This is a genomic window from Bradyrhizobium sp. 132 (assembly GCF_023074185.1).
Classification (GTDB): domain Bacteria; phylum Pseudomonadota; class Alphaproteobacteria; order Rhizobiales; family Xanthobacteraceae; genus Bradyrhizobium.
In genome coordinates this window covers 1-55,872 of record NZ_JADPKY010000139.1, presented here as the reverse complement: position 1 = coordinate 55,872, position 55,872 = coordinate 1, and the positions used below count along the sequence as shown (strand labels likewise).

Below are 55,872 nucleotides of genomic sequence, written 5' to 3'. Positions count from 1 at the left end.
CCGCGCCGCGATCGATCGTACAGGGCATCCGGCGCTGCTGATGGTCGACACCATCTCCTCGCTCGGCTCGGTCGACTACCGCCACGACGAATGGAAGGTCGATGTCAGCGTCAGCTGCTCGCAGAAGGGTTTCATGCTGCCGCCCGGCCTCGGCTTCAACGCGATCTCGGAGAAGGCGCGCGCTGCGGCGAAGACCAACAAGATGCCGCGCTCCTATTTCGACTGGGAGGAGATGCTCAAGCCCAATGCAAACGGCTTCTTCCCCTACACGCCGGCAACCAATCTGCTCTACGGCCTGCGCGAGGCGATCGCGATGCTGCTCGAAGAGGGGCTCGACGACGTGTTCGCGCGGCATCAGCGGTTGGCTGCTGCGACCCGTGCCGCCGTCAATCATTGGGGCCTCGAAATCCTCTGCCAGGAGCCATCGGAATTTTCGCCGGTGCTCACGGCGGTGCTGATGCCGCCGGGACATGACGCCGATCAATTCCGCAAGATCGTGCTCGACAATTACAACATGTCGCTCGGCTCGGGCCTGTCGAAGGTCGCGGGCAAAGTCTTCCGCATCGGCCATCTCGGCGAATGCAACGCGCTGACGCTGCTCGGCGCGCTCACCGGCGTGGAGATGGGCCTTTCGGTCGCGGGCGTGCCGCACCGCTCCGGCGGCGTCGATGCCGCGATGAAGCTGCTGGAGCAGCGCCCGCAGGGCAATACGTCGCCGCATCTGAAAGTGGTCGGCACTTAAACCGCGCGGGGACACGCGGACGACAACCACAAAAAGCATTCAGGGAGGGTGAGATGGGAGTATGGCCGCAGAGTAGGGGGCGGCCGCCCTCCGGCCATGCATGGGAGCCGCCTTTAGAAGAGGGGACAAGCCGGTCAAATGGTGCTATTCGGCGGCCATCAAAATCAAGGCAAGACCGGGAAGGACGCCGATGACCGTGCATACTGGAAGGCATTTCCTACAGATTCCAGGACCGACCAACGTGCCCGACCGGGTGCTGCGGGCGATGGACATGCCGACGCTGGACCATCGCGGTCCGGAGTTCGCCGAGCTCGGTTTCGCCGTCCTCGCCGGAATGCAGCGGGCGTTCCGCACCAAGCAGCCCGTGATCATCTTCCCCTCGTCCGGCACCGGCGCCTGGGAAGCTGCGATGGTCAACGTGCTGGCGCCCGGCGACAAGGTGTTGATGTGCGAGACCGGCCAGTTCGCCGTGCTGTGGCGCGGCATCGCCGAGAAGTTCAAGCTCAACGTCGACTTCATCCCGAGCGACTGGCGCCATGGCGCCGATCTCGCCGAGATGGAGAAGCGGCTTGCGGCCGACAAGCAGCACGCGATCAAGGCGGTCTGCGTCGTCCACAACGAGACCTCGACCGGCTGCGTGACGCCGCCGCTCGAAGTGCGCAAGCTGCTCGACCGGGTCAAGCATCCGGCGCTGCTGATGGTCGATACCATCTCCGGCCTCGGCTCGATTGAATACGAACACGATGCCTGGGGCATCGACGTCTCGGTCGCCGGCTCGCAGAAGGGCCTGATGCTGCCGCCGGGCCTCGGCTTCAATGCCGTCTCGGAGAAGGCGCTCGCGATGGCCAAGGCCAACCCCGGCATGCGCTCTTATTGGGACTGGCAGGAGGTGATCAGCTTCAACAAGCTCGGTACCTTCCCCTACACGCCCGCGACCAATCTGCTCTACGGCCTGCGCGAAGCGGTCAAGATGCTGGAAGAAGAGGGGCTTGAGAACGCCTGGACCCGCCACAAGCGCCACAGTGCGGCGACGCGTGCTGCGGTCAAAGTCTGGGGCCTGGAGACGCAGTGCGCCGATCCCGCCGCACATTCGCCGGCGCTGACCGGCGTGCGCGTGCCTGATGGCCATGACGCCGACGCCTTCCGCAAGGTGGTGCTGGAAGCCTTCGACATGTCGCTCGGCACCGGCCTGAACAAGGTCAAGGGCAAGGTGTTCCGCATCGGCCATATCGGCCATTTCAACGATCTGATGCTGATGGGCACGCTCGCCGGCGTCGAGATGGGCCTCGATCTTGCTAAGATCCCGCACCGGAGCGGCGGCGTATTGGCGGCCATGGACGTCCTGAAGGGACGCGACGTGGTGCCGATGGCCAAGGCTCAGGTGGCTTAAAGGCCCAGGTAGCCTGAAGGCTCAGGTGGCCTAAAGGCTCAAATGGCTTGAACTAGCTTAGAAAAGAAGTGAGCGCGCGATGAACGCACCGACGACTGCCAACGAAGACCTGCTCCACTCCGTCACGGACGGCATCGCGCGGATCACTTTCAACCGCCCGCAGGCGCGCAACGCACTGACCTTCGCCATGTACGAGCGCATGGCGGAGATCTGCCTGGAGATCAACGCCGACCGCTCGATCAAGGCGCTGATCCTGACCGGCGCCGGCGACAAGGCGTTTGCCTCCGGCACCGACATTTCTCAATTCCGTGCGTTCAAAACCGCGCAGGATGCGCTCGACTATGAGGCTCGCATCGACCGTGTGCTCGGCACGCTCGAGCAGTGCCGCGTGCCCGTGATCGCCGCGATCGCGGGAGCCTGCACCGGCGGCGGCGCCGGAATTGCGGCCTGCTGCGACCTTCGCATCGGGACTGAAGCGACACGCATCGGCTTTCCGATCGCGCGCACGCTCGGCAACTGCCTGTCGATGTCCAATATCAGCCGCGTCGTCTCGCTGGTCGGTCCCGCCCGCACCAAGGATATGATCTTCAAGGCGCGCCTGGTCGAGGCGCCGGAAGCGCTCGCGCTCGGCCTGCTCACCGAAATCGTGCCCGATGTCGAGACGCTCCAGCGCCGTGCGGACGAGACCGCAAGGCTGGTCGCGAGCCACGCGCCGCTCACGCTGGAAGCGACCAAGGAGGCAGTGCGCCGCATCCGCCGCACGTTGTCGCGCGAAGAGGGCGAGGATCTGATCCTCAAGGCCTATATGAGCGAAGATTTCCGCGAGGGAATGGACGCCTTCCTCAACAAGCGTACGCCCAATTGGAAGGGCAAGTAGCGCGAGACAGGTTACCACAGATCAAAAGTTGCGGCGACTTGCGTTCAATTGAAGCCTGCTGTGACGGTTCTACGAGTTCCTTGCGCTGCCAAGCATCCAGGCGCGTTGCTGCCGCTATTTCTCGCGGGCTACTTGATACCGGTGGCTTCATCAATGAGGTTCGTCGTACCTGAGCATTGGAGCTGCTCTGAGATAAGGGGCGGTCAGTGATGTTGCGCTGAGCGGCCTTAGGACTCCGGCGCGAAGCCTGTCTCATTCCAAAGTCATAGGAGGGCGGATACGGGGCGGCTTGAACTCGGGCGGATTCGCCAGCACAATGGGGGCTGAATTCACCTCTGAATTTCCAATCCGAACAAGAACATAGGCAAAGAACTTGGGGGAGACGCGCGTGGGACATGGAATGAAGGCCGCTGTCGTGCTGACGGCTGCGCTTTGCAGCGCGCCGGCCTTTGCCGGCTGGGAACCGACGAAGCCGGTCGAGATCGTGGTGGCGGCGGGCGCGGGCGGCGCCTCCGATCAGATGGCGCGGATGATGCAGGCCGCGATCCAGAAGAACAACCTGATGAAGCAGCCGATCGTGGTCTCGCTCAAGGGCGGCGCGTCAGGTGCGGAAGCGCTGATGTACATGAAGTCCAGCGAGGCCGATCCCAACAAGGTGCTGATCGCCTATTCGCTGATCTACATGCTGCCGCTGTCGGCGAAGATTCCGTTCAACTGGCGTGAGCTGACCCCGGTCTCGGTGATCGCGCTCGACCAGTTCGTGCTGTGGGACAACAGCGCGGGTCCCAAGACGGTGAAGGAGTTCGTCGCCGCCGCGAAGGCTGCGAGCGCCCCGTTCAAGATGGGCGGCACCGGCTCCAAGCGCGAGGATCACGTGCTGACGGTGTTCCTCGAGCAGAAGACCGGCGCGAAATTCTCCTATCTGCCTTACAAGTCCGGTGGCGAGGCCGCGACCCAGCTGGTCGGCAACCACACCGAATCCAACGTCAACAACCCGTCCGAAAATCTCGAAGTCTGGCGCGCGGGCCAGGTGCGGCCGCTCTGCGTGTTCGACAAGGAGCGCATCTCCTACACCAGCAAGGTGACGGACACGCAGTCCTGGGCCGATATCCCGACCTGCAAGGAGGAGGGCGTCGACGTCCAGTATCTGATGCTGCGCGCGACGTTCCTGCCCGGTAAGGTCACGGCTGAGCAGCAGGCGTTCTATGTCGACCTGTTCCACAAGGTGACGCAGACCGCCGAATACAAGGACTACATGGAAAAGCAGGCGTTGAAGCCGATCTTCCTCACCGGCAAGGACATGGTGCAGTTCCTCGAGGAGGACGATGCAGTCAACAAGTCGCTGATGACGGAAGCCGGTTTCGTCGCGAAGTAATCACATCCTCCACGTCGTGCCCCGCGGAACGCGGGCATCCGGTATTGCACAGAGCTCGACGAAAGACGGCTTCTGCACGGCGTACTGGATCATCCGCTCCTGTGCGCAATTGCGCGTTAGGCGGATGATGACAGCGCAATTTGAACTGGCAGAGCATGTCCCAAACCGATCTTGAAATCGTCGTCGACGATCCGACCGCGCCCGAAGACGACTCGCCTTCCGTCGTCTCCTCCGGCACGGTCGAGATATTCGTCTGTCTCCTGTTGCTCGCGCTGGCTGCCACGCTCGGCTACGACAATTGGCGCACCGGCGCCTCCTGGGATTCGACCGGGCCGGAGCCTGGCTATTTCCCGTTCTATCTCTCCGTCATTCTTGGCGGCAGCAGCCTCTACGGCCTGATCGTGGCCCTCGTCGCGCACCGCAAGGCGGCTGAGACCTTCGTCACGCGCGCGCAGGCCCGCCGTGTGATGGCGGTGTTCGTGCCGACGCTGCTGTTCTGCCTGGCGACGCAGTTTCTCGGCCTCTATGTTGCGAGCTTCCTGCTGATCGCGGGCTTCATGCGCCTCGTCGGCAAGATCGCGCTGTGGAAGTCGCTGCTCACCGCTGTCGTGTTCACGGCGATCATGTTCGTCACCTTCGACATCGCCTTCGACGTCATCATGCCGAAAGGGCCGCTTGAAGCGGCCTTCGGCTACTAGGCGGGGCCTGCGATGGAAGCTTTCGGTCTCTTGCTTCACGGCTTCGCCGTCCTGCTGACGTGGAAGACGCTCGCGCTGATGATGGTCGGGCTGGTGCTCGGCATCTTCGTCGGCGTGTTGCCCGGCCTCGGCGGGCCCAACGGCGTCGCGATCCTGCTGCCGCTCACCTTCACGATGGATCCGACCTCGGCGATCGTGATGCTGTCCTGCATCTACTGGGGCGCGCTGTTCGGCGGCGCGATCACCTCGATCCTGTTCAACATCCCCGGCGAAGCCTGGTCGGTCGCGACCACGTTCGACGGCTATCCGATGGCGCAGCAGGGCAGGGCGGCGGAGGCGCTGACCGCGGCGTTCACGTCCTCTTTCATCGGCTCGCTGGTCGCTGTGCTGCTGATCACCTTCCTCGCCCCGATGATCTCGTCCTTTGCGCTGAAGTTCGGACCGCCCGAGTTCTTCGCGGTCTATCTGCTGACCTTCTGCTCCTTCGTCGGATTGGGCCGCGAGGCCAAGCACAAGACTGTCATCTCGATGTCGCTGGGGCTCCTGCTGGCGGGCGTCGGGATGGATACCGTGTCTGGGCAGTTGCGCATGACCTTTGGCTCGTCCGAGCTCTTGCGCGGCATCAACTTCCTGGTCGCCGTCATCGGCCTGTTCGGCATCAGCGAGATCCTGCTGACGATGGAGGAGCGCCTCGCGCTGCGCGGGCATGCGGCGAGCATTTCGCTGCGTGTCGTGCTGAGCGTGTGGAAGGACCTGCCGAAATACTGGGTGACGCTGCTGCGCTCCTCCGTCATCGGCTGCTGGCTTGGCATTACCCCGGGCGGCGCGATCGCAGCCTCCTTCATGGGTTACAATCTGGCAAAGCGTTTCGCCAAGGATCCCGAGAGTTTTGGCAAGGGCCGCATCGAGGGCGTGTTCGCGCCGGAGACGGCGGCGCATGCCTCCGGCACCGCGGCGCTGCTGCCGATGCTGGCGCTCGGAATTCCCGGCTCCGGCACCGCGGCGATCTTGCTCGGCGGGTTGATGGTGTGGGGGCTCAATCCCGGCCCGCTGCTGTTCGTCGAGCACAAGGATTTCGTCTGGGGCCTGATCGCCTCGATGTATCTCGGCAATGTCGTCGGCCTCGTGCTGGTGCTGACGACGGTGCCGATCTTCGCCTCGATCCTGCGCGTGCCGTTCGCCGCGGTGGCGCCGATGATCGTGGTGTCCTGTGCGATCGGCGCCTATGCGATCCAGAACGCCATGTTCGACATCTGGCTGATGCTCGGCTTCGGCGTCGTCGGCTACGTCTTCAAGAAGATCGGCATTCCCTTGGCGCCGTTCACGCTCGCGCTCGTGCTCGGCAACCGCGCGGAGGATGCCTTCCGCCTGTCGATGATCGGCTCCGGCGGCGACCTCAAGGTGTTCTGGTCGAACGGCCTGGTCGGCTCGATCACGACGCTGGCGATCGTGCTGCTGTTTTGGCCAATCATCGAAGGATTGTTCGCCCGCGTCGGATGGACGCAGGGGACCAGGGCGACGTCGCGCTAGGCCTGCAAGGCAATATGGTTTGACATCAGGACATGGAAAGCAGGTGATGATTCGCTGCGGACTGGCAATGGGCCGCCTCGCAAGACAATGCGGTCAGCGCTTGGCCGGCGATATCGCCGTTCTTGCGACGGGCCGTGATAAGAGGAGACAAAGCTGGGCGGTAACGCGAACCTATGGGCGCCACCGGCCGGATGGAAGGATAGAGCGGTCGGTCTCTCGGAACCGGGTTGACGATGGGCAACTACATGCTGTCGCTGGTGCGGGATGGCCACCGGGAGAGATCGTCGCGAGCTCGCGACGCGGCCCGCTGTCAACGCCCACCGGCGTGTCGCACCGATTCGGATCGAAGAGGCAGATGTGCTCTTCGCGCGAGGAGTGGGGATCTGTTCCGTTGGTTCCGGCGCAGGTGGGACCGCACATGGCCGAAGGAGGCGACTTTGTCGTCGATGAATTCGTCCGTTGCGTATTGGTATGGACCGGCGGCTGCCTGAGGCGAAGCCCGCGTCCTGTGGTCGTGCGTGATCTCGATCGTTTCAGCTTTGAGGCGGCGGAGATGTCGGGCAGCATATTCGCGTTCTGATCCAGCAAGAGTCAGAAGGAGGCAGTTGCGCTACTCGCCGGCGCTTCCTCCCCATGCAACGAAGTGGCCGTTTCAATAGGCCGGGTTGCCGTAGCAACATCGTCGCCGTCAATACCGACGCGCCCCCGTGCTGCCAGCAGCACCGCGTGCCGGCGGCCGTGTCCCACTCCAACGTTGGAGCGAGCGGGGGGCAGACCTCGGCTTCTCCCTCATAATAAGGACGAAGAACTTGAGCGACGATCCCTACCGCAACTCCTGGATCGGATGTCGGCCGATCTCCAGCCTCGTGATCCGCCGAGGTAAAGATGCGAGAGGGCCGGCGCATCGACGGCCGGCGATCCGTCCGCGATCAGGGCTATGCTGACCGTGAATTAAGTGGGAGCCCTGGATGAACTCCTCTGGTGCCATCCAGGGGATGGACCAGCCGGTAGTGCGTCGTCACTGCCAGTTCGCACGTTTCCTCTGTCAAGACGGGCAGATCCCGCAATATTGCGCGCGAGGCACGCGAATGATCTCGTCGGCCGCAAGATCCGCCGCGGTTAGCGGCGAGCCGTCGATCCTGTACTGTGAATTGTTCGCAGGTGCCCGGACGCGCGTGGTGGTTTCACCCGCGCGGAGGCGATCAGGCGGTCAGTCTCGCTAGGATATTTCCCGTGCTTCATTTGATTTGTTCGTCGGCCGTTGCGTACGACTGTCCTCTAGCCCGATCCTCTTGGCCGTGTAGCCGCGTGAAAGGATCGCCTGCCACCAGGGCTTTTGTTCGATGTACCAACGCACAGTCTTGCCGATCCCGCTTTCGAACGTCTCATCCGCGCGCCAGCCGAGCTCTCGCTCGAGCTTCGAGGCGTCGATGGCATAGCGGCGATCGTGACCGGGGCGATCGGCGACGAATGAAATTAGGCCGCGATGCTGACCGCCTTCCGGCGCAAGCTCATCCAGCAGATCGCAGATCGTCTCGACGACTTGCAGGTTGGTACGCTCGTTGCGGCCGCCGACATTGTAGGTTTCGCCCATCGTGCCGCGCTCCAGCACCATCGTCAGAGCCTTTGCGTGATCCTCGACGTAGATCCAATCGCGGATGTTCTTGCCGTCGCCATAGACCGGCAGCGGCTCCCGAGCGAGGCCCTTGATGACCATGTGAGGGATCAACTTCTCCGGGAAGTGATAAGGGCCATAATTGTTCGAGCAATTTGTCACTATCGTCGGAAGCTCATAGGTCTCCCGCCAGGCGCGCACCAGATGGTCCGAAGATGCCTTGCTCGCGGAATAGGGCGAGTTCGGCGCATAGGCAGTTGTCTCCGTGAACAGGCCTTCATCGCCGAGCGACCCAAACACCTCGTCAGTCGAAATGTGCAACAGGCGGAAACGTGCGCGCTTCTCAGGCGAGAGCGTGCGCCAATAGCGGAGTGTTTCCTGCAATAGCGTGAACGTTCCCACGATATTGGTCTGGATGAATTCGCCGGGCCCATCGATCGAGCGGTCGACATGGCTTTCAGCCGCAAGGTTCATCACCGCGTCCGGCTGGTATTTCTCAAGCAGGGCGCGCAAGCCCCACGCCTCACAGATGCACTGCTTCTCGAACGCATAGTTCGGGTTGCCGTCTGCGCCGGGAAGCGAATCCAAATTGGCGGCATAGGTCAGCTTGTCGACATTGACGACGCGCGCGCCGGAGTCGCGCAGCAGATGTCTCACGACCGCGGAGCCAATGAAGCCCGCGCCGCCGGTCACGAAGATCGTTGCTTCCTTGAATCGCATGTGTTGTCCCCGCGAAGCGGCTTAGACCTCGTAGGAGCGGGCGACCGATTTCAGGTACTCGCCATAACTGCTCTTGGCTGATTTCTCCGCAGCCTGCTCGAACTGCTGCAGCGTGATGTATCCCTTGCGGAGCGCAATCTCCTCGGGGCATGCGATGCGCAAGCCCTGGCGTTGCTCGAGGATCTGAACGAAGTGGCTAGCCTCCACGAGGGAGGCATGGGTCCCCGTATCAAGCCAGGCAAATCCTCGTCCGAGAACCTCGACGTAAAGGTCTCCGCGCTGAAGGTAGGCATTGTTCACGTCGGTAATCTCGATTTCGCCACGTGCCGACGGCTTCACGTTGGCAGCGATGTCGAGCACGTCATTGTCGTAAAAATACAGACCGGAAACCGCGACGTTCGATTTCGGTTGCTCCGGTTTTTCCTCGATCGACAACGCGCGGTGATCCGCGTCGAGCTCAACGACCCCATATTGGCTGGGCGAGTTGACGACATATCCAAAGATGGTCGCACCCCGCTTGCGAGATGAGGCCTTCAGCAGCATTTCGGGTAGTCCGTGTCCGTAGAAGATATTGTCGCCCAGGATGAGCGCCACTCGATTCGAGCCAACGAACTGGCGGCCGACTATGAAGGCGTCGGCGAGGCCACGGGGCGTCTCCTGGCTGGCATATTCGAACCGTAGGCCGATCCCGGATCCGTCGCCGAGCAGGCGCTGGAAAAGGGGGTTGTCCTGCGGTGTCGAGATCACGAGAATCTCCCTGATACCGGCCAGCATCAGGGTCGAGAGCGGATAGTAGATCATCGGCTTGTCGAAGATCGGGAGAAGCTGCTTTGAGACAACTGTCGTCACCGGATAAAGCCGAGAGCCGGTGCCGCCCGCCAGGATGATCCCCTTCATAATACCTCGCGTAAAGTCCCTTCTCGGAGATATAGCAGATAGCCCCTAGCCTACAAGTTTGCTATACGGCGACGCCAGTTATGCTGCGGACGTGTAGCGCTCCCATGAACGTCGTTGCAACAGATATTCCGGAAGTCCTGATCATTGAGCCAAAGCCCATTGGGGACCGGCGCGGCTTCTTCGTGGAAACCTACCAGTTCCAGCGCTACCGGGAAGTGGGCATCGCACGCCCTTTTGTGCAGGACAATATGTCCCGCTCGGGCCGCGGCGTGTTGCGCGGTCTGCATCTGCAGAACCCGTCGAGCCAGGGCAAAATCGCGACGGCCCTCCGGGGCCGCGTGCTCGACGTCGCGGTCGACGTTCGCATCGGTAGTCCCAGTTTCGGGCGTCACGTCGCTGTCGAGCTCAGCGAGGAGAACGGTCGTCAATTGTGGGTTCCTCGTGGGTTCGCACATGGTTTTCTGGTCCTGTCCGAGACAGCCGACTTCTTTTATAAGTGCGATGAACTTTACAGCCCGAAGGACGAGATATCGATCCTCTGGAATGATCCCACGATAGGGGTCAAATGGAGCATCGAGAATCCCTCTCTTTCGGCTAGAGACGTTGCCGCTCCGTTGCTGGCCGAGGTCAGGAATCTTCCGATCTACGGGCAAGTCTAATGCGCATTCTGCTGACGGGCGCTTCGGGGCAGGTAGGGAATGCCCTCCAACCACTTCTTCGGAGGCGGCACACCGTCATTGCACCCACGTCCAGCGAATTCGATCTGTCGAAGCCTGACAAATTGGGCGCGCTTCTTGATCGCATTAGACCGGATCTCATTATAAATCCCGCAGCCTATACCGCTGTCGACCGTGCAGAAGACGAGCCCGCGCGTGCCATGCTGATCAATGGCGAGGGGCCGGGTGCACTGGCGCGTTGGGCTGCTCCACGCCAGGTTCCGATCGTGCATCTGTCTACAGACTATGTTTTCGACGGACGTGGCGACCGCGCCTGGCGCGAGGATGATCCGACCGGGCCTCAGTCTGCTTACGGCCGAAGCAAGCTCGCCGGCGAGCATGCCGTTCGCAACGCCGGCGGCGCCCATCTCGTGGTACGGACGGCCTGGGTCTATGCTGCGCTTGGCAACAACTTCATGCGTACGATGATCCGCCTTGCCAGTGAGCGGGAGGTGCTGCGAGTGGTTGCCGACCAATGTGGGGCGCCGACGTCCGCGCGCACGATTGCAGCAACCCTGGCCGAGATCATTGGTCGCCACGAAGCAGGCTTGGCGGCAGCGTTCGCGCGGGCGAATGGAATTGTCCATTTGACGAACTCCGGCGACACGAGCTGGCACGGTTTTGCCAGCGCGATCGTGAAGGGTCTGCAGTCGCGGAAGGTTGCGCTGAAGGTCTTCGAGATTGTTCCGATCGCGAGCAAGGACTATGTCGCTAAGGCAATGCGCCCGGCGAACTCTAGATTGGATTTGGCGCGCCTCAAGGATGCCTACGGCATTGAGCCGCCGGCTTGGGAAAGCGCGCTTGCCGTCGAACTGGATGCGGTCATATCGCTCTAACCGCCCATTCGAACGGCGTACTCCATTCGGACAAAAGTGCTTTCCATGCACTTTTCCGCTTCATGCTCCTTTTGCGGGCCGCAGTTGCGCGACGGTATCGTTCTGGCCGAACGACACTTGGCGGTCATTGCGACTTTCACTGCCCCGTTGTACCAATCGACGGTGTGGCGAAGTCCTTTGTCTAGATCGGCCGCGGCATCCAGCCGAGCTGCGCGCGGGCCTTGTCGCAACCGCACCTGCGATTTGCTGGCTTTGTGCGCATGCCAGCAGCCATAACTGGCAAGCGAACGCCAGTTTTTTTACCTCGAAATGATTTGCCGACGACCTTGTGGACAGGCGTTTCGTTTACTGGAGTCATTTCAAAATTCCCGCTTCGGGGCGCGCCCGCCATCCGCTCGATCAGCATCCGATAACTCAGCATCGGATTCGGCACGTGCTGCGACTGCCTAACAAGTCGAAATTGGCTTACGTTGCGTCTCGTCTCCGAGGATAGCCTTGCACCAGACTAGGCACCAGGCAGTCCCGCGCTCAGTCGCCGCTAGCCAGTTGCCGGCGCGAGCGGTCGTGCGAAGCGGGGCTGAGCCGATGTGTTGAAAGCTATGTGTGGCGAACTCCGCGCAGGACCTGTTGCCTCGATGGGGGCGAGAGGCTGCGCTGCTCCCAGCAGATGCACATTCCAATCACCTTGGTCGCAAGCGTCTGGATCGGCCCGGCATAGGATGGGCACACTAGTTTGCCCTTCCCGGTACAATCAGAGCCTGGACGGGGCAGACCCGGATCACACTATTTTGCCTTTCTTGAGCGCTGCGATCTCGTCCGCGGCAAAGCCGAACTCCTTCAGCACCTCGCCGGTCTGCTCGCCGAATTCCGGCGGCCGCGCCACCATCCTGCTCGGCGTGCGTGACAGCGTCACGGGCTGGCCGACTAGGCGGATATGGCGGCCCTCCTCATTCGCTACATCCTGGGCGATGCCGAGATGCCTGACCTGAGCATCCTCGAACATCTGGTCGATCGAATAGATCGGCCCACAGGGCACGCCGGCCTCATTGAGCTCGCGGACCCAGGTCTCGGTCGACTTCGTCAAGGTACGCTTCTCGATCTCGGCATTGAGCGCGTCGCGGTTCTTGGAGCGGGCCGGCGCGGTCAGATAGTCGGGAAGGCTGTAGAGTTCCGGTGCGCCGATCGCCTGCGCGCAGCGCTCCCAGATCCGGCCCCCCGTGGTGGCGATGTTGATGTAGCCGTCGGAGGTTTTGAACACGCCGGTCGGAATGCTGGTCGGGTGGTTGTTGCCGGCCTGCTTTGCCACTTCCTTCTCCATCAGCCAGCGTGCGGCCTGGAAGTCGAGCATGAAGATCTGAGCCTGCAGCAGCGAGGTCTGGACCCACTGGCCTTGGCCGGAGACGTCGCGCTCCAGCAGCGCGGTGAGGATTCCGATGGCGCAGAACAGCCCGGCGGTGAGGTCGGCGACGGGGATGCCGACCCGCATCGGGCCTTCGCCCGGCGCGCCGGTGATCGACATCAGCCCACCCATGCCCTGCGCGATCTGATCGAAGCCGGGCCGCTTGTGATAGGGGCCGTCCTGGCCGAAGCCGGAGATGCTGCCATAGACGAGGCCGGGGTTGATCTGGCGCAGGCTCTCATAATCGATGCCGAGCTTCTTCTTCACGTCGGGGCGGAAATTCTCGACCACGACGTCGGCTTGCTCGGCGAGCCGCTTGAAAACCTCGAGCCCCTCCGGAGTCTTCAGGTTGAGCGTCATTGCCCGCTTGTTGCGGTGCAGGTTCTGGAAGTCGGAGCCTTGCCGCGGGCCGCCCGGCTGCTCGCCGCCGGAATCCTCGGTGAGCGCGTCGATCTTGATGACCTTTGCGCCCCAGTCCGCGAGCTGCCGCACGCAGGTGGGCCCGGACCGGACGCGGGTCAGATCGAGCACGGTGAAGCGTGACAGGGCGGCCGAGGCATGCGGAAAGGACATCGTGGATGGCTCCGGGACAGATCGTTGGTTCAGCGTGACAGGCGTTTCAGTTCGGTGCGGGCTTTCTCCGCCAGCGGGTCGTCACTGTTTCGGGCGATGAACAGCTCGAGCGCTTCGGCCGTTCCCTTGGCTCGTGCCGCCTCGTACTCCTCGGCCACCGCAATCGACGGGTTGCGGGGAGGCGGCATGACCGGCGCCCGTGGGGCCTTGGCCGCTTGGTCCGCTTTGGCTTTCCTGATCATGACAGGTTTCCCTTCGGGGAACGAAAGATCGAGGCCGGCGAGTACCACCAAGGCGCCAAGGCAGCCGGCCGACAGACGGAGCTGTTTCATGAGGGACCTCAAATGCACCTGCGGCGTGCCCTGCGAGTCCGTGTAACCACGGGGTTCCTGATTAACAAGCCGTTATTTGCCGCTCGCAGCATCCACCGCCCAAATTAAACCAAACGTATAAGCACTAAGACTAGAATCGCTGCGCCGCCCTGAAATCGGGCCTTGCGCGGCCATTCTCCGAGGGACGCACCATTGGCTACCGCCGTCAACGTCAGCGCCACCTACAATGCCGAGATCGACGGCATGCTGTCCGGTTACAAGTGGACCGGCACGATCACCTACAGCTTCCCGGATGCCGCGAGCGACTACCCCGCCTACACATACGGGGACAATGAGCCGGCCTCGTTCACCCAGGCGCCGGCGGCGATGCAGTCGGCGATCAACTACGCGGTTGGCCTGATCAAGAGCTACACCAACATCTCGCTCAGCTATGCCGGCACCAACGGCGCCGACATCATGATCGGTCAGTCGTCGGCGGCCAATCCGACCTCCTATGCCTACTATCCCGGAAATTACGTCCCTGGCGGCGACATCTGGTTCGGCACCTCCTATCCGTACGCCCAGGCCGCGCTCGGCAATTATTATTTCGCCACCGCGATGCACGAGCTCGGCCACGCGGTCGGGCTCAAGCACAGCCAGGAGGTCGGTGGCCCCGGCAACGTCGCCGTGCCGACCGCGCATGACGATAGCGAATACACCATCATGAGCTATCGCAGCTACGTCGGCGCGCCGCTGACGGGCTATACCGCCGAGACCTATGGGTTTTCGCAGACCTATATGGCCAATGACATTCTCGCGCTGCAGACGATGTATGGCGCAAACTACGCGACGCAGAGCAGCAACACCGTCTACACCTGGAGCACGACCACCGGGCAGGAATTCATCAACGGCGTCGCGCAGCCCGCGAGCGGCGGCGGCATCGGCGGTTCGGCGAACCGCGTCTTCGAGACGATCTGGGATGGTGGTGGCGTCGATACCTACGATTTGTCGAACTACACGACCAACCTGTCGCTCAATCTCAATCCGGCCGCTGCGTCGGTGTTCTCGTCGACGCAACTCGCCTATCTGGGCAGTGGCCATTATGCGGCCGGCGACATCTACAACGCTTATCTCTACAACAACGACGCACGCTCCTACATCGACAACGCCACCGGCGGCTCCGGCAACGACTCGATCACCGGCAACGCGATCGCGAATGTCCTGAACGGTGGCGGTGGCAACGACACCATCACGGGCGACGGCGGCAACGACACCATCGTCGGCGGCGCCGGCACCGACACAGCGGTGTATTCCAGCAGCAGGGCGAATTACGGGATCAGCTACAATTCGACCACGCAGGTCTTCACGCTGGTCGATCAGCGGTCCGGCACGCCCAACGGCACCGACACCGTTTCGGGCACGGAGTATTTCCAGTTCGCCGACGGCACGATCTCGAGCGCCACGCTGATCAGCCAGCTCACCCCTGTCGTGGTCGAGGCAATCGGCGAGACCAGCTTGGTGCAGGTAGGTGGCACCTATCAGCTCAATCCGACGGCCGGCGGTATGGGCCCCACGCTGAAATATCAGGGGGCGGCAGTGGGCAGCATCGCGCCCTGGATCCCGATTGCAGCCGAACGGACCTCAACCGGCTATGACGTCGCCTGGAAAGATCCGACTTCCGGCCAGTATTCGATCTGGACCACCGATGCCAACGGCAATCACACCTCGTTCCTGACAGGAGCGGTCTCCGGTACCAGCACGACGCTGCAAAATCTTGAAAACACCTTCCAGCAGGATCTCAACGGCGACGGCACCATCGGCGTGCCGTCGGCGGCGAGCGCCGTGAGCGTTGAGTCGTTCGGCTCGACGGGCCTGACACAGGTCGGAAGCCATTACGCGCTCTATGCGAACGGGACGAGCGTTGGTCCGGTCCTGAAGATGGGCGGAACGGCCGTTATCGTCGGGCAGGCCGGAACCTGGTCGCCGATCGGGGCCGAGCAGACATCGACCGGCTACGATGTTGCGTGGAAGGATTCGAGCACCGGCCAGTTCTCGATCTGGACCACCGACAGCAGCGGCAACTTCACGTCGTTCCTGACCGGCGCCGTGGCGGGCACGAGTTCGACGCTGAAATCGATCGAAGATGTCTTCCACCAGGACTTGAACGGCGACGGAACGATCGGCATTCCCTCGCCGGTGATCGAATCCGCGGGCGTGACGAGCCTGGTCGTGAGTGGGAGCAACTACCTCCTCTCGACCGGGGGGACCGGTCCGTTGCTCAAGATGAGCGGCTCGCTCGTTTCCGTCGGTCAGGCCGGAACGTGGTCGCCGATCGCGGCAGAACAGGTCAGCGGCGGCTATAACGTTGCGTGGAAGGATCCGAGCACCGGCCAGTTCTCGATCTGGGGTACCGACAGCAACGGCAACTTCACGGCCTTCCTGACCGGCGCCGTCGCCGGCAACAGCAGCGCGCTGCAGTCCTACGAGACGATCTTCCACCAGGATTTGAACGGCGACGGATTCACTGGCCTTCACTCGGCGCCATTGGCTTCCTCGGGTGGGGCCGTCACGGTGACGAGCGACGGTTTCGTCTTCGCAGAATCCGGCGCGGGTCTGGATGCGCCGCCCGAGCAGCCTGATACCATGCCTGAACCCGTGTCATCGGTCGCCAAGGTCGTCGAGCACGATCCGGGTGCGACTTCGACGCTCACCGATTATCTGGCCGGCCTCCTGCACGATCACCAGTTGCTCGCCTGAGAGTGGCGCCCGAGACATTTGATCCGCAGATCAGGTCCAGCGAGCTGCGCCGAACCCATCCTTGCCGTAGGCGTTGCCGTTATAGAGCAGGAAGTTGCCCTGCAGCGTTTCCAGGCGGCTGCCGTAGCAGACCATCTCGGAATCCCATCCCGAGGACGCAACCTCGATCATCGGCGCTGCGTCGCGCTGCCACGAGAGCCCGTCCGTGGAGGTCGCGCTGTAGATGCGATAGGTCTCGCCGAGACGGCGTGCCGAATAGATCATGCGGTAGCCGCCCTCGACCTTCATCACCACGGGCCGTGCAATCGCGTGCTCGTTCTCCAGATAGGGCAGGCACAGTCGGTCGTTGACCTCCCAAGCGATGCCGTCGTCGCTGGTCGCATGCTTGATCGAGTAATAGTGCGTCGGCGGCTCGCTTTCGGTTGCGCCCGGCACCCATTCGGTGCCGGAGATGTACCACATGCGCAAGCGACCGCCTTCTGCGATCACCCAGGGCGCGCCGGTCAGGAACGGGTCGTAATGACTGCGTCCCAGCACCGGTGCTTCCGACACCTTCTGGAAGGTCTTGCCGCCGTCGCGAGACTCCGCCGCGCCGATGAAGAAGGTGAAGGGCACCGCGCGTGCCAGCGTCCAGCCCGTGTAATACATCAGGAGACGTCTCCGATGCGTGACGATGCTGCCCGGCATCGCCCCGCAATCGTCGAAGGCACCGAGCCGGCCGAGCGTGAGCGAGGGCGCGGGTGCGGCCTCCTTCACCACCAGCCCAGAGCCGGTCACCTCGATATCGGCCCATGCACCCTGCGACCGGTTCTTTTCGTCACGCGCGGCAAAGTGCACGCGATAACGGGTCGGCGAAAGCTGCTGCACGAACGGATTCTGGCAATGCGAGCGATGCCAGCTCGCGGCGGTCGCGCCATAGACCAATCCCAGTCGCTCGTAGTGTTCAGCCATGATCGATGAGTCCTAGTGGTGGTTCTTGAGCAGCTTGATGAAGCGCAGGCTGTCGATGCCCATGGCGGGCGTCGCCTCGACGACATGAACCGCGCGCTCGTCCGTGTCCTTCGTGATCAGCGCGTTGGCGCCGATGAACGACTGTCGGCCGACGCGGACGCCGTTGGAGATGTTACAGTTGCTGCCGAGATAGGCGTAGTCGTCGATCGTGACGTCGCCGTTGAGCACGACGTGTGAGGCGAGGAAGGCATGATTGCCGATCCGGCTGCGGTCACCGATCTGGCAGCCGCTCCAGATCACCACGTTGTCGCCGATGACGGTGTCGAAATTCACCGACTGGTTTTCCAGGATGAAGCAGTTCTCGCCGATCTCGCAATGCCCAGCCAGCCGGTTCGATCCGTGCACATAGGAGATGAAGCGGTAGCCGAGCGACTTCAGGAGCTCGTACTTCTCCGCCCGTAGCATGTTCATGCGCCCCGATCCGAGTGGCACGAAACCCAGGAAGTCGCCCGGCGGGAAGCGGCCAACGGCCTCGTCGGCGGCAACCACCGGGCGACCCTTGAACTCGGCTGCGGTGAGGAATTCGCGATCGACCACGTAGCCGCTGATTTCGTGTGGCGTATCCCATTCGAAATAGCGGCGGGCGGTGTCTGCGCCCTGACCGGCTCCGAAGATCACGATGCGGCGCGGCCGCTCCTCGCCGGAATACAAAGGCATTGTCGGATGTCCAGGTCAGGTGTCTTGCTCGGGCGCCCGAACGTCAGCCGGCCTTTCGGCAGGCTACGGTCCAGACATGCTCTTCGATACCCCAGAAATCGTTGCGGCACGAGCCAATTTCGAAGTCAATGAACGCCGGCGAAAGCGCGCTCGCGATCTCGGCTTCGTTGTCGAACTTCTTGAGCACGTAGCCGTTACGCAGGCCGTAGGGATCGGCGGTGATCTCCATGTGCCCATCGCCGTGATCCTTGGCCCCGCGCAACACGTATGTGGAGCCGATCGGAGCCGAGAACACGAAGGATCCGCCGGGGCGCATCACGCGGGCGATCTCGCGAACATTGTCAGGGAAGCGCGTGCCGGGATCGACATAGTAGCAGGCGTGACAGGCGAGGACGCTGTCGAAGAAGCCGTCGGGGTAGGGAAGGGCGTGGTTACGCCCGACGGCAAGGGTCGCCTCGACGCCGAGATTCCTCATTCGCGCCCTGGTGAGATCGCAGATTTCCTGCGAGATCTCGGTGCCGTGAACCTCCATTCCGAGATTGCGGAGCAGCGGCATGTTGCGGCCGTCGCCGCAGCCGAGATCGAGCACGCGCTTGCCGTGGTAGCTGGCGGCGTCGGTCACGTGCCGCGGATAATTTCCGAGATAGGCGCGGACGACGAATTCAACGGGATAGACATGCACCGGATTGCGCTTCTGGTAGAAAGCGCCATAGGTGCCGTCGATCGCAGCCGGTGACTTTCTCTCTTCGTCGGTCATGGTGTCTTCAGAATCGGTTGCCGGGGCGGATGTGAAGGGCGATGTCGTCGGGCCGGAGGATCGGAAACAGATCGTAATCCTCGATCAGGAGGCACCCGTCGACGCAGGAGACGACGAAGGACATGTTCTCGAACACTTTGCAGATTGTGCCGGCCCCCTGCGCACGATAGTCGTCGAAGTCGATGATCGAGGCCTTGTTGATGGTCACGCATTTGTTCAACAGGAATGCGTGGGCCGGAAAATAGGGTCTTGCGTGCACGCGGATCTGGTTGCGGATCTCCGATCGCGGCTGATGCCAGTCGATCCGGTATTGCGGAGCGATCCTGTTGTAGTAGGAGCCGCCGGCAGGCTGCTTTCGCGCCGTCAGTTCCCCGCGCAGAACCTTGTCGAAATTCTCGATCAAGAGATCGGCGCAGAGTTTCATCGATCTCTTGTAGAGCTCGTGCCCGGTCTCATCGGGCCCGATCGGGTGAAGCCGCTGCACCAGGATGTCGCCGGTGTCGATCCCTTCGTCCATGTAGTGCAGCGTGACGCCGATCTCCTTCTCGTTGTTGAGGATGCACCACGGTGTCGGGAAGGTGCCACGATAATGCGGCAGCAGGCCGGGATGCACGTTGATGCAGCCGAGCGGGGGAATGGCGAGGAGGCGGCGCGGAAAGATGCGGGGATAATAGGCGCAGACGATCAGGTCCGGCGCCATGGCCTCGATCTCGGTCAGGAACGTGTTGTCGATCCGCTTCGGCGTCAGCGCGGTCACGCCCTTTTCTAGGCAGAGATCGAGCGTCGCCCGATAGCCGTAGATTTCGTCGCGCTGCGTGCGCTGGGTCACCACGGTGAGATCGATGCCGTTGCGCGCATGCATCCACGAGAAGACATCGTTGCCGATGTCCTGCGACGTGAACAGCAGAACCTTGGTCTTCTTCATCGCGGCCTATTCCTTGATGAAGTAGCCGCCGGGCCGGATCGAGTACGACAGCTTGCGGACGCGGGGCAGAGGCTGCCCGATCTCCTTGAAATAGTGTTCGAAGGCGGTTGTCTCGCCAAGCCAGGGCGGCGTGCCGTACCCGTTCATTGCGACGACGCCGCCGCGCACGAGCAGGGGATAGAGCGCGCGGAACGCGGTCAGCGTCGGCTTGTACAGGTTGACGTCGAAGAAGATCATCGACAGTCGTGTGCCCTGGTTGCCGGCGGCGAAGGCCGGCACTGTCTGGAGGATATCGCCGGAAATCACTCGGCAGCGCTCGACGCCGGGCAGCAGATTGTCCTGGTTCGTCAGCTTCACCATGCGCTCGAGGTAGCGGTCCGGCACCTCCTTGCGCCCAACCACGCTCTCGATCCAGGGCCTGGGATCGCCGTCCTCCGGCGCAAAATCCTGGTAGCCGCCGCCGCTTTCGAAGCCGAACACCTTGCGCGAGCGGTCACCCGGGACGAACGTCTCGAGCAGCTTCGACCACGTGAAGAGACCGGCGCCGAGGAAGACGCCGAGCTCGACGATGGAGCCGGGCAGGTCCATCACCATGCGGAACAGGTCGTAGTCCGCCAGCAGGCGCGTCATTTCCCGCCGTCTGACGAAGGCCGGATAATTGATGAGCGTCTCCTGCAGCGAAATCTCGCCATCATCCAGGATGCTCTTGAGCTCCGACCAGTGCTGCTCCTCTCTGGATTGATAGGCCGCGCGGGCGGGATCGATCTTCTCGGTCATGGCTGAGCTCTCTGGTGGACCCTGCGGACGATGACGTAGGGGCGGTTCTTGGTCTCGACGAAGATGCGCGACACGTAGATGCCGATCACGCCAAGGCAGAACACGATGATGCCGCCTATGAACCAGATCGAGAACATCAGAGAGGCCCAGCCCGCCGAGGCGTTGTAGATCAGCTTCTGAAGGATCACAAAGATGCCGAATGCGAAGGAGATCATTGCGATGATCATGCCGCACATGACCATCAGGTTCAGCGGCACGGTGCTGAAGGAAGTGATGCCGTTGACGAGCGTGCCGAGCCGTAACCGGGCAGAATAGGTCGTGTCGCTGCGATGCCCCTTCGTGATGGACGCTCCGACCTGGCGAAATCCGGTGATCACCCAGAGCCCGCCGATCACGGTGTTGCTTTCGCGGTGTAGCAGCAGGGCGTCGACATATTCGCGCCGCATCAGCCGTACCGTGCACTGGTTCAGGGGAATGTCGATCGAATAGAGTTTGTTGATCCAGTACCAGGCAACCCGGCCGCCGGCGCTCTCGAAGGCGCCGCCCTTGCGTTGCTCCTGGAAGCCGTAGACCACGTCGCAGTCGGTCGCCTTCATCCTGTCGATGAATGTGCCGAGTAATGCCGGATCTTCCTCGAGGTCGCTGTCGATCAGGAAGCACAGTTCGCCGCGTGCGTGGTCGAGGCCGGCCATCAGCGCCTTGTGGTGGCCGAAATTGCGCGAGAGTTCGACGACGCGCAGATGCGGGTCGCTTTCGGCGAGCGCGCAGGCGAGCTTGAGCGAATTATCCGGCGAGCCGTCGTCGACCATCACGATTTCAAAGTCGTCGGTGATGCGTGCCGCGGCCTCGCTCGCGCGCCGGTGGAACTCCGCGATATGGGCGGCCGACCGGTACAGCGTGGTGACGATCGAGAGCTTCATCGCTTAAGCCATCTGTTTAATGAACGCGCGCGCCGCCTTGCGGTCGACCTTGCCGTTGGCGTTGCGCGGCAGTTCGTCGAGCTGGACGATCGTCGCGGGGCACATATAGGCCGGCAACATTTCACGGCACCGGGCTGTGATCTCCTTTGACGGGATGACACGATCGGCAACGTAGGCAACCGCGATCTCGGTTCCGTCGGAGCCGTCGAGGACAACCGCGAGGGCGCGCCGGACGCCAACAAGGCTCTGCACAGCGAGATCGATCTCCTCGAGCTCGATTCGATGGCCGCGGATCTTCACCTGGTTGTCGACCCGGCCCTGGAACCAGAGGCGCGCGTTCTCGTCTTCGCGGACGCGGTCGCCGGAGCGGTAGAAGATCGACCGGTAACGATCGTGCCGCGGATCCTGGCGAAACCGCTCCGCGGTCTCCTGCGCATTTGCATAGTAGCCGAGGCCGACGCAGGGGCCGCCGATCCACAGCTCGCCGGCTTCGCCCGGCGACACGGGCTTCTGCTCGTCGTCGAGAATGACATATGTGAAATCCGGATGCATCGGGCCCAGCGGCGGAAACTCGCTGTCGGGCGCCGTCAGGATGTCAGGTGTGATCTCGATGCTGGAGCAGATGCAGCTCGTCTCGGTCGGGCCATAGACGTTGACGAGGCGGGCGCGGCCCGCGAAGCGGGCTTGGAACTCGCGCAATTTGCCGATCGGGTAGCCCTCGCCGCCGAACTGGAAGGTACGCAGATCGGGGAAGGCTTGCGGCGTCAGCAGGCCGAGCTGGTCGAGGATCAGAAACAGCGTCGGTACCGCAAACATCACGCTCGCTTGCCCTGCGCGGATGACCTTCACCCAGCTTGCCGGATTGCTGACCTCCGAGGTCTCGACCGGCACCAGAGCCGCGCCGTTGAAGAGGCCGCAATAGACGTCGAACACCGAATTGTCGAAGTGCAGCGGGTTAATGCCGGTAAAGCGCTCATGCGGCGAGGCCCGCAGCATGTCCTTCGCCCATGCGATCAGGCTCAACACGCCCTGATGCGGGATAACGGCGCCCTTCGGCTCTCCGGTCGAGCCTGACGTGAACATGACATAGGCCGGGTCGGTCCCGGCGATCGGCTGCGTGTCGGCCGCATGCGGACGCGTCGCGTCACCGAGCCAGCCTTCGTCCGCGCCGTCCGATAGCTTCACCGCTGCACCAAAGGGATTGGCGGTGTCGGACGAGCTGAACAGCAGTTTCGGACGAAGCTGCGCCAGGATACGCAGGCTGCGCTCGGCCGGATTCTTTGGATCGATGAACACGTAAGGCGCGCCCAGCCTGAGACAGCCGAGCAGCAGGGCGTAGGTGATGCGGCGCTTGGGGAGCTGCAGTGCCACCACGTCGCCCTTGACGATCCCGCGTGCGGCGAGCGCCGCGGCGCAGCGCTCGGCCAGTGACTTCAACTCGCCGAAGCTGCAGACGGTCTCGCGCAGGATCAGCGCCGGCGCGGCCTGCGCGGCATCGGCGATCCCTGCGAAGCTGCTCCACAGATCCGTCATCAAAGACGCAAGCCTCCGTCGAGCTTCACGACCGTGCCGTTGGCAAAGCTGTTGGCTGCGAGGAACTCGATGGCGCTGACGATATCGTCGAGCTGCCCGAGGCGGCCGACCGGTGTCTTTTGCACATAGCCCTGGAGCCGCTCGTCGGCGACTGCATCGCGGGTGGTCGCGACGTCGATGAAGCCGAGCGCCAGCGCATTGACGCGCACGCCAAGCGGCCCGAGCTCGATCGCCATGGTGCGGGTCAATCCCTCGATGCCGGCCTTGGCGGCGCTGTAGGCGGACTGGCCCGCGTTCCCTTCGCTGGCGATCGACGAGAAGTTCACGATCGCGCCGCCGCCGCGTCGCGCCATGCGCGCGGCGACCTGGGCCGCGACGACAAAGGGCGCCGTCAGATTGGCTTCGATGACGTTTCGCCACGAGCTTAGACCATGGGTCACAAGTTTCGCGCCCTTGAAGCTGAGCGTGGGTTCGTTCCAGATCAGGCCGACGGCGTTGATCAGCAGGGCGATCGACGCATTCGCGGGAATGGCCTCTGCCAGGGTCTGCCGAAGCTGCGTTTCATCGGTGAGGTCGAGCGTCCGGGACACGGTCTGCGGATGCAGCGGGATATCGATGGTGCGGTCGAGCGCCAGGACCGGATGTCCCTTGCTTGCGAAATGTGCCGTCAACCCACGCCCAAGCGCGCCGCCGGCGCCTGAGACGACTACCCAGCGATCATCGGTCGGAGTCATCACTCATCCGGCCTTCAATAGCCGCTCGACGTCGCCGACCGACTGAAGGCGCTCGATATCGTCCTCGGAAAGTTCCCTTCCGACTATCTCCTCGAGCCGCAGCACAAGCCGCACGCCCTTGAGCGAATCCCAGCCCTCGAGTTCCGCGAGAGGCGTGTCGCCGGCGGGAATTGGAACGCTACTTCGGAGCACTTCTGCGATCAACTCAGTCGCCAGCATCATCGTCTCTTGGGGAACCTCCGGCGATCGCTAAAAACGCCGTGGTATTGCAATATCTTAGGCGGTCGTCATGGGGCGGCCGCCGGGTCGTGCCTTTCATACGGCAAGTGGGCGGGAGGCGCAAATGCGGAGAGCCGGCACAATCTCAGGGAGATTGAAAGCAAAAATGCACGCGCGTTGAACCGGCGTCGTATTTCACGGACATATTTACGGGGGTGGTCCCGTCTCTCCGGCGGAAATTTTGTTAGCTCAGCTCATTTGCTCTGATATTTGTTGTTGGCGTAATCGGTCGCTCTGGCATGCACGGAGGGATTGCTCGGGAGGCGGTTGCGATCATTTCCACGTCGAGAGTGCTGCGCGATCGACCTCGGGGGCGGTCCAAGATAGACGGATACCGCATTCATTTTAGAAGGCCGGGAAGAAATCCTGGCCATAAGGAGTTTCATTATGCGCCGTTTAGCCTTTTATTGCACTAGCTGTCGGCCTATTCGTGCCTTTCCTTGCCTCGGCTCCGGCTCAAGCCCAGGCGACGCGTACCTGGGTGTCGGGTGTGGGGGATGACGCCAATCCGTGCAGCCGCACGGCGCCATGCAAGACTTTTGCCGGTGCGATCTCCAAGACTGCCGCCGCTGGCGAGATCAACTGCATCGATCCGGGCGGGTTCGGCGGCGTCACCATCACCAAGTCGATCACGATCGATTGCAGCGAGGTTCCCGCCTCGGTGCTGGTCTCCGGCACCAACGGCATCACCATCAACGCCGGGACGGCCGACCGGGTCATTCTGCGCAACATCCGGGTGATGGGCATCAACACGGGGCTGGTTGGCATCAAGATATTTGCCGCAGCAGCGGTATCGATCGAGAACTGCATCGTGACCCAGTTCGCGCAGCAGGGCATCAGCGAAGCGCGGACGGCAGGAAACACCAGCCTGTTCATCCGTAATACTGTCGTCAGCCACAACGCGTCCACCGGCGTCGGCCTTGGCGCGACGAATCCCAATCGGGTCGTGATCGAAGGCAGTCATCTGATCAACAACTTGTTCGGAATCGCCGCCGCGACAGGTAACAGCGCCAGGATCACGCGCTCGGTGATGTCCGGTAACACCACCGGCGTCGAAGCCGATTCCGGCGGTGCGCTCAATATCGACAGCAGCTCGATCACGGGCAATACCAACGGCGTGCTGTCAACCAACAACATCCGCCTGTCGAACTCCGACGTCTCGTTCAACAACACCGGCTTCAGCGGTGGGTCTATTACCTATGGCAACAACCGCACGCTTGGAAATACCGCACTTGGTACGGCGCCCACTGCAGCCGGCGGCGCCACCAGCAATCTCGGCGAGCAGTAAGCGCGCACGCCTTCGTCGCAATCCACGGCCTCTGTCATGGGGCTGCGCGACCCAACAATCGAAATCCCGGGGCTCGTCCCGGGATTTGTGTTGCGAGCCCGAAAGTCGCCGGCGCATCAGCCCTCGGGCTTGCGCACGAAGTGCCGCGCCTCGGGGCCGGTGTTGAAGATCAGGTCGAGCACGCTGACGGCATGCTCGAACCCGGCATGGAGCTGCGGATAGTCGGGATAACCTTGATAGCTCATCCACTCCGTGGCGATACCGGCGGAGGTAAACTCCGCTTCGTCGAAATAGGCACGAGCGGACGGGCCGCTGAGATAGCGATCGGCGCCGGCGGCCCGGGCGATCGAGAGCAGTCGCGCCGTCTTTATGCCCTCTCCGGGATAGGCCGTATCCCGGACGATCCGCGTCTTCAGCCCGAGCAGGCCCACGATCTCGCGCGTGAATAGCTCGTTGACGCCGGTCAGGCGGGGCTCCCTGTCCGCGCGTTCGTACCAGGCGCGGACCGCAGGCGCGAATACATCGAAGAACGGCGCACGACGATAGGCGAGCTCCAGCGTTCGCCAATGTTTCTCGGCCCAGGGCTTTTCGATCTCGACCTCGTCGATCGGCTGGTCGAACCGTCCCTTCGTCACGACGGGAATGGTCAGCCACTCGACGCCATTGGCGGTCTTGATCCGGTTGCGGTTGTGCCAGTGCCGCTTCACGTATTGCATGCGATCGAAGATTACGTATTCGTCGCATTGCCCGATCAGGTCGAAGAAACCCTTCCAGGGAATGTAGCAGGACTGGATGATCGAGATTCGCACAGGTTTGACTTCAGGGCACCAGACCGCGTGCCGCGATGGGCTTGACGCGCGTGGTTGATCCGAACAGGTTGCCGGTAGGGCCCTCGTCCGGCCCTCCATCAGGGCCGTGTTTACAGTGACTCCGCGATGAATTCACCCCTAAATGTCGGTCGCGCCGAACCCGCGGCGACCGTGTGTTTCGCATGACCGGTCCGGCTCGAGGGCGCCGCCGATGCCCCGCATGCGGCACCGAAGAGGGAATCAACGATCACGAGCCGATCTGGCCGGTCGGCTGGCGCTGCCCGGCTTGTACGAACGTAGTCGCGGAGCGCGAAGGCATCCCGATGTTTGCGCCTGAGCTCGCAGATACGATCAGCGGGATGGACCCGCATAATTTCGAGGCGCTTGCCAAGGTCGAAGACGAGCATTTCTGGTTCGTCGCGCGCAACGAACTGCTGGTCGGCCTTGCCGAACGCTTCTTTCCTACGGCGTGCCGGTTCCTCGAGATCGGCTGCGGCAACGGCGTCGTGCTGCGTGCCTTCGCGCAATCGCGCCAGTGGCGCCGGCTGGTGGGGTCGGAGCTGCATCCGTCCGGGCTCACATTTGCCCGCACGCGCCTGCCGCAGGTTGAATTCGTGCAGATGGACGCACGTCATATTCCGGCACGCGGTGCGTTCGACCTCGTCGGTGCGTTCGATGTCATCGAGCACATTGCCGACGACGAGGGCGTCCTGCGCGCGATTCGCGCGGCAACGGTGGACGGCGGCGGCATCATCGTCGCCGTGCCCCAGCATCCCTGGCTGTGGAGCCGCGCTGACGAGATTGCCTATCACGAACGGCGCTACCGCCGCGGCGAACTCGAAGAGAAGATGCGTCGCAATGGCTATGAGGTGCTGTTCTCCAGCTCGTATACGTCACTGCTGCTGCCGGTGATGGTCGCAAGTCGGCTAATGAGCCGCGGCAAGCCCGGCACCGAGGAGGTCGAACGCGAATTCACGCTCGACCCGCGCGTCAACGGTATTTTCTCTGCGATCCTGCGTGCCGAGGTGACCATGACACTTGCGGGCCTGCGCTGGCCGGTCGGCGGCAGTCGCGTCGTGGTTGGACGGGCGGTATAGTTCGGCTGCGTGACGCTGACGGGAATGATCTGCCGGGTGAGCCGTTGCGCCGGGCGGCCGTCCCGCAGGCCAAGGGGCTGATGCACGCCCCGATGGAACTCGAGGCGTTGTCCACGAGGTCGTCATCCCCTTGGTCCCCGATTGCCAAATCTACGAGGTTTGGCAGGTGGAAGGCCAACTCCCAGATCCGATGCCGCCGAAGCGCCTTCCGTCGCGCGTCCTGGGGTTGCAACGAAATGTTATACTATGTTGCGTCGAGCTGACGCGGGACCAGAACCCAATTCGATTTATTTGCGCCTAAACCCCAAGGCTCTCGATAAGGCACTCTGAATGCCCTACGGCCCGCTCGTGGCCGGGATCGCCTGCGGTCTGCCGGTCAAGACCTGCGCTGACCCGTTCGAACCTGACGCGTTCGCATATCCCTTTTCAACCTCAACCGGGAATTGAGGTCCATTGGCACCAAATTGACGGCCGTTGCGGGAACGGCGCTTGCATTCTTTGTCCTCTCGATGCCCACGCATGCGCAGGCCACACGCACCTGGGTGTCGGGCGTTGGCGACGACGTCAACCCGTGCAGCCGCACGGCACCTTGCAAGACGTTCGCGGGCGCGATCTCCAAGACGTTCATCAATGGCGAAATCGATTGTCTTGACGGGGGCGGCTTCGGTACCGTGACCATTACCAAATCCATCACGATCGACTGCACCGGCGGATTCGGCTCCATCCTAGCGAGCGGCACCAACGGCATCATCATCAACATCGCCGTGAACGCCAACGATCCGCTCCGCACCGTCCGGCTGCGCGGCCTGACCATCAACGGCACCGGCGCTTCGGGGACGATCGGCACACGCACGGGTCTGCGCCGAATCAACATCTTGCAAGCCGCCGCGGTGATGGTGGAGGACACGATCATCAGCGACTTCACGCTGCAGGGAAGCTCGGACACGCGAAGCACCGCTGGGAAGCTGTTCGTCCGCAACTCCGTGATCAGGAATAACAGCGGCACGGGGGCTGGCGTTGCTGGCGCGTCCACCAACACCGCCTCGGTCGAGAACACCCACTCGATCAACAATGGGTTCGGCGTCGCGGTTGGAAACGGCAATCGCGTCAGCATCAGCCGCTCCGTCATGTCCGGCAATACGTCCGCCGGCGTCGAGGCGGATGCGGGCGGCGTGGTCGGAGTGGACGAAACGACGTGACCGGGAACGTGACCGGCCTTCAGAACGGCGGAACCATCCATGACGATCTCGAACCTGAACGTCTCGTTCAACGGAACCGCGATTACCGGCGCGACGGCGTCGTTCGGCAACAACCGCATCTTCGGCAACACCGCAGCAGGCACAGCTCCGACCGTCGGCGCAGCATCGACCGATCACGGCCAGCAGTGATTGTGCAACTCGCTTCGCTGCAAGCTTGCGCGAGGAGAGAAGCAGCAAAGGCAAGCCCCGGGCGCGCGTCGCCCGGGGCTTTGCATTTGCGGGAAGCACGCTGGCTTCGCCTGCGTTGGATCAAGGGGAGCGCCGCGTCACGATTGTCCGCGCGGCCTGACCGGCGCGACAACTCAAAGTGAGGGCGCCTGAGCGCTTTGAGCTACCATGACGAAGTGATCGTAGGGCACCCGCAGCAGGTCGTGAAAGACGCGGGGTTGAATATCGTAGCCGAGGCCGCTCATTAAACCCAGATAGCCCTCCGGTGTCCTGATGTTCATCCCGGAGTCGAGATTGTTGATGAACTTGGCGATCGCGCGCTGGCGGGGAAGCCAGACGTTGTCGATCGTGGTGATCCTTCCGCCGTGCTTGAGCAGCGGCTTCAACGACTTGAACATCGCCTTGGCCTGATCATCATCGAGATGATGAAGGATGGCGGATACGTTGATCAGGTCGAAGCTGTTCCCGTCCTGATGCAGCTGATCGGCCGAGCCGACGATGAAGCGGCCGCGACTGCCGTAGAGCTGGCGCGCGAATGCGATGTGGTTCTCGTTGTGATCGATGCCCGTGTAATCCAGCGCGGGCAGATAAGCGAGAACATTGGCCGGCCCGCAGCCAACGTCCAGCATCTTGATGCCGGGGGCTGGCTCGAGCACCTCGCTGACGTATCGCCTGATCGCATTGTCGGCGCCGAGCGCGGACATCAATCCCTTGTAGACTGCGGGAAGCCGGATCGCTCGATACAGGCCGGTAATTCGCTCTGCCACGTCGTTCTCCCGAAAGCGAGCTGTTCGCCGTCGCCGCGGACCTATAGAAGCTCGGGATCGCAGAAGCCAGCCAGGGGCTGTGGATTTTTTGAGGCTGGACGTCTAGTGTCGCAAGGATGAGCAGCCATCGAAACGATCGCGTTCCTCCGTTGCGTTCGGCCACTGACCGCGTCTGGAAATTGCGATCGTTGTTCGCCTCGCTGCTTGTCCTCGTTGCGGTGAGCGGTCCTCTGCACGCCCAATCCCTCGGCCAGGGCGTCGCCGCCTTCAAGCGGCAGGATTATGTGGCGGGCTCGCGGGCGTTCATTCCGTTGGCCGAACGGGGCAATGCCACCGCGCAGTCGCATCTGGGCTTCATGTTCGAGACCGGCCGCGGCGTGCCGCAGAATTATACCGAAGCCGCGATGTGGTACCGCCGCGCCGCGGAGCAGGGCGACAGCCTCGCCCAATTTTCTCTCGGCCTGCTTTACGATCGCGGGCAGGGCGTGCCGCGGGACATTGTCGAGGCCTCGAGATGGCTCAATCTCGCGACATCGGCGGCGCCGCCGCGGGCACGCGAGGCGCGGGCTAGGATCCGCGATGCCGTCACCACCAAGATGACCCGCGCCGAGATCGCGGAGGCGCGCATGCGCGCCCTCGAATGGACGCCGAGCCGCGAGCACTAAGGCGTTCTAGCCGGCCAGAGGGCCAGCCAGATCGTGGGCCAATCGGCCGCCAAAACCTCGGCGAGCCAGCCCAGCCCGATTGCCGGCGTCAGGAACAGGCCGAACGGCAGGAAGGCTGTCGCGCTCAGCGACTTTCTTCGCAGTGCAGCATTGAAGACATAGGCGGCAATCGCCGAGAGCGCCGCCAGCTCGATCGCCACGGCGACCGTTGTGAGATCGAGCCAGGTACCGGCAACCCCCGCCAGCTTGACGTCGCCGAGCCCGAGCCCGTCACGGCCGCGCCTGCGCCGGTACGCCCCAGATGCGCGAGCTGAGGTCCTGCGAGCCGACGACGGCGTTTGCCACCGACCTGCGCGGAGCCGCCGCCCGCCGCCCCGTGCGGTGGCCACGATGCCCGTCGAGGAGACGGGCGCGTCCCCGCCGCCCAAGGTGACGGAGGCGGCGCCCCCTCTGATCCTGGTGGGAGCCGTGGTGGGGGAAGGCGATGCCATCGCGATTCTGATCGACCGGACCGACCAGACGATGGTTCGGCTGCGCCAGGGCGAATCCCGCTCCGGTTGATCTCTGAGCGAGGTCCAGCCGCGTGAGGTGACCCTCAAGCAGGGCGATCGCAGTGAGGTGCTCGTGCTGCAGCGCCTGGATGGACCGCTTGCTCCACCGCCACCGGCCGCTGCCCGGAATGCCGGGTGTGGCGGGCGTGCCCGCCAATGGCGGCAAGCTGGTGGCGCCGACGGCGGCCGATCAGTCCTTTGCGCCCTTCGTGCCGCGCTCGACACCCAAGAACGGAGAATCGGACGGGCTCTAGGGAGAGTGTGGTTTTGACGCGCTTTCTTGACGTGAGCCGGTCTCAACTTCGCGGGAAAACGTTCTACCGCCCGAGGATCGTCCCCAGCGTGTCGCAGATCCGCTCTTGCTGAGCCCGCTGTAAGCCCATCCACATCGGCAACCGGATCAGACGTTCCGAGAGTTCGGTCGTCAGCGCCAGATCGCCATGCGTCCGTCCGAACCGCTGCCCCGCAGGCGAGGAATGCAGCGGCACGTAGTGGAAGACCGCTTGGATATTCTCGTCCCTGAATTTGCGCAGAACCATCGACCGGTCGATCTCCGGTGGCAGCAGTACGTAGTAGAGATGTCCATTGTGGCTGCAGTGGCCGGGCACGATGGGGCGGCGCAGGAGACCGCGCTGCTCCATCGGCGCCAGCATGTCGTGATACCTGTTCCAGATCGCCAGCCGCTCGCGCGTGATGCGCTCGGCCTCCTCGAGCTGGGCCCAGAGGAAGGCGGCGGTGAGATCGCTCGGCAGATAGGAGGAGCCGATATCCTGCCAGGTGTATTTGTCGACCTCGCCGCGGAAGAACCGGCTGCGATCGGTGCCCTTCTCGCGCATGATCTCGGCGCGCAGCGAAAGCTCGGGGTCGTTCACCAGCAGGCAGCCGCCTTCGCCCGACATGATATTCTTGGTCTCGTGAAAGCTGAAGCTGCCGAAATCGCCGATGGCACCGAGCGCCGAGCCCTTGTAGATTGCCATGATCCCTTGCGCGGCGTCCTCGACGATCCGCAGATTGTGACGCTTTGCGATCGCGACGATCGCATCCATCTCGCAGCCGACGCCGGCATAATGCACCGGCGCGATCGCGCGCGTGCGCGAGGTGATGGCGGCCTCGATCTTCCGTTCGTCGAGGTTGAGAGTGTCTTGGCGAATGTCGACGAAGACCGGGACCGCGCCGCGCAGCACGAAGGCGTTCGCCGTCGAGACAAAGGTGAACGATGGCACGATCACTTCGTCGCCGCTCTTAAGGTCGAGCAGCATCGCGGCGAGGTCGAGGGCCGAGGTGCAGGAGTGCGTCAGCAAAGCTCGCGCGCATCCGGTGCGCTGCTCGATCCATTGGTGGCAAAGCTTGCTGAAGCGACCGTCGCCGGACACGTGAAGGCTCTCCAGCGCGTTCCGGATGTAGCCGGATTCTTTTCCGGTCGGGTAGGGCCGATTGAACGGGATGAACTCGGATGCCATTGCCTAAGTCGTTGAACCACCTTAAGACGCGCTGACGCTCTGCTTCGAATCCACGTTGGCGTTTTCCGCTGCGGGAATCAATGGCGATCCTGCGGCGTCCGTAGGAACCGCTGCCGCCGCCGATCGCGGGCAATCGGGACGGTTCGTGGCGCGCGGTCGCGGGGAAGGATGCGGCTTGACCGATACGCAAGTTGACGCGCCAGCCAGGACGGATGGACCCAAGAGCGAAGGGGGCAGCGGCCGCCTTCACCGGCTCATTCAGGGCTGGTCGGCAAACTTGGTGCAGATGGTCTTGGGGCTGACGCAGCAACTGCTCCTCATCCCCGCATTCCTGCATTTCTGGAGCAGCGACATGCTCGCGGCCTGGCTTGCGCTCTATGCTGCCGGAGCCCTCGTTATCGTCGCGGACTGCGGCTTGCAGCTTCGCTCCATCAACCGGTTTCTCGCTTTCAAGTCCTGCGTCGATTGCGACGGACGCACGGCGAGCTTCTACGCCCGCATGAAACGGATCTACCTGCGGATCGTCGTGGTGCTCGGCACGCTGCTGATCGTCGGCACCGAGCTGTGTCCGCCCGCCGCGGTTCTGGGATTTCAGGGGGTGCCGACCTTCGACACCGCGATGCTCGCGATCACCCTCGGCGTGCTGCTCGCGTTGCCGGCCAATCTCGTCGCCGGCCTCTACCGCGTGCGCGGCAAATACGGCCGGGCCGTGTGGTCGCAAAACATAGCGCTGCTGCTCGGGCAGGTCGGCCAGCTCGTCGCGATCGTCTGGTTCGGCAGCCTGCTCTCGGTCGCGGTGGCCTATGTCGCGGCCCAGATCCTGTTTGCGCTGTTCCTGATCGTCTATGACGCGCCGCGCCAGTTGCCGTTCCTGCGTCGTGGCCGCGGCCGCTCCGTGTCCTGGCGCTGGAGCGCCGGGCAATTCGGCCCGGCCTTGCCCTTCTCCATCGCCAACCTCACCGAGCTTGCGCTCATCAACGTGCCGGTGCTGCTGGTCAGCGCGATGGTCGCCGATCGCGTCGCGGTGGCGCAATGGGGCCTGGTCCGCGTGATCTCGAGCTTTGTGAGGAGTGTTTGTATCCTGATCACACTGCCGATCGGTGCGGAGCTCGGCCACGACCATGCCATCGGCGACAAGGTGCGGCTGCGCGCGCTCTATGCCCAGGGATCGCTGCTCGTGACCGCTGCGGCAAGCCTGATCGTCGCCGGGGCGTTGCCATTCTGGTCGGATTTCTTCGCGCTGTGGACTCACGGCAGCATCCCGAACAATGCCACGCTCGCTATCACGCTGCTGCTCGGTTCCGCCATCATCGCGCCCTCGCTGATGGCGTTCGTCTTTGCCAATCACAGCAATCGCGGCGATCTGCTGGTCCGGACCAAGGGATTGCAGCTGATCGCGTTCCTGATCCTGTCGACCCTTCTCATTCCCAGGTTCGGGCCCCTCGGCGCGGCGATCGCGATCGTGGCAAGTGACCTCATGACCCAGTTCGGAATCCTGACGGTCGTCATCATGCTTCAGACGCTTTCCCGTCCGCTCCGCCACATGCTGGTGCTGGTCGTGGTCATGGTCACGATCGTGTTCGGTGGATGGGGGCTTGGATTGGCGATCCACGCCCTGGTGCCGGGAACGGGGATGCTCCGCTTCCTGGCGGAATGCGCGATCTGGGTCGGGGTCGTCGCCTTTGCGGCGAGCCCGCTGCTGATGGCGCACGTGCGCGGACGCCTGCTGGCAGCGCTGCCGAACTGAAGGGTCCGGGCTCGTCAGCCAAATTTCGAAAACAACCCCATGCAAAGGCGCGGGGGCCCCGCGCCCGTATTGCGGATTTTACGAAAAATAGGTTGACGCGTCGGGCAAAACAGTGGCATTATGCCATCATCGCTCGGTGGGATGAGCGTGCCCTTCCTGTCCCCGCCAGCGTTGCCCTGGTCTCAGTAGATCCGGGGGTAGCGGCGATGTCTCAACCGCATCAGGTGCCGGGCAAGCTGCCGATGCCCTTCGTCGATCCGCTCCGCGAAGTAGGCAAGCCTCTGCTTGCCCGCGGCGGCGAGCCGGGTGCGCTCTTCGGCCGAGCCGACCTTGACGATGGCCTTCGCGAGCGAAGCCGGATCGTCGTAGTCGAACAGGATGGCTGCGTCGCCGGCCTGCGCCTGGAAGGCTTCCGGATAGATTACGGGGGTGCCGACCGCCCAGGCCTCGAGCGGAGGCAGGTTAGTCGGGCCGAAATAGGTGGCCATCACCAGCGCGTGCGCGCCGCGATAAAGCGCGCCTAGCTCCGCGTTGGGGACAAAGCCGAGCATGTGCACGCAATCGCCGAGACCGTGCTGCGCCACCAGCGCCTCGAATGCGGCGCGCGCGCCGCGATCGGAGCCGCAGAGCACCAGCCGGTGCTTCTCGCCCTGATCCCTGAGCATGCACATCGCAAGCAGGATGGTTCCGTGGTTCTTATGCGACCAGAATTGTGCCGGATAGAACAGATAGCCGGGCTCGATGCCGTGCTTCCTGAGGATCACGTCATCCTCGACAGCCCCGGTCGCCTCCGATCGCGACACATAGGGTGAGGGCGAGAACGGGATGCAGACGGCGTGGTCGCGCTCCATGGCATAGCGCCGGCACAGCATGTCGATCAGCTCGTCGGCGTTGGTGACGATCACCGAGGCCTTGATGGCGCCGTTGCGCCAGACCGTGTCGCGGCGCTCGAACTGTGCGAATTCACGGACCTCGTCGAATTCAGGACTGTCGCGGAAGCAGCCGTCGAAGATCGTGATGATGAACGGCAGCTGGTAGAGCACCAGGTTCCAGTTCGAGGTGGTGGTGAAATAGACGATGTCGACGCCGGACCTGATCAGTTTTTTCTCGAATGGCGCGCGGACCCGCATGGTGTATTGCAGCAGGTCGAACGGTCCGGAGTATTTCAGGAACAGGACCAGGCGGTCGAGCCAGCCGAGCTTCAGATACACGCTGTCGACGCCGAGATCGGCGAGAATCGCGACGTTGTCGTGCAGCGTCGTGAACACGGTGACGTCGATACCGGCGGTCCTGGCCCAGTCGCGCATCCACATGATGTCGGTGAGCGACTGCTGGAAGCCGCCGCCTACGTCGAGCGGCAGTTCGAGGAAGATGCCGACGTGGTAGCGCTTCACGGGTGCGCGGACTTTCTCGCGATGGACCAGGCGGCCCAGTCCTTCACGTTCGGCGCAGCGTCGGACAGCCAGGCATGGCTGCCGGCCGGCTCGAACCCGCAACGCCTGAGCACGGCATCGACCTCGAAGGGGAACCAGTAGCGCATGCGATGGGTCTCGACGACGCGCCTGATCGTCGAGCGGTCCATGTCCTCGCAGAACAGGGTGTAGTTGACGAATACCGTCGCATTCCGCTCGTCATGGTCGGATTGCGCGATCCGGGTCAGGCGCAGCGGGGCCTGCTCGATCACCTTGACGCGCGTCTCCACGCCCTGCGCCAGCACCGCGCCGCCATACCAGTAATCGAAGAAGAATACGCCGCCCGGCTTCAAGGCCGAGTGCGCGGTCCTCAACAGCGCTTCCAGCCTGTCATGATCGTTCTGATAGCTTGCGACGTGAAACAGCGACACCACCGCGTCGTAGCCGCGCTCGGGGCCGGTCTCGCAGGCATCGCCCTGGCGGAAGGGAATGGCGAGGCCGGCCTGCTCCGCGCGGGTCTTCGCCCTGGCGATCATGTCAGGGCTGAGATCGACGCCGGCGGCGCTCCAGCCGCGGCGGGCGAATTCGATCGCGTGCACGCCGGTGCCGCAGCCGAGATCGAGCAGCTTGCCCGCGGCAACCCCATGCGCGCGCAGTCGACTTTCGACGAAGTCCGTCTCCGTCGCGTAGTCCTTGTCCCGGTACAGCAGATCGTACCAGGGCGCGTAGTCCGCGAAGACAGTCACGGCAAGACCTCCCTGAGCGCCTGCGCCGACCGGGCGATCTCGCCCTCGGTCAATGCAAGTCCGCTTGGCAGATAAAAGCCGCGACGGGCGATATATTCCGCGTGAGGATGTGATTCATCCAGCATCAAGCCCATGCGGCGCAGCACCGGCTGCTGGTGCATGCACCAGAAGAACGGCCGCGTTCCAATGCCTTTCTGCGCCAGGCGCCGCATCGCCTCCTTGGCGTCGAAGGCGACGTCGTCGTTCAGCACGACGCCATAGACCCAGTAGATGTTCTCGGCGTAGTTGGTCCGGGCGACGGGCCGGCGGATACTGGCAATATCGGCGAGATGCTGATCATAGAGCAGGCCGATGCGGCGCTTGATCTCGACGGTCCGCGGCAGGCGCTCGACCTGGGCGACGCCGAGCGCAGCCTGAAGATTCGTCATGCGAGCGTTCCAGCCGAGCTCTTCGTGGACGAAGCGCTGCTGCGGCTGGAAACAGAGATTGCGAAGGCTTGCGAGATGCTCGGCCAGCGCATCGTCGTCGGTGACGATCATGCCGCCTTCACCGGTCGTGACGTGCTTGTTCGGATAGAAGCTGAAGGTCGAGACGTCCCCGAAGCTGCCGCAGGGCGCACCGCGATAGGTCTGGCCGTGCATTTCGGCGGCGTCCTCGATCACCTTCAGGCCGCGCGCCTTGGCGAGCTTCATGATCGGTTCGAGGTCGACCGGCAGACCGTAGATGTGAACCAGCATGATCGCCCGCGTGCGCGGCGTGATCGCGGCCTCGACGCCCTCGATCGTCATGTTCCAGGTCGCGGGGTCGCAATCGACACCAACCGGGACCAGCCCCGCCCGGGTCACGGCGGCTGCGCAGCTGATGATCGTGAAAGTCGGAACGATGACCTCGTCACCCGCCTGCAGTCCGAGTGCATGCACGGCGATGTCGAGCGCAACGGATCCATTGGTGACGGCGACGCCGTGGCGCCGGCCGGCGGCCTCCGCCATCGCCTGCTCAAAACGCTTGACGAACGGGCCTTCGGACGAGATCCAACCGGTCCGGATGCACTCCGCAAGATACTCGGCCTCGTTTCCGTCGAGCAGCGGCGTGTTGACGGGGATGAAAGCGTCGCTCACAGGTTTTCCCTCACAGGCGTCTCGCTCATAGGCCTGGACCTTTGACCCTGATCTCGGACGGCGCGGCTTCGGGGAAACGAGTCTTGTCGTTCTCGCCGGCATAGGGGCCTTGCTTGATCTCGAACATCTCGAGCGGCTCAAGCACGTGGAAGCCGTGCGCGCCGCTGCAGAGCAGGATGATGTCGCCCGCGCTCAGGATGCGGCTTTCCAGATATTCTTCGGCCGCCGTGTAGAAATCGACCTGGAGCTTGCCCTTCTGGATCAGGAGCACCTCTTGCGTGTAGTGCACCTCCCGCGTCACCTTGTTGTGGCGGTGGGGCGCGATGCTCTTGCCCTCGGGATGGCTCATGAAGGCGAGTTGCTGCGATAGCTCGGGCGTCGAGAAGAAATGGATGCCGGGTTCGCGGAACGAGGCGCGCACGATGATGGCGTAGAGCTGATCGCCGAATCGAACTTGTTCGACGTGTTCCATCGTTCTGCCTCGAAAAAGCTAACAATTATAGTGACATAGCGTCTCGCTCCGGCACTTTGGCCATTTTGACCGGCACCGTCAAGGGCGACGCGGCCGGCGTCGCGACGCGTCAGGTTTGACCGGCCAAGCGAAGGATGTGGTCGATCCGCTGCCTGAACGTGTGCGTCGACAACGTCCGCGCCTGTCCGGCAGCAGCGATCGCGCAGCGCTCGTCCTCATTAGTGAGGTAACGGTCGATCAGGCCGAGGCAATCGTCGACCGAACGCCAGGCCGCGACCTCGCGGCCGTCGTCGAACAGTGTGTCGAGATTGTCCTTGTAGTCGGTCAGGAGGAAAGTTCCGACGCCGGTCGCCTCGAACAGGCGCGCATTGCCGGCCTCGCGTCCGGCCATGTCGATATGTGAATTCAGCGTGACGCGCGAGGCGCGCAGCGCCTGATACATCTCCACGCCCCAGACCTCACCCTGATAGCAGCGGTGCAACGGCGAGGAGGCGGGAAGGCTGTCGAGGCCGCTGCCGTAGAGTCTCAGATCGTATTTTCGCGCCACCGCTTCGAGTTGCGCGACCCGCTGCTGGTGATCGGCCGAGATCGCGCCGACGAAGGAGACGTCGATGTTTCGTTCGGGCGCGGGCGGCAGAACGTCGACGATCCCGGGCTCGAACGCCAAATGGATCATCTCGGAGCGCGCGCCCTGGGCCCGAAAGGACTCCACCACCGCCGATATCTGCGAGATCAGGAGATCGTAGACCGACCAATCCTCGCCGCGCGACGGCACTATGCCGACCTGGCCAAGCAGGATGGGGCGGCCGATCTGCTTGATCCGGCGCGCCAGGCCCGTGTCGACGTGGAAGAGATCCTGGTTGAGGATCAGGTCCGGCTTGAACTCCTCGATCTGCGCCAGCAGGATTGTTTCGGCCTCCGCGTCGAGCCGCGGGCTGAGGCCCACCTTGCGCGCGAGCGGCCGCAGCACCGGCTTGAACGGTGCGACCGCGCGCAGCAGCCAACCAGGAAGCGCTTGCCGTTGCACCGAGGCGTCGGGCGATGGCGGCTGCGCGAGGGCAAGCCCGTGCTCGCGCGCCCACGCCGCCCGCATCCAGGGATTGTTCACATGAATGTCGGCGGCGACGTGTCCCGCCGCGGCGAAATTGCGTGAATAGAAATCGGCGACGCCGAACAGGCTGGCGTTGCGCGCCGCCATCTGCGCCGCATAGGACTCGCCGCCGAGGCCCGGATGGCGCCGGTAGAGCCAGGCCAGGAACCGCTGATAGTCGGCGTTGAGGATGAGGACGCGCACGAGACTTGGACTCCGGTTCACAGGCGCTGGGTGGCGCCGTGTACCACAAACGAAGGAGCACCACTGCGCCGTGCGTGAGCCCTGGCAGGGACGACCTAGCCCGGCAACGGGGGGAATTCAACGCATGAGGAGAGCAGCCTCAGGCGAACTTCAATGCCTCGCGCACGAAAGCTGCAAGATTGCCCTCCCGAAACAAGAGGCCCCGAATGCCTGCGGCGTGCGCGGCGTCCAAGTCGCGCTGCTGGTCTCCGATCAGGATGCTGCCGTCGGCTGCGGCGGGAAATCGCTTCATCAGGTCGGTGATCATGCCGGGCCCGGGCTTGCGCCGGTCGCTGTCGCGCCGGTAACGTTCGATGATGCCCTCGGGATGGTCGGGACAGTATTCGAGCGCATCGATGCGCGCACTGACAGTGGCCAGCTCATCCGTCATCCAGCGATGCAGCGCGTCCACGTCGCTCTCCTGCTAGAATCCGCGGGCGACGCCGGACTGGTTGGTGACGACGAAGGCGAAATAGCCGGCCTCGTTCACGAGCTTGACCGCCTCGCGCGCGCCGTCCATCCATTCGAGGATTGAGAACGCCGTCGCGGTCGAAGAAGACGGCCATGCGTGGTGAAGTCGTCGTCATGGGTGCTGCAACAGGTGGTTTCCGGCCCTTGTTCACCGTTCGGTCGGCACCTTGTCAAGAAGGTCGCAACCGTGCCGCTAGCGTTCGTCCGCGATGACCTTGCCGTCATTCGGCAGCGTGCCAGGGCCGACCAGCTCGATGTTTCCGCCGAGTTTCGTCACCGCGCGCAGGGTGCCGGCGACCTCGTCGCGCAGGGCGTCGCTCGCGGCCGATGTTTCCGCCTTGAGCGTCATCGCATCGGCTTCGCCCTGACGCGAGACGACGAGGCGCAGGCGGCCCAGCGCGGGGTGGCGTTTTGCGATGTCCGCGATCTGCTCGGGACGGACGAACATGCCTTTGACCTTGGTGGTCTGGTCGGCGCGACCCATCCACCCCTTGATGCGCATGTTGGTGCGGCCGCAGGCGCTCGAGCCCGGCAGCGCCGCGGTAAGGTCGCCGAGCGCCAGCCTGATCCAGGGGTGATGCGGATCGAGCGAGGTCACGACGATCTCGCCTACGTCGCCGTCCGCGACCGGTTCGCCGGTGCCTGGCTTGACGATCTCAAGGATCAGGTCCTCCGTGACCACCATGCCTTCGCGCGCGGCGGTCTCGAACGCGATCAGCCCGAGATCGGCGGTGCCGAAGGCCTGGTAGGCGTCGACGCCACGCGCCTTGATCTCGGCCTGGAGCGAGGGCGGAAACGCGGCGCCCGAAACCAGCGCGCGCCTGATCGAGGACACGTCGCGTCCTGCCGCGGTGGCGGCATCGAGCAAGATCTTCAGGAAATCGGGCGTGCCGCTGTAGCCGACGGGACGGTAGGCCTCGATCAGCTCAAACTGCTGCTCGGTATTCCCGGGGCCTGCCGGGATCACCGCGCAACCCAGTGCGCGCGCCGAGGCATCGAAGATGAAGCCGCCGGGTGTGAGGTGATAGCTGAAGGTGTTGAGCACGATGTCGCCGGGCCGGAAGCCGGCCGCGAACAGTGCCCGCGCGCCGCGCCAGGGGTCGGCGCCCGTTGCCTCCGGCTCGAAGATCGGACCCGGGGAGGTGAACAGTCGTCCGAATGTTCCGGGAGCCGCCGCCACGAAGCCGCCGAAGGGCAGGGAGGCCTTGTGCAGGGCCGGGAGTTCCGACTTGCGCAGCACCGGCAGGCGCGCCAGCGCCGTCCGCGACGTCACCGCAGCCGGGTCGAGGCCCCTGAGGCGCTCGGCATAGGCGGTTGCGGCGAGCGCACTGCGCAAGACCTCCGGCAGCCGGGCGAACAGCGCGGCCTCCCGGTCGTTGGGCGCGCGCGTCTCAAGAGCGTCGTAATGGGCGGTCATGGCTTATCCTCGAGCGGACGTATCCGTTGCGTGCGGTTCCCGGCGCCGGTATCAGACGGCACGCGAGCGGATTTGGAGACGGGTTGATGGTGGGCGAAGACGTCATTGCGGCGGACGAGGCGGGCGATGTCGTCGCGCGGTTGAAGGACCGCATGATCGAGGACGCGCTGCCGTTGTGGTCGACCACGGGCTGGGACGCCGTGTCCGGAGGCTTCATCGATCGTCTGCACCGGAACGGCACGGCGGATTCCGCCGCGCCGCGGCGCGTATTCGTGCAGGCACGGCAGATTTATTGCTACGCCAAGGCGGCGCAGATGGGCTGGTATCCGGAAGGACGCGCGATTGCGCTGAAGGGGCTGGAGCATATGCTGGCGCGCGCGAAGTCGCCGGACGGCAAGCCCGGCTACGTCCACCATCTGACCCCGGAAGGCACGGTGCTGGATGGCAGGCGCGATGCCTACGATCACGGCTTCATCCTGCTCGCGCTCGCGACCGTCTACGCACTCGACAAGGATGCGCAAATCCGCACCGAGATCGATGCGCTGCTCGCCTTCATCGACGGTCACCTGCGTTCGCCGCACGGCGGTGTACACGAATCCCTGCCGGTCTCGATGCCGCGGCGCCAGAATCCGCACATGCATCTGTTCGAGGCAATGATCGCCTGTTTCGACGCGACTCACGACCTGTCGTTCCAGAACCGCGCCGGCGAATTCTTCGCGCTGTTCCTCGCCAATCTCTACGACAAGCAGAAGCGCGTGCTCGGCGAATACTTTGAGGAGGACTGGTCCAGGATCGAGCCGGTCAGCGTCGAGCCCGGTCACCAGGCCGAGTGGGTCTGGCTGCTGAAGGGCTTTGAGCGCATCACGGGATGCCCGACCGGGCAGCGGCGGGGCGAGCTGCTCGAAACGGCCTTGCGTTATCGCGACGCCGTGACCGGCTGCGTCGTCGACGAGGGTGATGCCGCAGGCAATGTCCGCCGTGATACGCGGCGCCTGTGGCCGCAGGCCGAGATGGCAAAGGCGCGAATCGCGCAGGCCGAATCCGGCGAGGTGGGTGCGGCAGACGAAGCGCGCGCGGCGCTGGTGCGGCTGGAACGGCATTACCTCAGCCATCCCGTGCGGGGCGGCTGGTACGATCATCTCGATCGCGACGGCAAGTCGCTGGTCGACACCATTCCTGCGTCGTCGTTCTATCATGTGCTTTGCGCGGTCACGGAAGCAGAGCAGGTGCTCGGCTGAGAACTCTTTTTTCTTGACGCGTCTTCTTCACGCGAACCGGTCTCCACTTCGCTCGAAAACGCTATGTCATAGCCAGCGCTTGCGCCGCTTGAAGCTCTTGAGGTTCTTGAAACTCTTGCGCTGGTCGCCGGCACCGCCGAGGTAAAATTCCTTGACGTCCTCGTTGTCGCGCAATTCGTCCGCGGTGCCGTCGAGCACGACCTTACCCTGCTCCATGATGTAGCCATGGCTCGCCACCGACAGCGCGGCGCGGGCGTTCTGCTCGACCAGAAGAATGGTGACTCCCAGATCACGGTTGATCTTCTGGATGATCGAGAACACCTCTTTCACCAGCAGCGGCGAGAGGCCCATCGAGGGCTCGTCCATCAGGATCATCTTCGGGCGCGCCATCAGCGCGCGGCCGATCGCGAGCATCTGCTGCTCGCCGCCGGAGAGATAACCGGCAAGCCCGGTGCGCTCCTTCAGGCGCGGGAAATAGTTGAAGACCATATCGAGATCGGCGCCGACCTCGCGGTCCCTGCGGGTGAATGCGCCGAGCTTGAGGTTTTCCAGCGAGGTCATGTCGGCGACGATGCGCCGGCCCTCCATTACCTGAAAGATGCCGCGGCGGACGATCTTGTCGGGATCGATGCCGTTGATGCGCTCGCCCTCGAACAGGATCTCACCGCGCGTTACTTCGCCGTCCTCGGTCTTGAGCAGCCCGGAGATCGCCTTCAGCGTCGTCGACTTGCCGGCGCCGTTGGCGCCGAGCAGCGCCACGATCGCGCCCTTGGGCACGTCGAGGCTGAGGCCGCGCAGTACCAGGATGACGTCGTCATAGACGACCTCGATGTTGCGCACGCCGAGGAGGGACGGCGCGGGAACGATGCTGGGGGAGGGACGAGCAGCTGCTTCGTGAATTTCGGTCATGCCTCATTACTCCGCTGTCGTCGCCCGGCTTGACCGGGCGACCCAGTATTCCAGAGACGCCTGGGATTCACAGAGAAGCCGCGGCGTACTGGATCCCCCGCTTCAGTGCGCACTGCGCACAAGGCCGGGGATGACATTTGTGGTGGGTGAGCGTCGTGCTCACCACCCGAGCAATTCCGGCTTGCGCGGCAGCTCGACGGTCTTGACCTTCTCGAGCTTGATCGTGCCCTTGGCTATGAGGTCGTTGAGGTCGCCGTCGGTCGCACCCGCAATCTTGGTGCGGTACAGATCGACCTTCAGCGTGCCGCGGTGGTCCTTCTCGGTCCAGGTCGAGGGATTGCAGACGCCTTCCATGCCTGACGGCACCCAATCCTTCTTTTGGTAGAAACCCTTCACGACGTTGTCGCCGGTGGCGCCGCCGTTCTTGGCGGCCCAGTCGAGCGCTTCCTTCATGTAGAGAGCCGAGCAGACGGCGGCGATGTAGTGCACGGGGCGATAGACCTTGCCGGTGGGATCGGACATCTTCGAGATCTCCATCACCGTCTTCATGCCGGGCGCATCGCCGCCCCAGCTCACCGCGGTGCGCAGCGGGAAGATCACGCCATCGGCGGCATCGCCCGCGGCCTTGGCGGCGTTCTCGTCCATGCCCCAGACATTGCCCATGAACTGGATGTCGACGCCGGCGGTCTTGCAGGCCTTCATCACAGAGATGTTGGAAGCGGCCGTGTTGCCGAGATAGGCGTAGTTGGCGCCCGAGGATTTCAGGCTCAGGCACTGCGCACTGTAGTCACCCGGCGCGAGTGCGAATACCAGCGGCGGCAGCACCTCGAAGCCGAGCTCCTGCGCCATGGCTTCGCCGGCGGCCTTCGGTGCATTCGGATAGGGATGGTTGGCGCCCATGTGCACGAATTTCGGCTTGCCGGACTTGCCCTTGGCCTTCCAGTCTTCGGCGGCCCACATCAGCATCGCGCGCAGCGAGTCCGAATAGCTCGGGCCGTAGAAGAAATTGTAGGGCGCGGGCTTGGCCTTGCCGCTGACGCCTTCGGGGTCGGTGAGTGCCGCAGCATAGGAGCCGGAGAGGTCGGGGATCTTGTCCTGGGCGAGGAAACCGGTCAGGGCCTCGGTGTCCGCCGTGCCCCAGCCCATGATCGCGGCGACCTTGCTGTCGGGCGCCGACCACTTCTTGTAGAGCGCGATCGCGCGCGGCACCTGGTAGCCATAGTCGTTGGTGTCGACGTTGATTTGCTTTCCGCCCACACCGCCGTTCTTGTTGACCCAGGCAAAAGTATCGGCGACGGCCTGGCCGTAGGGCGTGCCGACGTCGGACGTGCCGCCGGAATAATCGGCGAGATGCCCGATCGCGATCTGCGCCTGCGCGCTTGCCGAGAATGCGGCGATGGCCAATGCCAGCGATGCGGTGCTCGATAAGGATTTTGTCTTCATTGGTTGTCTCCTCCTGTTTATTTGTTGGTTAGAGAGTTGCCGTGCTCAATGCGAGAACGGGTAGAGTTTCCAGTACGCCTTGATCTGCCGCCAGCGATGGGCGAGCCCGTCCGGCTCGAACATCAGGAACGCGATGATGATCACCCCGATCGCGATCTCGCGCAGGAAGGTGATGTTGGTGTTGAGCGACAGCGCCTTGTCGATCGCGCCGCCCTTCAGGGCAACGCTGAGGAATTCCATCGTCTCAGGCAGCAGCACCACGAAGGCGGTGCCCATCAGCGTGCCCATGATCGAACCGGTGCCGCCGATGATGATCATGGCGAGGAACAGGATCGAGCGTTCGATGCCAAAGCCTTCCTGGGAGACCACGAGTTGGTAGTGCGCATAGAGCGCGCCGGCGATACCGGCGAAGAAGGCGGCGAGGCCAAATGACAGCGTGCGGTATTTGGTGAGATTGATGCCCATGATCTCCGCCGAGAGATAATGGTCGCGGATCGCCACCAGCGCGCGGCCGTCGCGCGTGCGCATCAGATTGGTGACGAGAACGTAGCTTGCGATCACATAGGCGAGCACGACATAGAAATACTGCCTGTCGCCGCGCAGCGTGTATCCGAAGAGCGAGAACGGGTTGGCGCTCGCCGGCACCGAGCCGCCGGTGAACCACTCCGCGCGGGAGAAGAAGTCGAGCAGGATGTATTGTGCCGCGAGCGTCGCGATGACGAGGTAGAGCCCCTTCAGTCGCGCCGCCGGGATGCCGAAGATCAGCCCGACCAGCGCAGTGACGACGCCCGCGAGGGGGATCGCGAAGAACACCGGGATCGATGCGCTGTTGGAGATGTAGGCCGAAGTGAAGGCGCCGAGCAGGAAGAAGGCGGCGTGGCCGATCGAAATCTGGCCTGTGAAGCCGACCAGGATGTTGAGGCCAAGCGCGGCGATCGAGAAGATGCCGATCTGGATCAGGATGCTGAGCCAGTAGCCACCAAGGAATTGCGGCACGAGGCAGAGCAGCACCACGCCGACGATCGCAAAGTTGCGGCTCGTCGTCGTCGGGAAGATCGTGGTGTCGGCCGCGTAAGAAGTGCGGAAATCACCAGCAGGGATGAGGGCGGGGCCGGCCATGGATCAGATCCGTTCGATGTCGTGGGTGCCGAACAGGCCGTAGGGCTTGATCATCAGCACGATGATGAGGACGTAGAACGGCGCGATCTCGTAGAGATTGCCCCAGTGCAGATACTCGGCGTCGACATATTGCGCGATGTTCTCGAGTAGCCCGATGATGATGCCGCCGAGCACGGCGCCGCCGACGGAATCGAGCCCGCCGAGGATCGCCGCCGGAAACACTTTTATGCCGTAGGCGGCAAGGCCCGAGGATACGCCGTTCACGACCGCGACCACGACGCCTGCCACGGCCGACACCGTTGCCGAGATCGCCCAGGCCATCGCGAACACGCTTTTCACGGAAATGCCGAGCGACTGCGCCACCTGCTGGTTGAATGCGGTGGCGCGCATCGCAAGGCCGTACTTTGACGCGCGGAAGAACCAGGCCATGCCGATCATCATCGCGACCGAGACCACGAGGCTCATGACATAGACGGTCTGGATCTGGAGTCCGAACAGACTGACGGACTGGCTCTCGAACACGCGCGGGAACGGCTGCGGATTGACCCCGAACATCCACTTCAGCGTCGCCTGCAGTACGGTGGAGAGGCCGATCGTCACCATGATGACGGAGATGATGGGCTCGCCGATCATCGGCCGCAGGATCAGGACCTGCACCGCGATGCCGAACACGAACATGAACACCAGCGTCAGCGGCATGCCGATCCAGAACGGCACCTGGTATTTCGCGAGCAAGGTCCAGCACACCCAGGCGCCGACCAGCAAGAGCTCGCCCTGCGCGAAATTGACGACCTGTGTCGCCTTGTAGATCAGCACGAACGACATCGCGACCACGCCATAGAGCGTGCCGACCACGAGGCCGTTGACGAGGAGCTGAATGAGGAAGGCGGTGTTCATGCCGATGTCCGCGCAAAATGCAGAAGCGATGATGGTGCACCCTCTCCCCTTGCGGGAGAGGGTGGCTTCGCGAAGCGAAGCCGGGTGAGGGGTTGTCTCCGCAGTGACGGTGCGGAGAGAGGACCCCTCACCCGCGTGAGGGTGTGGTTGGCGGCGGTGATGCCCTCTCCCGCAAGGGAAGAGGGCGCATCGACTGGCCGCGCGTTCTCCCGAAGCGACCTCACTCCGCGGCCTCCGCCAAATGCTCCGGTCGACCCAGATCCACCACTCGCAGCGTCGTCCGGACCCTCTGCGTGGTACCGTCCTGGAAGCGGATCATGGTGTCGACGGGGATGTCGGCGTCGCCGCGGTAGATCGCGTCGATGATGGCTTCGTATTTCTCGTTGATGACGCTGCGGCGCACTTTTCGCGTGCGGGTGAGCTCGCCGTCGTCGGCATCGAGCTCCTTGTAGAGCAGCAGGAAGCGCGAGATGCGCTGCGCCGGCGGCAGTGTGACGTTGACGGTCTCAACCTCCTTGCGGAGCAGCGCATAGACCTCGGGTCGCGAGGCGAGATCGCTGTAGGTCGTGAACGAGAGCCGGTTCTTCTCCGCCCATTTCGAGATGATGGAGTAGCGGATGCAGATCATCGCAGCGAGTGCGTCGCGACCCGCCCCTAACACCACCGCTTCCGCGATGTAGGGCGAGAATTTCAGCTTGTTCTCGATGAACTGCGGCGAGAAGCGCTCGCCGCGCGAGGTCTCGGCGAGATCCTTGATCCGGTCGATGACCACGAGCTGCTTGTTGTCGTTGAAATAGCCGGCGTCACCGGACAGCATCCAGCCTTCCCGGATGTCGGCGACGCTCGCCTCCGGGTTCTTGTAGTAACCGAGGAACATGTGGGGATGCCGCACTACGATCTCGCCGACGCCGTGAACGTCGGCGTTGTCGATGCGGATCTCGACACTGTCGGCCATCGGCACGCCCGTCGTGTCAGGATCGACTTTGCCCTCGGGATGCAGCGTGTAGGCGCCGAGCAATTCCGTCTGGCCGTAGAGCGTGCGCAGCGGCACGCCCATGGCCTGGAAGAACTTGAAAGTCTCGGGGCCGAGTGCCGCGCCGCCGGTTGCGGCCGAACGCAGACGGCTGAAGCCGAGGCGGTCGCGCAGTGCGCGGAACAGGATCGCGTCGGCAAAGCCCGAACGCTTGCCGTCTGCGAGCGCCGCGAGACCCGACTTCATGCCGATGTCGAACAGGCGCTGCTTGAAGGGCGTCGCGTCCATTACCTTGGCGCGCACGTCCGCAGCGATCGATTCCCAGACGCGTGGCGCGAAGAGCACGAATGTCGGCGCGATCTCGCGCAGATCGTTCATCATGGTATCGGGCTCTTCGACGAAGTTGATCTTCATCCGGCACAAGAGGCCTTTGCCGAGCACATAGACCTGCTCCATGATCCAGGGCAGCGGCAGCACCGAGACGTATTCGTCGTCCGGTCCTTTCGGGTCAAAGGCGAGATAGGTCGCGCAATGACCGAGCACGCGACCGGCGGCGAGCATCGCAAGTTTTGGATGCGAGGTGGTGCCTGACGTCGTGCAGAGGATCGCGACGTCCTCGCCTTTGGTCGCGTCGACCAGGCGGTCGTAAAGCTCAGGCTCGCGCGTCGCCCGGGCACGGCCGAGCTCGGCAAACTTCTCCGCGGACATCAAGCGCGGATCGTCATATTTCCGCATGCCGCGCGGGTCGGAATAGATGATGTGCTTCAGCCTCGGCACGCGTTCGGCCAGCGTAAGCAGCTTGTCGACCTGTTCCTCGTCCTCGGCGAAGACGAGCTGGGCTTCACCATAGTTGAGGAGATAAGAGGCCTCTTCGTCCAGCACGTCGCGATAGAGCCCGAGGCTCAATCCCCCGATCGCATGAGCCGCCACTTCCGCGGCGACCCAGTCCGGCCGGTTGTCGCCGATGATGCCGATGACATCCTCGCGCCCCAGGCCCAATTCGACCAGACCGAGCGCGAAATCGCGCACCCGCGTCTGATAGTCATTCCAGGTGAAGGGGCGCCACAGCCCGAGATCCTTCTCGCGCAATGCGATCTCGTTGCCGTACTCCTTCGCGTTGAGCCGGAGCATCTTCGGATAGGTGTCGGCCTGCGCGACGCGGCCCGCGTAATCCATCATGCCGCGCTCTCCTGCGCCGGCGGTGCATCGTCGGGATCGACCAGCACCTCGTCCTCTTCGCCGAGATAGGCGCGCCTGACGTGGGGATCGGCGAGCACGGCGGCCGGATCGCCCTCGGCGATCTTGCGGCCGAAATCGAGCACCATGACGCGGTGGGAGATGTCCATCACCACGCCCATGTCGTGCTCGATCATCACCACGGTCATCCCGAACTCCTCGTTGAGGTCGACGATGTAGCGGGCCATGTCCTCCTTCTCTTCGAAGTTCATGCCGGCCATCGGCTCGTCGAGGAGAATGAGGCGCGGCTGCAGTGCCATGGCGCGGGCGAGCTCGACGCGCTTGCGCAGGCCGTAGGAGAGGGTGCCGGCCGGCGCCTTTCGCACCGATTGGAGGTCGAGAAAGTCGATGATCTCCTCGACCTTGCGGCGGTGCTCGAGTTCTTCCTTGCGGGCGCCGGTGAGCCAGTACAGCGAGCCCGTGAGGAAATTGTTTTTCAGCAAGTGATGGCGGCCGACCATGATGTTGTCGAGCACGCTCATGTGGTGGAACAGTGCCAGATTCTGGAAGGTGCGGCCGATGCCGAGCGAAGCGCGCGCGTTGGGCGTCAGGCCGGTGATGTCGCGGCCCTGGTAGAACAGCTGGCCTTCGGTCGGCTTGTAGCGGCCGGAAATACAGTTCACGATCGAGGTCTTGCCGGCGCCGTTGGGGCCGATGATCGAGAACAGCTCGCCATCCCTGATGGCGAAGCCGACATCGGTGAGCGCACGGACGCCGCCGAATCGCAGGGACACGCCGCGCACTTCGAGACTGGTAGCCACCAAACAAATCCCTCCCGGTGATGGCGCATTCAGGGGCGCTCTTCGTCCGTTTCTCTTCGGCGATCCTAGTACGGCTGTGCCGGTGAGGCCATGCAGCAGATGGTCTCGACCGGAGCCGCGCCACTCTCGTTCCCGTTGGGATCAAAAGCCGCATCGTCCGAGGTGGTCCTCAATAGGGGAAAGCGCTATTTTGAAATGTCTCCCGCCTGACAATTCTGCGACAAAGTTTTCGGGCGGTAGCAGCCTCCGTCTTTCGTCGGATGGTGGTCGAAGGCCATGCTGCAATGCAGCAGAACAAGGAGTGGCGAACGGTGCGGCTGGCTTCGGGATCATGATTTCAGAGGATCAACTGAAGCGCGTCGCTGCCTGGGCGCGCGAGCTCACAGAAAGGGAGATCGAGGTCGCGCGTGCCGGGATCACGGAGCGGTTCTACGGCACCGGCGAGACCGTGTTCATGCGCGGCGACACGTTCGACTATTGGGCCGGCATGGTCTTTGGGCTTGCCCGGATGGGCGGGGTCTCGCGCGACGGCAAGGAGACGAGTCTTGCCGGGCTGACGGCAGGGGCCTGGTTCGGCGAAGGCAGTGTGCTCAAGAACGAGCCGCGCCGCTATGACGTGGTCGCGCTGCGCAACAGCCGCGTCGCACTGATGGAACGTAGCGCCTTCATGTGGCTGTTCGAGAACAGCGTTGGCTTCAACCGTTTCCTGGTGCGCCAGCTCAACGAGCGGCTTGGCCAGTTCATCGGCATGCTCGAGGTCAATCGCACGCTGGATGCCACCGCGCGGCTTGCCCGCAGCATCGCGTCGCTGTTCAATCCGATCCTCTATCCGGAATCGACCGCGCATCTGGAGATCACCCAGGAGGAGATCGGCGCGCTCTCCGGAATGTCCCGTCAGAATGCCAATCGCGCGCTGAACCGGCTGGAGAAGGAGGGCTTGCTCCGGCTGGAATATGGCGGCGTCACCATCCTCGATATCGAGCGGTTGCGCGGTTACGGGGACTAGCTAGCGCCCATTGGCAGGAGCGTGCACCGGCCAGAGGTCGGCGCGCCAGCGGATTGCGATCGCCAGCATTGCGATGAATCCTGAGGCGGCATAGAGCGAACCCGTCGCCGAATAGCCGATGACGTCGATCAGGCTGCCGGCCGCGAGCAGTCCGATCGGCAGGCCGTAGATCACCATCATGCGCACGCCCATGACGCGGCCGCGCAGATGCGCGCTCGCCGTCCGCATCAGAATCACGGCAGCTGAAATCATCGACATGCTCTGGGCGATGCCGGCGAGGACGAGGCAGGCCATCGCCACCGGCATGGTGCTGATCTCGACGAACACCAGGAGCATGGCGTACCAGGCCAGCGTCGCGCCGATCAGAAGCCGGGCAATGCGCACGCCGCCGACGAGGCTGAGCGTGATGGAGCCGATCAGCGAGCCGACGGCGAAGCTCGCCGAGAGATAGCCGAGGCCGGTCTGGTCGGTATGAAAGATGTCCCGCGCGATGTAGGGCAGCAATCCGCCGGTGAAGGGAAATGCGGTGAGATTGGCCAGAAAGGCGACGCACAGCGCCGCGCGCATCCCCGGGCCATTCCAGGCGTAGACGATCCCTTCCTTCAAATCGCCGAGCAATCTCGAAACGGCGCGGCCGCTCGCCGGGAGATCAGTTGTGACAACGGTTTTTTCCGGCCGGGTCAGGCAGAGCATGAGAAGCGCTGCCACAAAATAGAGACAGGCGATCGCCACATAAACGAGGCCAATGCCGAGGACGGCGAACAGCCCGGCGCCCGTCAACGCGCCGGCGATGCGCGCGCTGTCCTGGGTCGTTCGCGCAACGCTAATGGCGCCCACCAGTTGCTCGGCCGGCATGATCTCGGCAAGCAGCGCGCCGCGAACGCCGAGATCGGAGGGACGGATCAGGCCCATGATCGCGACGATGATCATGACGCTCAGCGGCGACAGATGACCGGTCAGGGCCAGAACCATGATGGTCGACGAAAGCACCGTATAGGCAAGGCGCATTACGACCAGGAGATCGCGATGACCCATGCGGTCGCCGATCATGCCGAGCACCGGTGCGACGAGCGTTCCGACGAATTGCAGCGACGCAAGCACGGTGAGCAGCAACACCGAGCCGGTCTCGATCAGGATGTACCAACCGAGCACGAGAGTCTCGACCTCGAACGCCCAGGAGGTGAGCAGATCGGACGGCCATTGGAAGCGGTAGTTGCGGATGCGAAACGGCGCGAGCGCGGAGGGGCGTGCGGCTGTGCTCAAGGCGCGATGGCGCGTATCACGGCGATTCCCTTGCCTTGTTGCTTCTTCTTGCTGTTCGGCAACCTAGCGCTGGCGATGCTCGTGTCAATCGGCGCCGCCGCAGGCCGGCCCCGCGCTCGGCTCCTACGTCGCCGCGGGTCTCGGCTTCCGCTCCGCCAGCGCCGCGGCCATCGCCGAGATCAGCGGCCGCATGAAATAAGCTTCATCCGCGGGCGAGACGTCGGTGCGCAGGCCATGCGCGGCGAGTTCGCCTGAGACAGCAGGTCCCACCGAGGCGATCAAAGTGCGCTCGAAACCTGCGCGCAGCTTCGCCTCGCTGCCATGCGCCTTCGCGGCTTCGATCAGGCGGCGCACCTGGCCAAGATTGGTCAGCGCAATCGAATCGATTCGCCCCTCGACCATGTCGTCGATCGCGGTGACGATGTTCGCATCCGCTGCCTTTGAGTCGTAGGCATAAGGCAGCACGGCATCGACATCGGCGCCTTGCGCGGCAAGCGCGCCGGTCAGCGCGCTGTGGTCCTTGTCAGGATAGAGCTGGAGGCCGAGGCGATGCCCCTTCAGGTCGAGCTTGCCGAGCATCTCGATCACGCCCTCGGTGGTCGGCTTCTCCGTGGTCTGCTGCGCCTCGAGTCCGACTTCGCGCAGTGCCTTGCCGGGCTTCGGGCCACGGGTGAATTTTCGCGATTTGGCGAGCGCGGCGGTCAGGGCGCCGTCGAGCCCGCGCTCGCGCGCGAGCTTCATGAGTCGACGGAGGCCTTCGCCGGTCATCAGCACGAGGTCGTCCAGCGGCCTGTCGATGGCGCGGCGAATCCAGGCTTCGACCGGTGCGGGATCCGGCGCGTCGTGAATGGTGAACATCGGGCATTGCACCACTTCGGCGCCCTGCTCAGCGAGCAGCTTCGAGAACTGTGCCTCCTCCCGGGTCTCCAGGATCAGGATGCGGGTGCCGTTCAAGCGGTCGGCCATGGGCGTGCTCCGATCAAAAATCGCTATGGTCCGTTCATCCTGACTCCGCCGCTGGGATTGGCGCAAGGGCATCAGCGGTGCTAGAGCAGGCGATGCGCGAGTTCCTGAAGATTGTCGTCGTCGCGTTCGCGGTTCTGGCCGGCTGGTTCGGATACGTTTTCTGTCTCAAACCGGAGGCCGTTGATTCGTGGGTGCGTGACGCGCGGCTGATGGGATTACTGGAGGACTATCGTCGCGCGAAGGGGGCCTATCCAGTCCTCAATGCACGCGATGTCCCGGTCGAGCAGCTTGTCGAGATGCTGGCGAGTAGCGGCGTCAATTTTCCTTCCGACCTCAGGTTCGAAGGCCCCAATCTGCCAGCCCGCTATGTCTCGGTCACCGGTGAAAACTATGGGCTGCTGTACCAATTTAGCCAGTCCGGGCGCAGCGTGACATGTCTCGTGGAGGTCCGTACCCGTCATACGGGTTGGTGGGGACAGCCGCCGACCTGTCCCTGGTAGCCCAGGCTGCGATCTTCTGGAGTTGGCACGAGGGTGCTCCGGATGATAGAGCTGGGCGCGAATTCAAAGGGATCCATGAGGGTGCCCGCAGTCCAACAAGTGCCATGCCCGACCATCAATACGTTCTGACCCTCTCGTGCCCGGATCGCCCCGGTATCGTCTCGGCGGTGTCGACCTTCCTTGCTCATAATGGGCAGAACATCCTCGACGCCCAGCAGTTCGACGATGTCGAGACCAGCAAATTCTTCATGCGGGTGGTGTTCACGGCCGCCGATCTTGCCGTTGAGCTCGCTGCGCTGCAGACCGGTTTTGCCGCAATCGCGGAGCGGTTTGGCATGCACTGGCAGATGCGCGACCGCGGGGCACATCGCAAGGTAATGCTGCTGGTCTCGAAGTCCGACCACTGCCTGGTGGACATCCTCTACCGTTGGCGCACTGGCGAACTGCCGATGATCCCGACAGCAATCGTCTCCAACCATCCGCGCGAGGTCTATGCCGGGCTCGATTTCGGCAGCATCCCGTTCCATCATCTGCCGGTCAGCAAGGAAACTAAGCGCGAGCAGGAAGGACAGATCATCGATCTCGTCGGCGAGACCGGGACCGATCTCGTCGTGCTCGCCCGCTACATGCAGATACTGTCGGATGATCTCTCGGCAAAACTGTCGGGGCGCTGCATCAACATCCACCACTCGTTCCTGCCCGGTTTCAAGGGCGCAAAGCCTTACCATCAGGCCCATGAGCGCGGCGTCAAGCTGATCGGTGCGACCGCGCATTACGTCACGTGCGACCTCGACGAGGGGCCGATCATCGACCAGGACGTGGAACGCATCAGTCATCGCGACGCGCCGGAGGACCTCGTCCGCAAGGGTCGCGATATCGAGCGCCGTGTGCTGGCGCGAGCAATTCGTCATCACCTCGACGATCGCGTGATCCTGAACGGTCGCAAGACCGTCGTCTTCATGGATTAAGGACGTTGCAGCAAAAGGGGAGCAGTGCATTGCCGGCCATCGGCCCCATGACCGGAGGCTGGCCGACGAGACCGCTGCTGGTGCTGCTGATCGCGCTTTCCGTGGCCGTCTTCTGCATGTCGGCAGCAAACGTCTCCAAGTACTACGTCACCTATCAGCTCGTCTACGATCCCCTCACGCTGAACTCGGCCGTGATCGCGGTCGCGATATTCGCGCCGGTCTTTCTGCTATTCGCTATTGCCAGGTTCAGCTTCGGTTACTTCGCGGGCTTCTATCTCTGCTCCATGGTGCTCAGTTATCTGTGGCTCAGCTTCTTCTCGCTGCGCATATATGACCATGACGCGGCAAGACTGTCCGCGGCCGTCTCGGCGATCCTCTTCCTCCTGCCTGCATTGTTCGTGTCCTCGCCGCTGCCGCAGATACCGAAGCTGTCGGTCAGATCGTTCGATCGTCTGCTGATCGCAATTTTCCTGGTCTGCGTGGCGACGGTCGCGATGGCGGCGAGCTACAATTTTACGCTCGTTTCGCCTGATCGCGCCTCCAGTCTGCGCACGGACGCGCTGCCGAGGATGGTGAACTACCTTATCGGCATGGAGACAGGCGCGCTTTTGCCGTTCCTGTTTGCATACTGCGTCGCGCGCAGGGCAATTTGGCAGGCGGGTGCAATCGCGGTGCTGATGCTCCTCTACTATCCGATCGCTGTCAGCAAGATGACGTTCTTCGCGCCTGTCTGGTTGGTTGGCCTAGCCGTGCTTGCGAAGATCTTCGAGGCGAGGGTGGCGGTCGTCCTGTCCCTGATGCTGCCTATCGCGGCAGGTGTGCTGCTGTTCACCTTCATGGGCAGCGCCGGTCCCGTGGGCCTAGTCGCCGGCGAGTACGATTTCATCGTGAACTTCCGGATGCTCGCGGTACCGGCGCTTGCCCTGGACCTCTACAACGAGTTCTTCTCGCGGCACGAACTCACCCGCTTCTGCCAGATCGGCATCCTGAAACGCTTCGTCGATTGTCCGTATCAGGAGCAGCTGGCGGTCGTGATGCTCCATTATTTCCCGGCAGGGGGGACCTATAACAGCTCGCTGTTCGCGACCGAGGGGATCGCGTCGGCGGGCTGGCTGTATGCCCCCATCACGGTGTTCATCTGCGGCGTCGTGATCGCCCTCGGGAATCGTGCATGCGCCGGCTTGTCGCCATCCTTCGTCCTGGTCTCGAGCGGAATGCTCGTCCAGAACCTCTTGAACACTCCGCTTTCGACGGTGCTGTTGACGCATGGCGGCGTCCTTCTTTTCCTGCTTTGGTATCTCATGCCGCGGCAGGCGGGGCCGGCGCAAGCGACCGGCGATCCGGCTTGATCTTCCGCGGGGCAGTGACGCTCAGTCGGGTGCGTCGCCTAAAGCGCGATGAGATTGGGTTAAATCGTCATCGCGCTTTAGATTGTTGTTTACGCATGATCTTTTCGGAAAACCGCTTGGCACTTTTCCGGACCAAGCTCTAACAGTCTGCTGAAAAACCCCCTCGCCAGGGAGGGGACTTGATGATTCACTTTATCATCTCGAATCGGCGGAGACGATCATGCGCGGCAGGTTTACGGATCAGGGCGGCCTGTTTTCGTACATCGCGCCGGATAAACGTGTGCCAGCGAACCATCCACTGCGGAAGGTCCGGGAACTTGTCCGGGATGTTTTGAATGATTTGAACCGCAGCCTTGGAAAGCTATACGCCAGCGAGGGACGTCCTTCGATCCCTCCGGAGCAATTGCTGAGCGCCTTGCTGCTGCAGGTGTTCTA

Annotated in this window: 55 protein-coding genes and 1 pseudogene (1 of these 56 only partly in view); 24 read left to right on the top strand and 32 right to left on the bottom strand. The window is 63.4% G+C overall.

The window, feature by feature from the left end; all coding sequences use genetic code 11:
• The 7 genes from IVA74_RS30880 to IVA74_RS30850 form a co-directional block, all read left to right on the top strand.
• Positions 1-742: the 3' portion of an alanine--glyoxylate aminotransferase family protein gene (locus tag IVA74_RS30880; protein WP_247350551.1), read on the top strand. The gene continues 512 nt to the left of window position 1, outside the view; only the last 742 of its 1,254 coding nucleotides appear in the window; the start codon falls outside the window, past its left edge; it ends in the stop codon at positions 740-742.
• Between the two features lie 190 nt (positions 743-932).
• The gene (locus tag IVA74_RS30875; protein ID WP_247350549.1) at positions 933-2,132 is read left to right on the top strand and encodes an aminotransferase class V-fold PLP-dependent enzyme; all 1,200 of its coding nucleotides are present in this window, start codon (positions 933-935) and stop codon (positions 2,130-2,132) included.
• 79 nt (positions 2,133-2,211) lie between these two features.
• Entirely contained in the window at positions 2,212-3,009 is a 798-nt protein-coding gene (locus IVA74_RS30870) for an enoyl-CoA hydratase/isomerase family protein (protein ID WP_247350546.1), read from the top strand.
• A gap of 400 nt (positions 3,010-3,409) precedes the next feature.
• Positions 3,410-4,384 (top strand): tripartite tricarboxylate transporter substrate-binding protein, encoded by a 975-nt coding sequence (locus IVA74_RS30865; RefSeq protein ID WP_247350542.1) that lies wholly within the window; start codon positions 3,410-3,412, stop codon positions 4,382-4,384.
• 155 nt (positions 4,385-4,539) lie between these two features.
• Entirely contained in the window at positions 4,540-5,082 is a 543-nt protein-coding gene (locus IVA74_RS30860; protein WP_247350539.1) for a tripartite tricarboxylate transporter TctB family protein, read from the top strand.
• Between the two features lie 12 nt (positions 5,083-5,094).
• On the top strand, positions 5,095-6,612 hold the full coding sequence (locus IVA74_RS30855) for a tripartite tricarboxylate transporter permease (protein WP_247350536.1): 1,518 nt from the start codon (positions 5,095-5,097) through the stop codon (positions 6,610-6,612).
• A 418-nt stretch (positions 6,613-7,030) separates the two neighbouring features.
• Entirely contained in the window at positions 7,031-7,192 is a 162-nt protein-coding gene (locus tag IVA74_RS30850) for a hypothetical protein (protein WP_247350533.1), read from the top strand.
• Between the two features lie 639 nt (positions 7,193-7,831).
• On the opposite strand, the gene rfbB is transcribed toward IVA74_RS30850, so the two are convergent.
• Positions 7,832-8,947, bottom strand: a complete 1,116-nt coding sequence (rfbB, locus tag IVA74_RS30845; RefSeq protein ID WP_247350530.1) for a dTDP-glucose 4,6-dehydratase — start codon at positions 8,945-8,947, stop codon at positions 7,832-7,834.
• Positions 8,948-8,968: 21 nt separating this feature from the next.
• Positions 8,969-9,844 (bottom strand): glucose-1-phosphate thymidylyltransferase RfbA, encoded by an 876-nt coding sequence (gene rfbA / locus IVA74_RS30840; RefSeq protein ID WP_247350528.1) that lies wholly within the window; start codon positions 9,842-9,844, stop codon positions 8,969-8,971.
• A gap of 104 nt (positions 9,845-9,948) precedes the next feature.
• Between rfbA and rfbC the strand changes: the two genes are divergently transcribed.
• Together rfbC and rfbD are read left to right on the top strand one after the other, a co-directional pair.
• On the top strand, positions 9,949-10,503 hold the full coding sequence (gene rfbC, locus IVA74_RS30835; protein ID WP_247350526.1) for a dTDP-4-dehydrorhamnose 3,5-epimerase: 555 nt from the start codon (positions 9,949-9,951) through the stop codon (positions 10,501-10,503).
• Complete coding sequence (gene rfbD, locus IVA74_RS30830; RefSeq protein WP_247350524.1) at positions 10,503-11,396, top strand: dTDP-4-dehydrorhamnose reductase; 894 nt, start codon at positions 10,503-10,505, stop codon at positions 11,394-11,396. The genes rfbC and rfbD overlap by 1 nt, the downstream gene beginning before the upstream one ends.
• 778 nt (positions 11,397-12,174) lie before the next feature.
• On the opposite strand, the gene IVA74_RS30825 is transcribed toward rfbD, so the two are convergent.
• Together IVA74_RS30825 and IVA74_RS30820 are read right to left on the bottom strand one after the other, a co-directional pair.
• Positions 12,175-13,368: a CoA transferase gene (locus IVA74_RS30825; RefSeq protein WP_247350523.1), complete on the bottom strand. Its 1,194-nt coding sequence runs from the start codon at positions 13,366-13,368 to the stop codon at positions 12,175-12,177.
• 29 nt (positions 13,369-13,397) lie between these two features.
• Positions 13,398-13,700 (bottom strand): hypothetical protein, encoded by a 303-nt coding sequence (locus tag IVA74_RS30820; protein ID WP_247350522.1) that lies wholly within the window; start codon positions 13,698-13,700, stop codon positions 13,398-13,400.
• A 192-nt stretch (positions 13,701-13,892) separates the two neighbouring features.
• Here IVA74_RS30820 and IVA74_RS30815 point away from each other — a divergent pair, with 192 nt between their 5' ends.
• Positions 13,893-16,436 carry a M10 family metallopeptidase C-terminal domain-containing protein gene (locus IVA74_RS30815; RefSeq protein ID WP_247350521.1) on the top strand — a complete coding sequence of 848 codons (2,544 nt, stop codon included), beginning with the start codon at positions 13,893-13,895 and terminating at the stop codon, positions 16,434-16,436.
• Positions 16,437-16,466: 30 nt separating this feature from the next.
• Here the strand turns inward: IVA74_RS30815 and IVA74_RS30810 are convergent, their stop codons facing one another.
• Genes IVA74_RS30810 through IVA74_RS30770 form a run of 9 tightly spaced genes read right to left on the bottom strand, consistent with a single transcriptional unit; the run spans position 16,467 to position 23,969 of the window.
• Positions 16,467-17,387, bottom strand: a complete 921-nt coding sequence (locus IVA74_RS30810) for a hypothetical protein (protein WP_247350520.1) — start codon at positions 17,385-17,387, stop codon at positions 16,467-16,469.
• 12 nt (positions 17,388-17,399) lie between these two features.
• Positions 17,400-18,104 (bottom strand): acetyltransferase, encoded by a 705-nt coding sequence (locus tag IVA74_RS30805; protein ID WP_247350519.1) that lies wholly within the window; start codon positions 18,102-18,104, stop codon positions 17,400-17,402.
• Positions 18,105-18,147: 43 nt separating this feature from the next.
• Positions 18,148-18,861: a class I SAM-dependent methyltransferase gene (locus IVA74_RS30800; RefSeq protein ID WP_247350518.1), complete on the bottom strand. Its 714-nt coding sequence runs from the start codon at positions 18,859-18,861 to the stop codon at positions 18,148-18,150.
• A gap of 7 nt (positions 18,862-18,868) precedes the next feature.
• Positions 18,869-19,786, bottom strand: a complete 918-nt coding sequence (locus IVA74_RS30795) for a methionyl-tRNA formyltransferase (protein ID WP_247350517.1) — start codon at positions 19,784-19,786, stop codon at positions 18,869-18,871.
• 6 nt (positions 19,787-19,792) lie between these two features.
• Positions 19,793-20,563: a TylF/MycF family methyltransferase gene (locus IVA74_RS30790; RefSeq protein WP_247350516.1), complete on the bottom strand. Its 771-nt coding sequence runs from the start codon at positions 20,561-20,563 to the stop codon at positions 19,793-19,795.
• Positions 20,560-21,483 carry a glycosyltransferase family 2 protein gene (locus tag IVA74_RS30785; protein ID WP_247350515.1) on the bottom strand — a complete coding sequence of 308 codons (924 nt, stop codon included), beginning with the start codon at positions 21,481-21,483 and terminating at the stop codon, positions 20,560-20,562. The genes IVA74_RS30790 and IVA74_RS30785 overlap by 4 nt, the downstream gene beginning before the upstream one ends.
• A 3-nt stretch (positions 21,484-21,486) precedes the next feature.
• Positions 21,487-23,016, bottom strand: coding sequence for an amino acid adenylation domain-containing protein (locus IVA74_RS30780; protein WP_247350514.1), 1,530 nt, complete (start codon positions 23,014-23,016; stop codon positions 21,487-21,489).
• Entirely contained in the window at positions 23,016-23,750 is a 735-nt protein-coding gene (locus IVA74_RS30775; protein ID WP_247350512.1) for an SDR family oxidoreductase, read from the bottom strand. The genes IVA74_RS30780 and IVA74_RS30775 overlap by 1 nt, the downstream gene beginning before the upstream one ends.
• Before the next feature lie 3 nt (positions 23,751-23,753).
• Positions 23,754-23,969 (bottom strand): acyl carrier protein, encoded by a 216-nt coding sequence (locus tag IVA74_RS30770; RefSeq protein ID WP_247350509.1) that lies wholly within the window; start codon positions 23,967-23,969, stop codon positions 23,754-23,756.
• Positions 23,970-24,459: 490 nt separating this feature from the next.
• On the opposite strand from IVA74_RS30770, the gene IVA74_RS30765 reads away from it, so the two are divergent.
• Positions 24,460-25,317 carry a right-handed parallel beta-helix repeat-containing protein gene (locus IVA74_RS30765; protein ID WP_247350505.1) on the top strand — a complete coding sequence of 286 codons (858 nt, stop codon included), beginning with the start codon at positions 24,460-24,462 and terminating at the stop codon, positions 25,315-25,317.
• A 116-nt stretch (positions 25,318-25,433) separates the two neighbouring features.
• Here IVA74_RS30765 and IVA74_RS30760 read toward each other — a convergent pair whose 3' ends face one another.
• The gene (locus tag IVA74_RS30760) at positions 25,434-26,126 is read right to left on the bottom strand and encodes a WbqC family protein (RefSeq protein ID WP_247350502.1); all 693 of its coding nucleotides are present in this window, start codon (positions 26,124-26,126) and stop codon (positions 25,434-25,436) included.
• A gap of 323 nt (positions 26,127-26,449) precedes the next feature.
• Between IVA74_RS30760 and IVA74_RS30755 the strand changes: the two genes are divergently transcribed.
• The 3 genes from IVA74_RS30755 (at position 26,450) to IVA74_RS30745 (ending at position 28,611) form a co-directional block, all read left to right on the top strand.
• A complete protein-coding gene (locus IVA74_RS30755; RefSeq protein ID WP_247350498.1) occupies positions 26,450-27,223 on the top strand; it encodes a class I SAM-dependent methyltransferase in 774 nt (257 codons plus the stop codon).
• Positions 27,224-27,732: 509 nt separating this feature from the next.
• The gene (locus IVA74_RS30750) at positions 27,733-28,422 is read left to right on the top strand and encodes a hypothetical protein (RefSeq protein ID WP_247350496.1); all 690 of its coding nucleotides are present in this window, start codon (positions 27,733-27,735) and stop codon (positions 28,420-28,422) included.
• A 39-nt stretch (positions 28,423-28,461) separates the two neighbouring features.
• Positions 28,462-28,611, top strand: a complete 150-nt coding sequence (locus IVA74_RS30745) for a hypothetical protein (protein WP_247350494.1) — start codon at positions 28,462-28,464, stop codon at positions 28,609-28,611.
• 173 nt (positions 28,612-28,784) lie between these two features.
• Here the strand turns inward: IVA74_RS30745 and IVA74_RS30740 are convergent, their stop codons facing one another.
• Entirely contained in the window at positions 28,785-29,417 is a 633-nt protein-coding gene (locus tag IVA74_RS30740) for a class I SAM-dependent methyltransferase (RefSeq protein WP_247350492.1), read from the bottom strand.
• A 188-nt stretch (positions 29,418-29,605) separates the two neighbouring features.
• Between IVA74_RS30740 and IVA74_RS30735 the strand changes: the two genes are divergently transcribed.
• A complete protein-coding gene (locus tag IVA74_RS30735; RefSeq protein ID WP_346730988.1) occupies positions 29,606-30,082 on the top strand; it encodes a tetratricopeptide repeat protein in 477 nt (158 codons plus the stop codon).
• Here IVA74_RS30735 and IVA74_RS30730 read toward each other — a convergent pair.
• Positions 30,079-30,471: a hypothetical protein gene (locus IVA74_RS30730; protein ID WP_247350490.1), complete on the bottom strand. Its 393-nt coding sequence runs from the start codon at positions 30,469-30,471 to the stop codon at positions 30,079-30,081. The two genes, IVA74_RS30735 and IVA74_RS30730, sit on opposite strands and share 4 nt — an antisense overlap.
• A gap of 1 nt (position 30,472) precedes the next feature.
• Between IVA74_RS30730 and IVA74_RS30725 the strand changes: the two genes are divergently transcribed.
• Both IVA74_RS30725 and IVA74_RS30720 read left to right on the top strand, forming a co-directional pair.
• Positions 30,473-30,643 (top strand): hypothetical protein, encoded by a 171-nt coding sequence (locus IVA74_RS30725; protein ID WP_247350489.1) that lies wholly within the window; start codon positions 30,473-30,475, stop codon positions 30,641-30,643.
• Between the two features lie 79 nt (positions 30,644-30,722).
• A complete protein-coding gene (locus tag IVA74_RS30720; RefSeq protein WP_247350488.1) occupies positions 30,723-30,887 on the top strand; it encodes a hypothetical protein in 165 nt (54 codons plus the stop codon).
• A 63-nt stretch (positions 30,888-30,950) separates the two neighbouring features.
• Here IVA74_RS30720 and rffA read toward each other — a convergent pair whose 3' ends face one another.
• Positions 30,951-32,093: a dTDP-4-amino-4,6-dideoxygalactose transaminase gene (gene rffA / locus IVA74_RS30715; protein WP_247350487.1), complete on the bottom strand. Its 1,143-nt coding sequence runs from the start codon at positions 32,091-32,093 to the stop codon at positions 30,951-30,953.
• A gap of 280 nt (positions 32,094-32,373) precedes the next feature.
• Here rffA and IVA74_RS30710 point away from each other — a divergent pair, with 280 nt between their 5' ends.
• Positions 32,374-33,840, top strand: a complete 1,467-nt coding sequence (locus IVA74_RS30710; RefSeq protein ID WP_247350486.1) for a hypothetical protein — start codon at positions 32,374-32,376, stop codon at positions 33,838-33,840.
• Positions 33,841-34,022: 182 nt separating this feature from the next.
• On the opposite strand, the gene IVA74_RS30705 is transcribed toward IVA74_RS30710, so the two are convergent.
• From IVA74_RS30705 to IVA74_RS30675, 7 genes are all read right to left on the bottom strand, one after another.
• Complete coding sequence (locus IVA74_RS30705) at positions 34,023-35,234, bottom strand: glycosyltransferase (protein WP_247350485.1); 1,212 nt, start codon at positions 35,232-35,234, stop codon at positions 34,023-34,025.
• Positions 35,231-35,998, bottom strand: a complete 768-nt coding sequence (locus IVA74_RS30700; protein ID WP_247350484.1) for a class I SAM-dependent methyltransferase — start codon at positions 35,996-35,998, stop codon at positions 35,231-35,233. The genes IVA74_RS30705 and IVA74_RS30700 overlap by 4 nt, the downstream gene beginning before the upstream one ends.
• Positions 35,995-37,116, bottom strand: a complete 1,122-nt coding sequence (locus IVA74_RS30695; protein ID WP_247350482.1) for a DegT/DnrJ/EryC1/StrS family aminotransferase — start codon at positions 37,114-37,116, stop codon at positions 35,995-35,997. The genes IVA74_RS30700 and IVA74_RS30695 overlap by 4 nt, the downstream gene beginning before the upstream one ends.
• Positions 37,117-37,141: 25 nt before the next feature.
• The gene (locus tag IVA74_RS30690) at positions 37,142-37,588 is read right to left on the bottom strand and encodes a hypothetical protein (protein WP_247350479.1); all 447 of its coding nucleotides are present in this window, start codon (positions 37,586-37,588) and stop codon (positions 37,142-37,144) included.
• A gap of 109 nt (positions 37,589-37,697) precedes the next feature.
• Positions 37,698-38,882 (bottom strand): glycosyltransferase, encoded by a 1,185-nt coding sequence (locus IVA74_RS30685; protein ID WP_247350478.1) that lies wholly within the window; start codon positions 38,880-38,882, stop codon positions 37,698-37,700.
• A 139-nt stretch (positions 38,883-39,021) separates the two neighbouring features.
• Positions 39,022-39,333: an HAD hydrolase-like protein gene (locus IVA74_RS41300; RefSeq protein ID WP_346730987.1), complete on the bottom strand. Its 312-nt coding sequence runs from the start codon at positions 39,331-39,333 to the stop codon at positions 39,022-39,024.
• A gap of 252 nt (positions 39,334-39,585) precedes the next feature.
• Entirely contained in the window at positions 39,586-40,809 is a 1,224-nt protein-coding gene (locus tag IVA74_RS30675; RefSeq protein WP_247350476.1) for an AMP-binding protein, read from the bottom strand.
• Positions 40,810-40,895: 86 nt separating this feature from the next.
• On the opposite strand from IVA74_RS30675, the gene IVA74_RS30670 reads away from it, so the two are divergent.
• Positions 40,896-42,047 (top strand): AGE family epimerase/isomerase, encoded by a 1,152-nt coding sequence (locus tag IVA74_RS30670; RefSeq protein WP_247350475.1) that lies wholly within the window; start codon positions 40,896-40,898, stop codon positions 42,045-42,047.
• A gap of 66 nt (positions 42,048-42,113) precedes the next feature.
• Here IVA74_RS30670 and IVA74_RS30665 read toward each other — a convergent pair whose 3' ends face one another.
• From IVA74_RS30665 to IVA74_RS30640, 6 genes are all read right to left on the bottom strand, one after another.
• Positions 42,114-42,956, bottom strand: a complete 843-nt coding sequence (locus tag IVA74_RS30665) for an ABC transporter ATP-binding protein (RefSeq protein ID WP_247350473.1) — start codon at positions 42,954-42,956, stop codon at positions 42,114-42,116.
• Between the two features lie 159 nt (positions 42,957-43,115).
• On the bottom strand, positions 43,116-44,399 hold the full coding sequence (locus tag IVA74_RS30660) for an ABC transporter substrate-binding protein (protein ID WP_247350471.1): 1,284 nt from the start codon (positions 44,397-44,399) through the stop codon (positions 43,116-43,118).
• 45 nt (positions 44,400-44,444) lie between these two features.
• A complete protein-coding gene (locus tag IVA74_RS30655; RefSeq protein WP_247350469.1) occupies positions 44,445-45,518 on the bottom strand; it encodes a branched-chain amino acid ABC transporter permease in 1,074 nt (357 codons plus the stop codon).
• Positions 45,519-45,521: 3 nt separating this feature from the next.
• Positions 45,522-46,415: a branched-chain amino acid ABC transporter permease gene (locus IVA74_RS30650; RefSeq protein ID WP_247350467.1), complete on the bottom strand. Its 894-nt coding sequence runs from the start codon at positions 46,413-46,415 to the stop codon at positions 45,522-45,524.
• 220 nt (positions 46,416-46,635) lie between these two features.
• Positions 46,636-48,567 carry a long-chain fatty acid--CoA ligase gene (locus IVA74_RS30645; RefSeq protein WP_247350465.1) on the bottom strand — a complete coding sequence of 644 codons (1,932 nt, stop codon included), beginning with the start codon at positions 48,565-48,567 and terminating at the stop codon, positions 46,636-46,638.
• Entirely contained in the window at positions 48,564-49,385 is an 822-nt protein-coding gene (locus IVA74_RS30640) for an ABC transporter ATP-binding protein (protein ID WP_247350464.1), read from the bottom strand. Before IVA74_RS30640 ends, IVA74_RS30645 begins: the two co-directional genes overlap by 4 nt.
• A gap of 331 nt (positions 49,386-49,716) precedes the next feature.
• On the opposite strand from IVA74_RS30640, the gene IVA74_RS30635 reads away from it, so the two are divergent.
• Positions 49,717-50,391, top strand: coding sequence for a Crp/Fnr family transcriptional regulator (locus IVA74_RS30635; protein ID WP_247350462.1), 675 nt, complete (start codon positions 49,717-49,719; stop codon positions 50,389-50,391).
• On the opposite strand, the gene IVA74_RS30630 is transcribed toward IVA74_RS30635, so the two are convergent.
• Together IVA74_RS30630 and IVA74_RS30625 are read right to left on the bottom strand one after the other, a co-directional pair.
• The gene (locus IVA74_RS30630) at positions 50,392-51,654 is read right to left on the bottom strand and encodes an MFS transporter (protein ID WP_247350461.1); all 1,263 of its coding nucleotides are present in this window, start codon (positions 51,652-51,654) and stop codon (positions 50,392-50,394) included.
• A 123-nt stretch (positions 51,655-51,777) separates the two neighbouring features.
• Positions 51,778-52,620, bottom strand: coding sequence for a uroporphyrinogen-III synthase (locus tag IVA74_RS30625; RefSeq protein WP_247350460.1), 843 nt, complete (start codon positions 52,618-52,620; stop codon positions 51,778-51,780).
• Between the two features lie 92 nt (positions 52,621-52,712).
• Here IVA74_RS30625 and IVA74_RS30620 point away from each other — a divergent pair, with 92 nt between their 5' ends.
• The 4 genes and pseudogenes from IVA74_RS30620 to IVA74_RS30605 form a co-directional block, all read left to right on the top strand.
• Positions 52,713-53,120: a hypothetical protein gene (locus IVA74_RS30620; RefSeq protein ID WP_247350459.1), complete on the top strand. Its 408-nt coding sequence runs from the start codon at positions 52,713-52,715 to the stop codon at positions 53,118-53,120.
• 104 nt (positions 53,121-53,224) lie between these two features.
• Positions 53,225-54,088, top strand: a complete 864-nt coding sequence (purU, locus tag IVA74_RS30615) for a formyltetrahydrofolate deformylase (protein ID WP_247350458.1) — start codon at positions 53,225-53,227, stop codon at positions 54,086-54,088.
• A 29-nt stretch (positions 54,089-54,117) separates the two neighbouring features.
• Positions 54,118-55,437 carry a hypothetical protein gene (locus tag IVA74_RS30610; protein ID WP_247350456.1) on the top strand — a complete coding sequence of 440 codons (1,320 nt, stop codon included), beginning with the start codon at positions 54,118-54,120 and terminating at the stop codon, positions 55,435-55,437.
• Between the two features lie 220 nt (positions 55,438-55,657).
• Positions 55,658-55,872: pseudogene (locus tag IVA74_RS30605) on the top strand (IS5/IS1182 family transposase); the annotation flags it as partial.

What these genes read in the sequence shown, in the direction of transcription:
- IVA74_RS30875 (WP_247350549.1), top strand. Translation starts at nt 933, where the DNA reads ATGACCGTGCATACTGGAAGGCATTTCCTACAGATTCCAGGACCGACC.
- IVA74_RS30870 (WP_247350546.1), top strand. Translation starts at nt 2,212, where the DNA reads ATGAACGCACCGACGACTGCCAACGAAGACCTGCTCCACTCCGTCACG.
- IVA74_RS30865 (WP_247350542.1), top strand. Translation starts at nt 3,410, where the DNA reads ATGAAGGCCGCTGTCGTGCTGACGGCTGCGCTTTGCAGCGCGCCGGCC.
- IVA74_RS30860 (WP_247350539.1), top strand. Translation starts at nt 4,540, where the DNA reads ATGTCCCAAACCGATCTTGAAATCGTCGTCGACGATCCGACCGCGCCC.
- IVA74_RS30855 (WP_247350536.1), top strand. Translation starts at nt 5,095, where the DNA reads ATGGAAGCTTTCGGTCTCTTGCTTCACGGCTTCGCCGTCCTGCTGACG.
- IVA74_RS30850 (WP_247350533.1), top strand. Translation starts at nt 7,031, where the DNA reads ATGGCCGAAGGAGGCGACTTTGTCGTCGATGAATTCGTCCGTTGCGTA.
- rfbB (WP_247350530.1), bottom strand. Translation starts at nt 8,947, where the DNA reads ATGCGATTCAAGGAAGCAACGATCTTCGTGACCGGCGGCGCGGGCTTC.
- rfbA (WP_247350528.1), bottom strand. Translation starts at nt 9,844, where the DNA reads ATGAAGGGGATCATCCTGGCGGGCGGCACCGGCTCTCGGCTTTATCCG.
- rfbC (WP_247350526.1), top strand. Translation starts at nt 9,949, where the DNA reads ATGAACGTCGTTGCAACAGATATTCCGGAAGTCCTGATCATTGAGCCA.
- rfbD (WP_247350524.1), top strand. Translation starts at nt 10,503, where the DNA reads ATGCGCATTCTGCTGACGGGCGCTTCGGGGCAGGTAGGGAATGCCCTC.
- IVA74_RS30825 (WP_247350523.1), bottom strand. Translation starts at nt 13,368, where the DNA reads ATGTCCTTTCCGCATGCCTCGGCCGCCCTGTCACGCTTCACCGTGCTC.
- IVA74_RS30820 (WP_247350522.1), bottom strand. Translation starts at nt 13,700, where the DNA reads ATGAAACAGCTCCGTCTGTCGGCCGGCTGCCTTGGCGCCTTGGTGGTA.
- IVA74_RS30810 (WP_247350520.1), bottom strand. Translation starts at nt 17,387, where the DNA reads ATGGCTGAACACTACGAGCGACTGGGATTGGTCTATGGCGCGACCGCC.
- IVA74_RS30805 (WP_247350519.1), bottom strand. Translation starts at nt 18,104, where the DNA reads ATGCCTTTGTATTCCGGCGAGGAGCGGCCGCGCCGCATCGTGATCTTC.
- IVA74_RS30800 (WP_247350518.1), bottom strand. Translation starts at nt 18,861, where the DNA reads ATGACCGACGAAGAGAGAAAGTCACCGGCTGCGATCGACGGCACCTAT.
- IVA74_RS30795 (WP_247350517.1), bottom strand. Translation starts at nt 19,786, where the DNA reads ATGAAGAAGACCAAGGTTCTGCTGTTCACGTCGCAGGACATCGGCAAC.
- IVA74_RS30790 (WP_247350516.1), bottom strand. Translation starts at nt 20,563, where the DNA reads ATGACCGAGAAGATCGATCCCGCCCGCGCGGCCTATCAATCCAGAGAG.
- IVA74_RS30785 (WP_247350515.1), bottom strand. Translation starts at nt 21,483, where the DNA reads ATGAAGCTCTCGATCGTCACCACGCTGTACCGGTCGGCCGCCCATATC.
- IVA74_RS30780 (WP_247350514.1), bottom strand. Translation starts at nt 23,016, where the DNA reads ATGACGGATCTGTGGAGCAGCTTCGCAGGGATCGCCGATGCCGCGCAG.
- IVA74_RS30775 (WP_247350512.1), bottom strand. Translation starts at nt 23,750, where the DNA reads ATGACTCCGACCGATGATCGCTGGGTAGTCGTCTCAGGCGCCGGCGGC.
- IVA74_RS30770 (WP_247350509.1), bottom strand. Translation starts at nt 23,969, where the DNA reads ATGCTGGCGACTGAGTTGATCGCAGAAGTGCTCCGAAGTAGCGTTCCA.
- IVA74_RS30755 (WP_247350498.1), top strand. Translation starts at nt 26,450, where the DNA reads ATGTTTGCGCCTGAGCTCGCAGATACGATCAGCGGGATGGACCCGCAT.
- IVA74_RS30750 (WP_247350496.1), top strand. Translation starts at nt 27,733, where the DNA reads ATGCCCACGCATGCGCAGGCCACACGCACCTGGGTGTCGGGCGTTGGC.
- IVA74_RS30745 (WP_247350494.1), top strand. Translation starts at nt 28,462, where the DNA reads ATGACGATCTCGAACCTGAACGTCTCGTTCAACGGAACCGCGATTACC.
- IVA74_RS30725 (WP_247350489.1), top strand. Translation starts at nt 30,473, where the DNA reads ATGCCCGTCGAGGAGACGGGCGCGTCCCCGCCGCCCAAGGTGACGGAG.
- IVA74_RS30720 (WP_247350488.1), top strand. Translation starts at nt 30,723, where the DNA reads ATGGACCGCTTGCTCCACCGCCACCGGCCGCTGCCCGGAATGCCGGGT.
- rffA (WP_247350487.1), bottom strand. Translation starts at nt 32,093, where the DNA reads ATGGCATCCGAGTTCATCCCGTTCAATCGGCCCTACCCGACCGGAAAA.
- IVA74_RS30690 (WP_247350479.1), bottom strand. Translation starts at nt 37,588, where the DNA reads ATGGAACACGTCGAACAAGTTCGATTCGGCGATCAGCTCTACGCCATC.
- IVA74_RS30675 (WP_247350476.1), bottom strand. Translation starts at nt 40,809, where the DNA reads ATGACCGCCCATTACGACGCTCTTGAGACGCGCGCGCCCAACGACCGG.
- IVA74_RS30670 (WP_247350475.1), top strand. Translation starts at nt 40,896, where the DNA reads ATGGTGGGCGAAGACGTCATTGCGGCGGACGAGGCGGGCGATGTCGTC.
- IVA74_RS30665 (WP_247350473.1), bottom strand. Translation starts at nt 42,956, where the DNA reads ATGACCGAAATTCACGAAGCAGCTGCTCGTCCCTCCCCCAGCATCGTT.
- IVA74_RS30660 (WP_247350471.1), bottom strand. Translation starts at nt 44,399, where the DNA reads ATGAAGACAAAATCCTTATCGAGCACCGCATCGCTGGCATTGGCCATC.
- IVA74_RS30655 (WP_247350469.1), bottom strand. Translation starts at nt 45,518, where the DNA reads ATGGCCGGCCCCGCCCTCATCCCTGCTGGTGATTTCCGCACTTCTTAC.
- IVA74_RS30650 (WP_247350467.1), bottom strand. Translation starts at nt 46,415, where the DNA reads ATGAACACCGCCTTCCTCATTCAGCTCCTCGTCAACGGCCTCGTGGTC.
- IVA74_RS30645 (WP_247350465.1), bottom strand. Translation starts at nt 48,567, where the DNA reads ATGATGGATTACGCGGGCCGCGTCGCGCAGGCCGACACCTATCCGAAG.
- IVA74_RS30635 (WP_247350462.1), top strand. Translation starts at nt 49,717, where the DNA reads ATGATTTCAGAGGATCAACTGAAGCGCGTCGCTGCCTGGGCGCGCGAG.
- IVA74_RS30625 (WP_247350460.1), bottom strand. Translation starts at nt 52,620, where the DNA reads ATGGCCGACCGCTTGAACGGCACCCGCATCCTGATCCTGGAGACCCGG.
- IVA74_RS30620 (WP_247350459.1), top strand. Translation starts at nt 52,713, where the DNA reads ATGCGCGAGTTCCTGAAGATTGTCGTCGTCGCGTTCGCGGTTCTGGCC.
- purU (WP_247350458.1), top strand. Translation starts at nt 53,225, where the DNA reads ATGCCCGACCATCAATACGTTCTGACCCTCTCGTGCCCGGATCGCCCC.